Below are 57,671 nucleotides of genomic sequence, written 5' to 3' on the forward strand. Positions count from 1 at the left end.
ATGTGCGTCACCTTGCCCTCCAGGCCGCCGTAGATGGCGTAGTCGTAGGCGCTGATCTTCACCGTGGCGCGCTGCCCGGGGTGGATGAAGGCCACGTCGCGCGGGGAGATGCGCGCCTCCACCAGCAACTGGTCCTCCACCGGCACTATGACCATGAAGCGACCGTTGGGCGGGATGACGCCGCCGACGGTGTTCACTTCGATGTCCTTGACGATGCCGCGCACCGGCGAGAGCACGGTCAGGCGCGTCAGCGAGTCGGCGCGCCCGCGGGTCACCGACTGCTGCGCCTCCACCTCGCCATTGGCCTTGGCCAGCTCCTCGCGGGCCTTGACGTAGTACTGGTTGCGCGTCTCGGTGGCCTTGAGCTCCAGCTCGTTGGCCTGGCGCTTCAGGCGCAGCACCTCGACGTTGCTCGCCGCGCCGATCTCGGCCAGGCGCGTGGTCAGCTTGAGTTCCTTGTTGACCAGCGCCAGGGCCTCGTTGATGCCCTTGAGGCTCTTCTGCAGGCTGTCGCGCCGCGACTGGTACAGGGCGGTCTCGGACTTCACCAGGTCCGGCTCCTCCAGCACTTCAGCCGGGAACACCAGCTTGCCGCCGTCCACTTCCGCCCGAAGGCGCGCGGCCATGGCCAGGGCGGCGCGCAGGCGCGAGGCGCTCTCGCCCACCGAGGATTCGGTCTTGGTGCGGTCGAGCTGGGCGAGCACCTGCCCCGCGTCGACGCGGTCACCCTCCTTCACCCGCAGCTCGGCGAGGATGCCGCCCTCCAGGGACTGCACCACCTGCTCGCGGGAGCTGGGGATCACCTTGCCGGTACCGGTGGAGACTTCGTCGAGCTCGAACAGGTAGGCCCAGGCGAACAGCAGCAGCATGCCGCCGAGCACGCTCCAGACCAGCCAGGCGGCGCGCGGCGCGCGCTCCTTCGCCTGGAAATAGGGGGCCAGGGGCGCGGCCCCGGGCGCTTGAATCGAATTGGCTTGCATGGTCACTCCCGACGCGGGCCAGGGCCCGCGTCCTCTGCGAATTCAGTGGCGGCTCAGGCGACGGCCGGGGCCTTCTCGCCGGGCTTGGCCGCCGGCCCGCCGGCGAGCTTGGCCAGCACCGCCTGCTTGGTGTCGTCGAGGACGACGCGGCCGTTGTCGACCACGATGATCCGCTCGACCCACTTGAGCACCGCCGGGCGGTGCGTCGCCACCACCAGGGTGCGCGAGGCCAGCCACGGCTCCAGGTGGCGGATCAGGCCCTGCTCGCCGACTTCGTCGAGCCAGGCGGTGGGCTCGTCGAGCAGCAGCACGCGCGGCTGGCGCAGCAGCGTGCGGGCCAGCAGCAGGCTCTGGCGCTGGCCGCCGGAGAGGCCGCGGCCACCCTCCTGGACCATGTGCTCCAGGCCGTCGGGCAGCGCCTGCACCAGGCCCAGGGCACAGCTCAGGCGCAGGGCCTCGAGCAGCTCCTCGTCGCTGGCGTTGGGCCGGCCCATGGTCAGGTTGTCGCGCAGGGTGCCGAAGAACAGGTTGGCCTGCTGGCTGAGGAAGGCCACGTCGCGGCGCACGTCGTAGGGGTCGATCAGCTCCAGGCGCAACGAGTCGAGCAGCAGGCTGCCCTCCTGCGGCCGGTACATGCCGGCCAGCAGCTGCAGCAGGCTGGACTTGCCGGCGCCGTTGCGGCCGAGGATGGCCACCTTCTCGCCGGCGGCGATGCGCAGCTGGCCCACTTCGATGGCCGCGCGCTTGTCGTCCTGGCCGTAGCGGAAGCGCACGCCTTCGAGCTGGTAGTCGCCGTGCAGCACCGGGCGGTGCAGGCGCTTGCCGCCCTCGGCGCTTTCCACCGGGCGCTGCATCAGTTCCTCCAGGCCCTCGCGGGCGACCTTGGCCTGCTGCCAGCGCGACATGATCCCGGAGATCTGCGCCAGCGGCGCGATCATCCGCGAGGACAGGATGGACATGCCGATCAGCGCGCCGGTGGTCATGTCGCCGCTCATCACCTGGAAGCAGCCGACCAGCACCACCAGCACGTAGACCAGCGTCTGCACTTCCTGGGTCCAGGCCATGAGCGCGCCGGAGATGAAGCGCTGGCGCATGCTGACGGTGGCCGAGACCTCGTTGAGGTGGTTCCACTGGTTCTGGAAGCGCTGCTCGGCGCGCAGCTGCTTGACGTCCTCGATGCCCTGCACCGCCTCCACCAGGATGGCGTTGCGGATCGCCGACTCGCGCATGCCTTCCTTGGACAGCCGCGCCAGCGGCTTCTGCGCCAGCAGGCCGGGGATCAGCAGCAGCGGCAGCACCGCCAGCGGCACCAGGGCCATGACCCCGCCCACCGACCAGAGCACCACCAGGAACAGGAAGAAGAACGGCAGGTCGGCCAGCGCGCCCAGGGTGGTCGAGGTGATCAGTTCGCGCACCTGCTCCATCTCGCGGATCTGCGAGATGAACGAGCCGGTGGACTTGGACATGGCCTCGTTGCGCAGGCGCAGGGCGTGGCCGAAGACGCGGTCGGAAATGCGCAGGTCGGCGCGCTTGCCGATCAGGTCGGAGATGTGGGTGCGCGCCAGACGCATGCCGAAGCCGATGAGCACCGCCAGCAGCACCCCGCCGAACAGCACCCAGAGGGTCGGCTCGGACTGCGCCGGCACCACGCGGTCGTAGACCTGCATGGAGAACAGCATGGAGGCCAGGGCCAGGACGTTGGCCACCAGCGAGGCGAGCATGACGTCGCCGTAGCGCCGCCAGTCGCGCAGCACCAGGCTCCAGAACCAGTTGGGCTGGTAGGGCTTGATGTAGTCGTCGACGCGCACGTCGGCCACCGCGACTTCGGGGCGCAGGCAGTAGACGCGCTCCACCCGCTCGACCACTTCCTCTGCCGGCAGGGCCTGCAGCACGCCCTGCTCGCCGCTCAGGCGCACGCCGACGCGGCCCTGGCCGTCGATGCTTTCGATGATGCCGACCTGGCCGCCGGAGAACTGCGCCAGCACCGGCAGGCGCCAGGGGTCGAGCACGCCCTTGTCCAGGGCTTCGGCGCGCAGCGTCAGGCCCATGTCGCGGGCCATGTGCTGCAGCTGCCCGTCCAGGTCCTGGCCCTGGCGCCATTGCTGGCCGACGCGGACGCGCTCTTCGGAAACGTCCAGGCGGTAATGCCGGGCCACCATCAGCATGGCTTCCAGCCAGGGGCTGCTGACGGCCTCCGGGCGTTGCGCTTGCGCGGTCATAGGGAATCACTCTCGAGTTGGAAGACGTCGTGCATCCGCCCGGTGGCGTTGATGAAGGCCACCTGGGCGCTCCACAGGTCGTGGCGGGCGTTCACCGAATCGCTCTGCGCCTGGTAGATCTCCTGCTCGGCGTTGAGCAGGTCGAGCAGCGTGCGGGTGCCCAGCGAGAGGTACTGCTCGCGGTACAGGCGCTGGGTGTCGACGATGCTTTTCTGGCGGTCGGCGAGCACGCGCAGGCGCTCGTCGAGGCCGCCCATCTGTTCCTGCAGGGCGACCCACTGGTCGCGGGCCTCCAGCTGCCGGGTGTGCAGGCGCTCCTCGGCCGCCCGCAGCGCCTGGCCGGCGCCGCGCACCCGCGCCGAGGGCGCGCCGCCGGCGAAGAGGTCGTGCTTGACGCCGAGGGTCAGGGTGTAGACGCGCTCGCCGGCCATGTCGCCGGCATTGCCGAAGTACTTGTTGACGCCGCCGTCGACGGTGAAGGTCGGCCGCGTGTTGGAGCGCGCCAGGGACAGCTGGGCCTCGGCCTCCTCGCGCTCGGCCACCGCCATGCGCACGCCGACCGGCATCCGCGGGTTCGGCTCGATCAGCCGCACGGCCTGTTGCAGGCGCTCGGCGGGCACGTCCACGGCGGCCTCGCTCACTTCGCGGCCGATCATGGTGCGCAGCTTGCTCTTCTGCTGGCGCAGCTGCGTCTCGACGGCCAGCAGCGAGGCCTCGGCCGCCTCCACCCGCGACTGCGCCTGGATCAGGTCGGCCTGGGTGCTGGCGCCTTCGCTGGCGCGCTGCCGGGCCAGCTGGCGCAGGCGCTGCAGGCCGTCCACCAGGGTTCGCGCGCTGTCGCGCAGGGCGCGGTAGCGGGCGACTTCGATCAGCGCCTGGGCCGACTGCCGGGCGACCTCGTCCACCTCGCTCATCAACTGGAAGCGCTGCACCTGCACGCCGGCTTCGGCGCCCTTGACCGAGTTGGCCACCTTGCCGAAGTCGTAGACCATCTGCGAGGCGGACAGCGACAGGTTCTGGCCGCTGCCATAGGCGCCCTGCTTGCCGGTGTTCAGGCCGGTCTGGATGGTCGGCAGGTAGCCGGCCCTGGCCACGTTGATGGCCTCGCGCTGCTGGCCGAGCTGGGCCGCGGCATCGCGGATCGACGGGTAGGTCTGCACCGCCAGGCTGACCGCGTGCCACAGGTCCAGGGCGCCGCCCTGCCCCGCCCCGGCGTCCGACGGCTGCCAGTCGCGGGTCAGGTGGTCGACCGACAGGTCCAGTTTCTTCCGCGGGGCATCCTGCCACCCGCATTCGGGCTGGCAGAGCAGGCGCTTGCCGCCCTTGCCCTCCGGCTCCGCGCCGAAGACCACCAGCGGGGTGAATGCCAGCCAGGCCAGCGCACCCCAATGCAATTTGTTGAGAAACATCTGAACCACCCTGAAAAATCGAGCCGCAATGCTACGAGTCAGGTCGTGGACATTCTTCGGGAATATCCTGAAAAAGCCTCGGACCACAAAAGGATCGGGCAATAGGCTATTACGCGACACGAATAACCAGACAGTGGATAAACCCATCCTGACTTGTAGGAAATCTCTTATCGTAAAAAATAAGAAAATTCCGATTGATATATTTAAAGAAAACAAAACAGGCCATCTTCCGGCAATAAAAAAAGCCACTGCCAAGGCAGTGGCTTTCTTCGAAAAGGCGCCGTAATAACAATATCAGCGCGGCTCGTTTCCAGAGCCGGAAGTATTGCCGGAAAACGGATTGCTCCAGAGATTTCCCAAGGACTGAAGTTGCGAGGAAGTCCCTTGTGCCAAGCCGGTGAACAACCCGGAGATGGCACCGAAGATCGTGCCCACGGTGACGTTGAGGATAGCGCCGATCGGGTTGCCGCCCAGCAGGCTGGAGAGCCCCTGGGTGATGCCCCCCAGCGCACCGCTCAAGGTGCCGAAGAGCGCACCGCCTATGCTGTCGAGGAAACCGGAGGAGGCTCCGCCGGCGACCATTTCCAGCTCCTGCCCATCGAGTTCTTTCATCATGCCTCCATCATCTAGCGCATAGCGGAGCCTGCCGGATACCGGCAGGCTCCCTGTTCCACCGAACAGATGGGAATGCCACCCAGCCAGGCGGTGGCATTCATTCGGCTCGATGCCGGATCAACGCGGGCCGGTAGAGGAACCGCCGCCGCCCACCAGGCCGCCGAGCAGACCGCCGCCTTGGCCGACCTGCGGGGCCGGAACGTTCATGCTCCACCAACCTTCGGCGTTGGCGTTGAAGGTTTCCAGCGACATGCCCCAGCCATTCACCAGGCCATAGGTAACGGCATGGATAACGCCGAGAACGCCACCGATGACGCCACCGAAGGCACCGCTGGCGACGCCGACGCCCAGAATGCCGCCCACCGAACCACCGGTTACCACGCCCTTCGCCACGCCGGTGCTGAGGGACAGCGGAATCAGCATGATGGCGGCGCCAATACGACCGAAGACATCTTCGAAGATGCCGGCACCGGCGACCATTTCTACTTCTTGCATGTTCAACTCTTGCATTTTCATACTCCTTGCACATTGAGTGCTTATGTTGGCTTTCTTGCTGCGCTACCACTTATGTGGCGCGACCAGGTGATTGTTCTGTATGGAAATACCCATGACAACCTTAAATCGGCGAACTAAATCGCCATTCAGATTTCCTGGCAAAAGGCCATAAAAATACAACCAGCGGAGTTGGAAGTTTCATACAAGACCCTCTTATGAATGTCAGGCGGCATAATTGTCCGAAAGATAATTCGCGCATCGCACATATAAATAATTCACTGCGTCCGAACGGCAAAAAGCCGCTTCGGTACGAACCGAAGCGGCTTTGATTTACCGGCCGGAAATATCCGCTACTTGCCGCCGCGCCTCACTGAAGCGCCCAGAACCCCAGGCGGCCCAATCCCGCCGCCAGTTGCAGGCGGGCGTTCTGCCAGTCGGCCAGGGCGCGGATATGCTGCTCCTGGGCATCGGCGTAGGCGCTCAGGGCGTTGAGCAGTTCGATCATGCTGCCAACCCCGGAGCGGTAGCGCCCGCGGGTCACCTCCAGGGCCTGGTGCGATTGTTCGACCAGGGCGTCGGTGCTCTTCAGGCTGCGGGTATCGACCATCAGCCGCTGGTAGCTGCCCCACACCAGCAGCGATACCTGCTGCTCGGTACCGGCCAGGGCCGCGCGGCTGGCCTCGACCTGGGCCCGCGCGCCGCGCACCCGGTAGTTGCGTTCGAAGCCCTCGAACAGCGGGATGTTCAGTTGCAGGCCCAGGCTCGAATCGCGCTGCCGGGTGTCGCCGTTCAGCGACAGCGGCAGGTCGTTGCGCGCATGGCTGAGGCTGCCGGTCAGGGCCAGCGTCGGCCGGCCTTCGGCGCGCGCCTCGCGGACCTTTTCCTGGGCCGCGTCCAGCCGCGCCTGGGCGGCGATCAGTTCGGGGTGGTGGTTGCGCGCCTGGGCCAGCAGCCGGTCGATGGCGCCGACGAAGCCGGTATCGGGCATCGGCGTCAACTCGCTGGACAGCTTCAGCGCGCTGTCCGGTGCCAGCCCCATGCGCAACGCCAGCGTGCCCAGGGCGTTGTCCAGGTTGCCGCGGGCGCGCACCAGGCGCAGCTCGGACTGGGACGCGGCGGTCTGCGCCTGCAGGCGGTCGGAAAGCGCCGCCGCGCCGGCCCGGTACTTGGCGTCGGCGGCCTGGAAGTTCTCCTCGGCCATGTCCTTGACCTGCTGCGCCGCGGCCAGGGCGTCCTGGGCGGCCAGGGCGTCGTAGTAGACCTGGGCGGCGTTGACGAAGGCGTTCTGCAGTATCGCGTCGTGGCTGGCGTTGGCCGCCACCAGCAGGTGCCGGGCGCTGCGCAACGCGGCGCGGCGCTTGCCGAAGTCGAACAGCACCCAGCTCAGGTCCAGGCGGGCATCGAGGCTCTTCTGGCGGGTCGAGGTCTCGACGCCGTCGAAGTCCAGGTAGTCGGTGCGGCTGCGGCCGTCGCTGGCGCCGACGCTGGCGCCCAGGCGCGGCAGGTACGCCGACCAGGCGACGCCCATCTGCGCCGCCTGGGCCTTGGCCTCGGCCCAGGCCTGGCGGGTCTGCGGGTCCTGGCAGAGCATGCGCTCGATGGCCTCGTCCAGCGCCAGTTCCGCCTGGACGCCGTTGAACAGGCAGGGCACGCCGCCGTGCCGCGCCTCGCTGACCGGCGCCTGGGGCAGCGTGCGCTCGGTGCGGAAGACGTCCGGCCCGGCCAGGGCCGCGGGGCCCGCGGCCAGCGCCAGGGCGAACGGGAGGATGCGCTTCATGCCGGTTCGCCCTCCAGCAGCCCGGGGTCGACGGCCCGCTCGCCCACCACCTTGCCGCCGGTGATGACCACCACGCGGTCGGCCGTGGCGATGGTCTCGGGACGGTGGGCGACCATCACCCGGGTGATGTTCAGCGAGCGGATAGCCTCGTTGACGCGGCGTTCGCAGTCCACGTCGAGGTGGCTGGTGGCCTCGTCGAGGAACAGGATCTGCGGCCGCTTGTACAGCGCCCGGGCCAGCAGGATGCGCTGCTTCTGGCCGCCGGAGAGCACCGTGCCCATGTCGCCGACCAGGGTGTTGTAGCCCATGGGCGCGATCATGATCTCGTCGTGGATGGCCGCCAGGCGCGCGCACTCCATGACCCACTCCATGTCCATCGCCGGGTCGAAGAAGGCGATGTTCTCCGCCAGCGAGCCGGCGAACAGGCTGTCGTCCTGCAGCACCGTGCCGACCACGCTGCGCAGGCCGTCGAGGCCGATCTGCGACAGTTCCATGCCGGCCACGCGGATCGCCCCGTCGGATGGCGGCAGGATACCGAGCATGATGTTGACCAGGGTGCTCTTGCCGCAGCCGGAGGGCCCGACGATGGCCACCGACTCGCCGGCGCGGATGTCCAGGTCGATGCCGTCGAGCACGTAGGGCTCGTGTTCCGAGTAGCGGTAGCGCAGGCCGCGCAGCTCGATGCCGAACTCGCGCTGGCGCAGCAGTTCGGGGTCGATGCCGCTGCCGCCCTGCTCCGGCGCCTCGAGGACGATGTCGGCCAGGCGCTCGCCCTGCAGCTGCAGCATGCGCAGCTCGAAGAACTTGTCGATCAGGCTGCCCACGCGGCTGTCGAACTGGCCCTTGTAGGACTGGAAGGCCATGAGCGCGCCCACGGTGAAATGCCCGTCCATCACCATGTTCGCGCCCAGGTAGATCACCAGCAGGTTCTCGATGCCGAACAGCAGGCCGTTGACCTGGCCGTAGAGCAGCCCCAGCTTCTGCGTGCGCAGGCCGGCGTTGACCTGCTCCACCAGCAGGCTCAGCCAGGTGGCGCGGCGCTCGGTCTGGCGCTGGAACAGTTTCAGCGGGCGCACGCCACGCATGGTTTCGAGGAAGTGCGTCTGCTGCCGCGCGCCATGGATGATCTCTTCCTCGGTGGCGTTGCGCAGCGGCTGGTACGAGACCCAGCGCACCAGGGCGTAGAGCACCATGCAGACGATGGCGATGCTGGCCAGCAGCGGGCTGTAGACCAGCATCATGCCCAGGGTGGCGATGGTCATCAGGCCGTCGAGCACCGCCACCAGGAAGGCCGAGGTCAGGGTGGACTGGATGCTGTCGACGGCGCCGAAGCGCGAGACGATGTCGCCCAGGTGGCGCTTCTCGAAATACTGCGTGGGCAGGTTGAGCAGGTGGGTGAAGACGTTGGCCCGCCACTGCACGTTGAGCAGCGTGCCCATGTGCATGCCCACCCATTGGCGCACGGCGCCGATGATCTGCTGCATCAGCATCATCAGGCCGAAGCCGATCAGCAGCGTGGTCAGCAGGTCGCGGTCGTTGCTGGGGATGACGTTGTCGATGGTCCACTGCATGAAGAACGGGCTGACCAGGGCGAACACCTCCAGGGCCAGCGACAGCAGCAGCACCTGGCCCAGGGAGCGGTACAGGCCGCTGACCTTGCCGAGCATGCCGAGCAGGCGCAGGTTCGGCTTGGCCTCCTTCTTCTCGAAGGCGGCATCGGGCCACAGCTCCAGGGCCACGCCGGTGAAGGAACGCGACAGCGTCTCCACGCCCACCTTGCGGATGCCATGGGCCGGATCGTGGATCACCGCGCCGCGGCGGCTCACCGACTTGAGCACGACGAAGTGCTTGAAGTCCCAGTGCAGGATGCACGGGGTGCGCAGCTTGGGCAGGTCGGCCAGGCCCAGCTTCAGCGGGCGCGTGGCCATGCCCATCTGCTGCGCCGCCTCGATCAGTTGCTTGAGGGTGATGCCCTTGAGCGAGACGTTGAAGCGCTGGCGCATTTCGCGCAGGTCGTGGTGGCTGCCGTGGTAGGCGGCGACCATGGCCAGGCAGGCGATGCCGCACTCGGCGGCCTCGGTCTGCTGGATGCTGGGCAGGCGCCGGCCGAAGCGCAGCGCGAGGGAGTCGAAGATAGCCATACGGCGCGATACCTCAGAGTTTGCCGGACAGGCTGTAGAGGGGTTCGAGGACCCATTCGTAGAGTTTGCGGGTTTCCTGCAGCAGGTCGGCCTCCAGCAGCATGCCGCTCTGCAGCGGGCGCGGCTGGCCGTAGGCGCGCACCTGCTGTTCGTCCAGTCGCACGCGGATGCGGTAGTACTGCTCGCCGCTCTGGCCGACGCCCGGCACGCTGCCGGCCATGGCCGCCAGCTCGTTGTACGGCAGCGAGGTGCGCGAGATGGACAGCACCTTGCCGTTGTGCTGGCCGAATTTCTGGTAGGGGTAGGCCTGGTAGCGGATCCGCGCCGTATCGCCGACCTTGATGAAGCCCACCGCGCGGCTCGGCGCATAGAGTTCGGCGAGCAGTTCGGCGTTCTCGGGGACGATGCTCAGCAGCGGCCGCGAGGGGTCGACCAGTTGGCCGACCTCGGCCAGCACGGCGGTGGCGATGCCCGCTTCCGGCGCGACGATGCGCAGGGTGCGCTTGGCTTCGCTCTCGCCCAGTTGCTGGCGCACGCCGTTGAGCTGGCGTTGCAGCTCGGCGCGCTGGTTGGCGTGGCGCGCGTCGAGCCCGTCGAGGGTGGCCTGTTGTTCGCGCAATTGCTGTTGCAGCGCCGTGCGCTCGCGCTCCAGGCGCTGCAGGGTCTGGCGCTGGCCGAGCAACTCGGCCTGGCGCTGCTGGAACTGGTCCATGGAGATGTAGCCCTTCTCCATCAGCCCGCGGTAACGGCCCTCGGCGTCGCTGGCGATGGCCAGCAGCTTGCGCTGGCTCTGCAGCTGGGCGGCCTGGGTCGTCAGTTCCTCACGCAGGCTGACGACCTTGGCCTGCAGGCTGCGGCGCTCGTCGGCCTGCAGCCGCTGCAGCTTCTCCAGCTGCTGTTCCAGGGACACGCGGCTGGCCTCCAGCTGATGGCTGATGCCGGCCTGCACCGCCTGGTCCTGGCCGCTGTAGCGTTCGCTGGACAGGCGCAGGAGGGTCTGGCCGCGTTCGACCTTCTGCCCTTCGCGGACGGATTTCTCGACGATCACGCCCATCTGCGGCGCGTGCACCTTGGCCTGGCCGTTGACCGGCAGCAGTTGCCCGACCACGGTGCTGCGCTTGGTGTAGCTGCCCCAGATGAAGAAGCCCGCCACCAGCAGGGCGAACAGGGTGGCCAGGGTGGTCAGCACGCTGAAGGACAGTGGGCGTATGAGGATGATCGGGCCCAGCCAGTGGGCGCCCTGCCCTTGCAGGGCCTCGGTGCGGAACAGGGGTGTCTCGGTACTCAAGGTCAGGAGCCTTTGGGTTGTCGTTCGGCGATGGGTCTTTCTACCGGCGGAGCACGGGCGGAAACACCGGGGATGTCCGAATCTGGGGAAGCAAAACGACCTACATCAGCCAGATTTTTCTGAACTTCGAAGAAAGGCCGCCGGGCCGATGCGGGGTCACGAGCCTGCTCGCGCCCGGGAAGAAAAAAGCGGCGCCACCAAGGGGGAGAAAATTCGGCGCCGCTGAAAAACGGATCGGTGCCCCGGCGCAAGCGCCGGGGCGGTTCAGGGCCTCAGACCATGATCTGGTGGTTCTGGATCAGGTTCAGCAGGTCGGTACGCACGCCCATCAGGGTGATCAGGTCGGTGGAACCGACCTGTTGGCCGATGCCGTCGCGGTCGACGCTGATGATGGTGTTGTTGCCCTCGACGCGGCTCGACAGGTAGTCCAGCAGCCCCTGGGACGAGGCATCCAGCTGCAGCACGCCGTCATCCCGGACCAGGCTGACCGGGCCGCCGTAGCCGAGCATCCCGCGCAGGTCGATGATGTCGGCGTTGCTGTTGTTCAGCACGTTGCCCAGGCCGAAGCCGAACACCATGTCATGGCCGTTGCTGCCATCGGCGGAAACGTCCCAGGCATCGACCGGACGATAGGCCAGGGTGTCGTTGCCACCGCCGAAGAGGTAATAGATGTCGTCGCCACCACGGCCTTCGAAGCGGTTGCTGGCGGCGTTGTCCATGAAGGCGTCGGCGTACCAGCTGCCCTTCACGGCCTCGATGCCGATCAGGGTGTCATTGCCCATGCCCAGCGACTGGCCGCTCTGCAGGTTGACCTGCACGCCCTGCTTGGCGAACTGGTAGTCCACCTCGTCCAGGCCCTGGGTGGCGCTCCAGACCTTGCTGCCGTCGGCCAGCAGGTTCCAACCGCCGCCGCCATTGATGACGTCGTTGCCTTCGGTGGCCATGAAGCTGTCGTTGTAGCCGGTGCCCACAGTGCCCGCGCCCTGGCTGTCGAAGCTCACGGTCGGCTTGCCGGCGGTCAGCACGTAGGCGTGCTCGGCGGCGCCGGTGACCAGGTTGCCCCAGGTCGGGTTGACCAGGCCCAGGTCCTCTTCGAAGCGGGCCGGGACCATGTTGCCGTTGCCGATGGCGGGCTCGGCCAGCAGCTTGGCGCTGTAGGTCTGGTTCGCGTCCAGGCCGTAGAAGTACACCAGGCCGGAGCTGTCGTTGGTCACGCCGGACTGCGGGTTGAGGATCTGGCTGGCGACCAGGCGGCCCGCCGCGTCGAACAGCTGCACGGTGTTGCCGAAGTAGCTGTTCATGCCGTTCTTGTCGAGGATGCGCAGGATCAGGCTGGTGCCTTCCACCACGTGGTTCTCGTTGCGGATCAGCACCGTGGGCGCCGAAGCGGTATCCAGGCCCACATGCTCCTTGCCGGAGGTGCGGTACAGCAGCAGGTCGATGGCGCCATCGAAGTCATAGTCCACCGCCACCGCGCCGGTGACGTTGTCGTAGGCCTCGTTGCCCAGCAGCTGGCCGCTGTTCATCCAGTCGCCATTGCCCTGGTTGATGAACAGCACCGGCGTCATGGCGGCATTGGTGCCGGACCAGGAGGTGTTCTGCCGCGGCGCCTCGAGGACGTCCATCTTGCCGTCATGGTTCCAGTCCACGGCGAAGGACGGGCCGCCGTCGAAGTGCACCAGGTTGCCCTTCTGGTCCTGGCCGAGGGCGTCGTTGAAGAACAGCGGGTTGTCGTTGTCCATCCCCAGCCACTTGCCGTTGGCGTCGTTGCCCAGGTTGAGAATGATGCGGCTGTCGTCGGAGTTGCCGTTGTAGCCGGTGGAGCTGCGGGTGCCGCGGGCCAGGAACAGGTCCAGGTCGCCGTCGCCGTCGAAGTCGGCCCAGGTCATGGCCACCGAGTTGTTGCTGACCTGCTTGGCATCCAGCGTGCGGTCGTCACGGAACACGTTGGCGAAGTTGCGCGACGACTCGAAATCGCCGTTGCCCTTGTTCTGCAGCACGGTCAGGGCGGTGTAGCCGTAGTAGTCGCCGTGGCCGGCGAGGTCGACGCTGCCGTTGTTGTCGATGTCGACGCCGCTGATCTCCGAACCCCACCAGGCCTTGTTGCTGTGGCTGGACTTGAGCACGCCGTCCTTGTTGTCGATGCGGCCGAAGGAGCCCTGCTGGTTGTCGACGTAGATGAAGTCGGTGTAGCCGTCGCCCTGGGCGTCCCAGGCGATGATGCCGCCGACGTTGTTGTTCTTCGACTTCTGCAGCGAACCGGCGCTGTAGGTGCCGTCGGCCTTGGCGGTCCAGATCGGCAGGGTCCAGGAGGCGCCGCTGGTCATGGCCAGCACGTCCATCAGGCCGTCGCGGTTGTAGTCGGCGAAGGTGGCGTTGCTGAGCATGTGGCCGTCGCCGTCGTGGGTGACGTCGTAGGGTTCGGCCAGGTAGCTGGCGCGATAGTTTTCGCGGTCCAGGCCGCTGTACACGTGGCCGGCGTTCTTATAGGCGGTAGAGCTCAGGGCGTAGCCGGTGCTCTGGAAGAACGACCAGGTGCCGTCGGCGCTCATGGCCATGGCTGCGGTGTTGGAGCCGCGCACCGAGGCGACCGTGCCGCCCCAGCCGGTGTCATGGACGCTGAAGCCGGCCTCGTTGACCGGGCGGTGGGCGTCGGTCAGCACCTGCGGGCCGAAGCCGGAGTTGTTGCCGGCCACGTCCCAGGTGACGAAGCCCAGTTGCTGCTGGCCTTCGGGCAGGATGGCGTCGAAGCTCCAGCGGCCGTCGTTGCCGGCCACGGCGTAGCCGACGATCTTGTCCAGGCCTTCCTGGTAGCGGCCGTCGCGGTTGACGTCCTGCACCAGGGCTACGGTGGCGCCAGCTTCGGCCAGGCCGTACTGGGCGCTGGAGTAGTAGGCGCGCTCGCCGCTGAGGGTCTGCGTACCGAACTGCGGGGCGAAGGCGAAGGGCACCGGCGAGTCGATGTCGACGACCAGGGTGCGCTCGCCCAGCTCGACGCTGTTGCCGGCGTTGTCGGCCACCCGCAGTTTCACGCCCAGCTGCTGGCTGGCCGACAGCGGTTCGCTGGTGTAGCTCCACAGCTGGCCGCCGTTGGACATCAGCGTCTCCCAGGTCTTGCCGCCGTCCAGGGACAGTTGCAGGTGCTGGCCGATCTGCAGCGCGGCGCTGAGCTTGCCGGACAGGGTGACGCTGTTGTCACGGGTGATGAAGTCGTTGTTCTGCGCGCTCTGCGCGTTGCTGTACTGGCCGGCGATCTCCACCGCGGTGTCGGTGCCCAGCTCGATGCTGGAGTACATGTCCGGCAGCGGGTTACCGGCGTCGAAGACCACGTCCTGGGCCGCGTAGCTGCTGGCCACCGGGTTGCCCTGGGCGTCCAGCACGCGCATTTCGTAGCGCACCTGGGTGCCGAGGTTGTGCACGCTGGGGTCGATGTAGATCCAGTCGGTGCCGAAGGCCTGCACGGTCTTCCAGCTGTTGCCGCCATCGACGCTGACCTGCAGCTTGGCGCCGGCCGGCAGTTCCTCGCTGAGGGTGCCCAGCAGGGTGATCTTCGAGGCGCTGGTGATGTAGTCGCCTTCCACGCCGGTGTCCGGGGTGATGCCGATGATGCTGACCTTGATGCCTTCCACCGGCTGCGGGGTCACCTCGCGGCTGATGGTGATCTGCTGGGCGGTCATGGCGCCCTGGTTGCCGGCGGCGTCGATGGTGCGCAGCAGGTAGGTGTAGTTGCCGTTCTGCAGCTCGCGCACGTCCTGGTATTGCCAGTAGGCGCCGCTGACGGAAGCGACGTCCTGCCAGGTGGCGCCGGTGTCCAGGCTGATCTGCAGCTTCTCGTTGGCGGCCAGGGCGGTGCTCAGGCTGCCGAACAGCATGGGCGTGGAGTCCGCGGTGACCAGCGGTTGCTCGGGCAGGGCTTCGGAAACGTTCTGGATGGTGGCCTGGGCGCTGGGCGGGGTGAGGTCGAGGATGAAGCTGAAGGGCGGGCTGAAGTCGCTTTCCAGACCGTTGCTGCTGTCGGTAGCGGTGGCGCGCAGCACCTGCACGCCCTCCTCGCGCAGTTCCTCGGAGGGGGTGAAGCGCCAGGAGCCGTTGCCCTGGACGATGGTGCTGCCGATCACCCGGTCGCCGTGATAGACCTTGATCAGGTCGCCGGCGGCCGCGCCGTTGCCGATCAGCGTCGGCGTGGTGTCGTCGGTGTAGCCGTTGAGCTGGACGATACCTTGGTAGGCCGGCGTACCGGCATCGTCGAGCACGTAGCTGATGTGCGGGGCGGGCGGCGCTACGGGCACTTCGAGCGGGTCGTTCTGGGCGAACACGGCAGCGGCCGCCTCGCGGGACAGGTTCTTGCTGACAGTCATGTGGTACTCCTGAGTCTAGTGTCGAACGGCGGCGGGCCGGGCCCGCCGCCGTTCGTTTGGCAGGCCTGCCGCTTGGCCCCGTCTGTGCGGGCGTCCGGCAGGCGAGGGAGGATGCTAAAAGGCCACCGCTGCCGTGTATCTAAGGCGCTCCCTAAAGTCCGGCGGCATTGGTCGGCGGCTGTCGGTGGGGGGCGGAAAAGGTTGTTCGCGGAGGGGGCGGGGCGTTCATGGCGGGATGGGGGGAGCCTCGGCGCCCCCATGGGGAGCGGTGTTCTGGCCGGCGGCGTATAGCCGCGAACGGTTATGCGCCCTATGGTTCCAGGGGCGCATGGTCGTGGCGCGTCCCGCGCTCGCGGGAATGACGAGGGGGCTGGGAGTCTCAGGATGACTTCGAATTCACCGCCCGCTCCGAACAGCCCCCTCTCCCGCTTGCGGGAGAGGGCTGGGGAGAGGGTGCTCTTTTGCAGAGCCTCAACCTTTGTCCCGACCTCAATCCCCGTCATTCCCGCGAACGCGGAAACCTAACTGCCTCGGCTTGGACGTTTCTGCGCCGCTCCGAGTTTGCCCGACCGTCTTATTTCGCCCCTCGGGCGAGTCCCTTTTGTCAAACGCCACAAAAGGAACCAAAAAGGCTTGCCCCGCATACGGGCCCGATAAAGCCGGGCTACCCTCACGAATTCCCCCGCCACGGAGGCCCGCCCCGAGGGTACGTCCCTGTAGCCCGCGGGGCTCTCGCGACATCCATGTCGCATGACCTCCTGAGCGCGGGTTTCGCTCGGCCTTCTGAAGGGGCACTCCGGTGCGCGCGGATGTTTCTCTGGAAGTCCAAAAGCAAAAGCCAGAGCAGGGCTGCTTTTGCTCTTCGTAGGAGCGAGCTTGCTCGCGAACCGCCCGTCACTGGATTCCCGCGTTCGCGGGAATGACGGGGTGGGGTTCGGAGTAGCAGGATGACTCCGAACTCCCCGCCCACTCCGAACGGCCCCCTCTCCCGCTTGCGGGAGAGGGCTGGGGAGAGGGCGCTCTTGAACCCAGCACCTAAAGCTCTCGGGAAATCCGTAGGGCGCATAACGCCTACGGCGTTATGCGCCGAATCGCGGACAGAGTCCGCTCCTACGGTTCCAGGGAAGCACGGGCGTAGGAGCGGACTCCGTCCGCGATTGGATTCACCGGCCACGCCGGACGCTCCGGTGGCACGAACAGCCCCCCCTCCCTCCGGGAGAGGATTGGGGTGAGGGCAACGGCCTTCGCCGATGCTCCATCACCGAACCTCCGCTCGCTATTCCACCGGCCGGACATGGCGACGGATATCGCTTCGCCCTCCCCCATCCGACAAGGCGTTTTTCAGGCGAAAAAAAACGGCACGGGCTTGCGCCCATGCCGCCTGAAAACCGGTCCGCCCGGCGCCGAAGCGCCGGGACGGGCCGGGTCGGTCAGACCAGCTGCTGCTGTTGCAGCGCCAGCAGGTCCTGTTTCACCAGCACGCTGTCGGGCACTGGCGCCTCGGCTGCCGGCGGGGTTGCCGCCACGCCCGGAGCCTGCGCCCCGGCCGGTGCCTGCAGCAGGCCCTGCAACGACAGCGGCTGCGCTTGCGCGACCGGCTCCTGGTGCAGTTCCAGCGCCGCGAACAGCCCGGCCATCAGCGCTTCCTCGCCCCCCAGGGGCTCGGCCAGCACCTGCGGTTGCAGCACGCTGTCCTCGAGGAAGATGGTGAACGGACCGGTGGGCGCCAGCCCTTCGGCCGCGGCCACCAGGCTCACGGAACCATCGGGGTTGGCCAGGAGGCTCAGGTCGCTGGTGGTGATGTACCAGTAACCATCCTCATCCACCGTCTGCGAGCCCACCGCTACGCCGTTGGCATAGAGCGTCACGGTGGTGCCCAGCGGCGAGGAACCCTTGACCGTCAGAGTCACGTCCTCGGTGAAGTCCTCCTTCTGCAGGTAGACGCCAGCGACGTCGTCGCGCACGTTGATGATCGACGGGTCGGCAGCGATCGGCAGGGCGATGGTGAAGTCCCAGGGCTCGCTGAGCGGGCCCATGTTGCCGGCTTCGTCCACTGCGCAGGCCTGCAGGCTGTGCTTGCCCGACTGCAGTGGCAGGCGCGGTTCGAACGCCCACTCCAGGGTGGTCTGGTTGACCGTGGCCGAGCCGAGGAACTTGCCATCGTCGTAGACGTACACGTACTTCACGCCGAAGGTGTCGACCTGGCCATAGAAGTTCGGCCAGGGGTCGTCGGTCTTCCCGCCCTTCGGCACATCGCCCCAGTCCGTCTCGGGGTTCGGTCCGATCATGTCGTACAGCCCCAGGTTGGTGACACGGCCCGGCGCGGTGACATCCACGGTGAAGTTCCAGCCGACGCTGCGCTCGCCTTCGTTGCCGGCCTCGTCCACGGCGGCGGCGCTGAAGCGATGCGCGCCTTCGTAAAGCGCCTCTTCCGGCGTGAAGCTCCAGTTGCCCTCGGCGTCCACCGAGACGCTGGCGATCAGCAGGCTGCCGTCGTAGATGTTCACCCACTTGGCGCCGATGGCCTGGCCGCTGAAGGTCGGCGTGGCGTCGTTGGTCAGGCCGCTCTGCTCGATGGTGCCGGTGATCAGCGGCTCGTCGTCGACCAGGTCCAGAGCCGTGACGGCCTCCGGTGCCTGGGTGTCGACGGTGAAGCTCCACTCGAGGCTTTCGCTCGGCGTGCCGCTGGCGGTTTCGGCCACCAGGCTCAGGTTGTACTCGCCGTCGGCCAGTTCCGGCAGCTCGAACTGCCAGTTGCCGTCGCCATCGACCAGCGCGCTGCCCAGCAGCGTCTGGCCGTCATGGATGAGCACCCGCACCGCGCCGTTGCCGGCCGTGCCGGAGAGCATCGGCTGGGCGTCGTTGGTCAGCCCGCCCTGGGCGATCTCGCCGAGAATGCCTTCGACATCGTCGTACACCGAGTCGAGACTGAGGGTCGGCACCTGGGCCTGCACCGTGAAGTCCAGCGACTCGCTGGGCTCGCTGGCGTTGCCGGCCGGATCGGTGACCACCACGCTGAGGCTGTGGTCGCCCTCTTCCAGCGGCTGTTCCGGGGTGAACTCCCAGTTGCCGTTCTCGTCGATCACGACCGTACCGATCACTTCACCGTTGTCGAGGATGCTCACGGTGTCGCCCGGCTCACCCGAACCGCTGAGGGTCGGCTGGGTTTCGTCGGTCACGCTGCCCGGCTCGATCGGCCCGGTGATGGCGCCGGTGTTGTCCTCGGCGGTCACCATGCCCGGTTGTTCCGGCGCGGTGGTGTCGAGGATGACGGAAACCGGGGTGGTCTCGTCGCTGTGACGGCCGGCTGCATCCTGCGCCTTGGCGGTGATGACCTGTTCGCCATCGCCGGCCAGCGGCAGTTCGGCGCTCCAGTTGCCGTTTTCGTCGGCGACCGCGCTGGCGGCCAGTACCCCGCCGACATACAGCAGCACGAGGTTGCCGGCATCGGCGGTGCCCTTGAGCGACAGGCTGGTGTCGTCGGTGACATCGCCATCGTTCAGCAGACCGGTGACCGAGCCCAGGTCGTCGCGGATTTCATCGATGACCGGCGGCTGCGGCAGATCGGTTTCCTCACCCACCAGGGTGAAGGCGATGCTGTCGCTGGCCTCGCCGATCTGGCCGATGGCGTTCACCGGACGGACCGAGATCGCGTGTTCGCCGGAAGCCAGTTCCGGCGCCTGGAAGCTCCAGTTGCCTTCGGCGTCCACCGCGGCGGTGCCCAGCAGGGTTTCGCCGTCGTACACCTCCACGTACGTCGCCTCGCCTTCGACATGGCCCTGCACGAGCGGGGTGGCGTCGTCGGTGGAGCTGCCGTTGGCGATGGCGCCTACGACCGGACCGAAGTCGTCGAGCAGTTCGATACGGTCGATGACCATGGCCGGCACGCTGCTATCGACGCTGAAGTCCAGGGACTCGCTCGGCTCGCTGGCATTGCCGGCCGGATCGGTGACCACCACGCTGAGGCTGTGGTCGCCCTCCTCCAGCGGCTGCTCGGGAGTGAACTCCCACTGGCCGTTTTCGTCGATCACGGCCGTGCCGATCACTTCACCGTTGTCGAGGATGCTGACGGTGTCGCCCGGCTCACCCGAACCACTGAGGGTCGGCTGGGTTTCGTCGGTCACGCTGCCCGGCTCGATCGGGCCAGTGATGGCACCGGTGTTGTCCTCGGCGGTCACCATGCCCGGCTGTTCCGGCGCGGTGGTGTCGAGGATGACGGAGACCGGGGTGGTCTCGTCGCTGTGACGGCCGGCTGCATCCTGCGCCTTGGCGGTAATGGCGTGTTCGCCATCGCCGGCCAGCGGCAGCTCGGCGCTCCAGTTGCCCTGTTCATCGGCGGTGGTGCTGGCGACCAGTTCACCGTTCACGTACAGCAGTACGAGGTTGCCGGCATCGGCGCTGCCGTTGACGGTCAGGCTGGTGTCGTCGGTGACATCGCCATCGTTCAGCAGGCCGGTGACCGAGCCCAGGTCGTCGCGGATTTCGTCGATGACCGGCGGCTGCGGCAGCGGGGTTTCCTCGCCCACCACGGTGAAGCCGATGCTTTCGCTGGCTTCGCCCACTTGGCCAATGGCGTTCACCGGGCGGGCGGAGATGCTGTGCTCGCCGCTCTCCAGTTCCGGCGCCTGGAAGCTCCAGTTGCCGTCGCCGTCCACCAGGGCGGTGCCCAGCAGGGTTTCGCCATCGTAGATTTCCACCCAGGCGGCTTCGCCTTCGACATGGCCCTGTACGAGCGGCGCGGCGTCGTCGGTGGAATCGCCGTTGACGATGGCGCCGGTGACGGGATCGACGTCGTCGATCAGCTCGATGCGATCGATGAGCATCGGTGCCACGCTGCTGTCGACGCTGAAGTCCAGGAACTCGCTCGGCTCGCTGGCGTTGCCGGCAGGATCGGTGATCACCACGCTGATGCTGTGGTCGCCCTCCTCCAGCGGCTGCTCAGGCGTGAACTCCCACTGGCCGTTCTCGTCGATCACGACCGTGCCGATTACTTCACCGTTGTCGAGGACGCTCACGGTGTCGCCCGGCTCGCCCGAACCACTGAGGGTCGGCTGGGTTTCGTCGGTCACGCTGCCCGGCTCGATCGGTCCAGTGATGGCACCGGTGTTGTCCTCGGCGGTCACCATGCCCGGCTGTTCCGGCGCGGTGGTGTCGAGGATGACGGAGACCGGGGTGGTCTCGTCGCTGTGACGGCCGGCTGTATCCTGCGCCTTGGCGGTAATGGCGTGTTCGCCATCGCCGGCCAGCGGCAGTTCGGCCGTCCAGTTGCCCTGCTCGTCGGCCACCACGCTGGCGGCCAGTTCGCCGTCGACGTACAGCAGCACCAGATCACCCGCGGCAGCACTGCCGTTGACGGTCAGGCTGGTGTCGTCGGTGACGTCGCCATCGTTCAGCAGACCGCTGACCGAACCCTGGTCATCGAGGATTTCGCTGATGACCGGTGCTTCCGGCTGTGCGACCTCCGGGCCCACCACTTCGAAGCGGATGCTTTCGCTGGCTTCGCCGGTCTTGCCGAGGGCATCCACCGGCACGGCGCTGAAGACGTGCTCGCCGCTTTCCAGCTCCGGCGCCTGGAAGCTCCAGTTGCCCTGGGCGTCCACCGCGGCGGTGCCCAGCAGGGTTTCGCCGTCGTAGACCTCCACGTACTTCGCCTCGCCTTCGACATGGCCCTGCAGCAGCGGCGTGGTGTCGTCGGTCTTGTCGCCATCGGCGATCAGGCCGGTGAGCGGACCGAAGTCATCCACCAGCTCGATGCTGTCGATGACCAGGTTGGCTACCGCGGTGTCCACGGTCAGTTCGAACGGACGGGTCGGTTTGCTTTCGTTGCCCGCGGCATCGCTGGAAGTAACGGTCAGGCTATGGGCGCCATCGGCCAGTTCCGGCAGTTCCAGGCTCCAGTCGCCGTTCTCGTCGGCGAGGGTGCTGCCGACCAGGACGTCATTGTCATAGACCTTGACCAGGCCGTTGGGCTCGGCCTCGCTGCCCTGCAGGGTCGGGGTGGCGTCGTCGGTGGTGTCACCGCTGGCCAACGATCCCTGGAGCAGGCCGGCGTTGTCCAGCACGGCGTCGAGGATCGGGCGGTCCGGGGCCTTGGTGTCGATCACCAGGCTGAACTCGGCCTGGGCGGTGGCGCCGGTGGCGCTCTGCACCTCGGCGGTGTAGTGGTGCTCGTCGTCGGACTGGCCCACCGACAGGCGCAGGCTCCAGTTGCCTTCGGTATCGGCGACCACACTGCCGAGAACGAACCCGGCCTCGGAGATGATCACCAGCGCGCCCGGGGTGGCGGTGCCCACCAGGGTCGGCTGCCGGTCATTGGTGACGCCGCCGTTGGCCACCTCGCCAGTGATGCTCTCGACCTGGTCGAGGGCCATGTCGATGGTGACGAACGCAGGCGTGGAATCCACCACGAAGTCCAGGGCCTCGCTGGGCTCGCCAACGTTGCCGGCCGCATCGGTGATGACCACGCTGATGCTGTGGTCGCCGTCCTCCAGCGGCTGTTCCGGGGTGAACGTCCAGTTGCCGTTCTCGTCGACGGTGGCGGTGCCGATCTCCTCGCCATTATCGAGGATGCTCACGGTATCGCCCGGCTCGCCCGAACCGCTGAGGGTCGGCTGGGTTTCGTCGGTCACGCTGCCCGGCTCGATGGGACCGGTGACGGGGCCGGTGCTGTCCTCGGCGATCACCATGCCCGGCTGTTCCGGCGCGGTGGTGTCGAGGGTGACGGAGACCGCAGCGGTCTCTTCGCTGTGGCGACCGGCGGCGTCCTGCGCCTTGGCGGTGATGACCTGTTCGCCATCGCCAGCCAGCGGCAGTTCGGCAGTCCAGTTGCCCTGCTCGTCGGCCACCACGCTGGCGGCCAGTTCACCGTTCACATACAGCAGCACGAGGTTGCCGGCCTCGGCGGTGCCCTTGAGCGACAGGCTGGTGTCGTCGGTGACGTCGCCGTCGTTCAACAGGCCGGTGATCGAACCCACGTCATCGCGGATTTCGTCGATGACCGGCGGCTGCGGCAGATCGGTTTCCTCACCCACCAGGGCGAAGGCGATGCTGTCGCTGACTTCGCCCACTTGGCCGATGGCGCTCACCGGACGGGCGGAAATGCTGTGCTCGCCGCTCTCCAGTTCCGGCGCCTGGAAGCTCCAGTTGCCTTCGGCGTCCACCAAGGCGGTACCCAGCAGGGTTTCACCGTCGTAGATTTCCACCCAGGCCGCTTCGCCTTCGACATGGCCAACCACGGTCGGGGTGGCGTCGTCGGTGGAACTACCGTTGGCGATGGCGCCTACGACCGGACCGAAGTCGTCCTGCAGTTCGATGCGATCGATGACCATCGGGGCCACGCTGGTGTCGACGCTGAAGTCCAGGGACTCGCTCGGCTCGCTGGCGTTACCGGCTGGGTCAGTGACCACCACGCTGATGCTGTGGTCGCCCTCTTCCAGCGGCTGCTCAGGCGTGAACGCCCACTGGCCGTTCTCGTCGATCACGACCGTGCCGATCACTTCACCGTTGTCGAGGATGCTGACGGTGTCGCCCGGCTCACCCGAACCACTGAGGGTCGGCTGGGTTTCGTCGGTCACGCTGCCCGGCTCGATCGGGCCAGTGATGGCACCGGTGTTGTCCTCGGCGGTCACCATGCCCGGCTGTTCCGGCGCGGTGGTGTCGAGGATGACGGAGACCGGTGCAGTCTCGTCGCTGTGGCGGCCAGCTTCATCCTGCGCCTTGGCGGTGATGACCTGTTCGCCATCGCCAGCCAGCGGCAGTTCGGCGGTCCAGTTGCCCTGCTCGTCGGCAGTGGTGCTGGCGACCAGTTCGCCGTTCACATACAGCAGCACCAGGTTGCCAGCATCGGCGCTGCCGTTGACGGTCAGGCTGGTGTCGTCGGTGACGTCGCCATCGTTCAGCAGGCCGCTGACCGAGCCCTGGTCATCGCGGATTTCGCTGATGGCCGGTGCGTTCGGCAGGGCGACCTCCGGGCCCACCACTTCGAAGCGGATGGTTTCGCTGGCTTCGCCGGTCTTGCCGAGACTGTCCACCGGTACGGCGCTGAAGGCGTATTCGCCGCTTTCCAGCTCCGGCGCCTGGAAGCTCCAGTTGCCCTGGGCGTCCACCGCGGCGGTGCCCAGCAGGGTTTCGCCGTCGTAGATTTCCACGTAGGCGGCATTCGTCCCTTCGACGTGGCCCTGCAGCAGCGGCGTGGTGTCGTCGGTCTTGCCGCCGTCGGCGATAAGGCCCTGGACCTCGCCGAAGTCGTCCACCAGTTCGATGCTGTCGATGACCAGGTCGGCCACCGCGGTGTCCACGGTCAGTTCGAACGGACGGGTCGGCTTGCTCTCATTGCCCGCGGCATCGCTGGAGGTAACGGTCAGGCTATGGGCGCCATCGGCCAGCTCCGGCAGCTCCAGGCTCCAGTCGCCGTTCTCGTCGGCGAGGGTGCTGCCGACCAGGGTGCCGTTGTCGTAGACCTTGACCAGGCCGTTGGGCTCGGCCTCGCCGCCTTGCAGGGTCGGGGTGGCGTCGTCGGTGGTGTCGCCGCTGGCCAGCGCGCCCTGGACCAGGCCGGCGTTGTCCAGCACGGCGTCGAGGATCGGGCGGTCCGGGGCATTGTTGTCGATCACCAGGACGAAGTCGGCCTGGGCGAACTCGCCGGTGGCGCAACGGACTTCCGCGGTGTAGGTGTGCGAGCCTTCGGACTGGTTACGGTCCAGGGTGATGCTCCAGTTGCCCTCGGCGTCGGCGACCGCGCTGCCGAGCACCAGCCCGGCCTCGGAAAGGACCACCAGCGCGCCGGCGGTGGCGGTGCCCACCAGGGTCGGCTGCAGGTCATTGGTGACGCCGCCGTTGGCCACGTTCTCCAGGCCCGGCTCGACGTCGTCCAGGGCGTGGTCGATGCTCACCTGCGGCGCCTCGCTCCAGACGCTGAATTCCAGGGCGTCGCTGGGCTCGCTGAGGTTGCCGGCGGCGTCCTGGGCCTGCACGGTGATGCTGTGCGAACCGTCGGCCAGCGGCGGCTCGGGAGTGTAGCTCCAGTCGCCCTGGGCATCGGCCACCACGCTGCCCAGGGGCATGCCGTTGTCGCTGATGATGACCGTGGAGCCCGGCTCGGCCTGGCCGCTGAATTCCGGGGTGTTGTCGTTGGTGGCGCCATGCTGGGTGATCGGGCCCTGCACCACGCCTTCGTTGTCGTCGGCGCCCACCTGTTCCGGCTTGTCCGGCGCGGTGGCGTCGAGGGTGATGGATACCGGAGTGGTTTCGTCGCTGTGGCGGCCGGCATCGTCCTGGGCCTTGGCGGTGATGACCTGTTCGCCATCGCCGACCAGCGGCAGTTCGACGCTCCAGCTGCCGTCCTGCTCTGCCACCACGCTGGCGGCCAGTTCGCCGTTCACGTACAGCAGCACGAGCTTGCCGGCTTCGGCGCTGCCCTTGAGCGACAGGCTGGCGTCGTCGGTGAGGTCACCATCGTTCAGCAGGCCGGTGAATGTGCCCTGGTCGTCGAGGATTTCATCGATGACCGGCAGTTGCGGCAGCGGCGTCTCGTCACCCACCAGGGTGAAGCCGATGCTGTCGCTGGTCTCGCCTTCCTGGCCGATGGCGCTCACCGGACGGGCGGAAATGCTGTGCTCGCCGCTCTCCAGTTCCGGCGCCTGGAAGCTCCAGTTGCCGTCGCCGTCCACCAGGGCGGTGCCCAGCAGGGTTTCGCCATCGTAGATTTCCACCCAGGCGGCTTCGCCTTCGACATGGCCCACCACGGTCGGGGTGGCGTCGTCGGTGGAGCTGCCGTTGGCGATGGCGCCGACTACCGGACCGAAGTCATCCTGCAGTTCGAGATGGTCGATGACCATGGCCGGTACGCTGCTGTCGACGCTGAAGTCCAGCGACTCGCTGGGCTCGCTGGCGTTGCCGGCCGGGTCGGTGATCACCACGCTGAGGCTGTGGTCGCCCTCTTCCAGCGGCTGTTCCGGGGTGAATTCCCATTGGCCGTTTTCATCGACCACGACCGTGCCGATCACCTCGCCATTGTCGAGGATGCTCACGGTGTCGCCCGGCTCACCCGAACCACTGAGGGTCGGCTGGGTTTCGTCGGTCACGCTGCCCGGCTCGATGGGGCCGGTGATGGCGCCGGTGTTGTCCTGGGCATCCACCATGCCCGGCTGTTCCGGCGCGATGGTGTCGAGGGTGATGGACACCGGGGCGGTTTCGTCGCTGTGGCGACCGAAGTCGTCCTGGGCCTTGGCGATGATGACATGCTCGCCATCGCCGGCCAGCGGCAGTTCGACGCTCCAGCTGCCGTCCTGCTCGGCCACCACGCTGGCGGCCAGTTCGCCGTCGACGTACAGCAGCACCAGGTTGCCGGCCTCGGCGTGGCCCTTGAGCGACAGGCTGGTGTCGTCGGTGACGTCGCCATCGTTCAGCAGGCCGCTGACCGAACCCTGGTCGTCACGGATTTCCTCGATGACCGGCAGCGACAAGGGCGGCACATCCGGCCCGGCCACTTCGAAGTCGATGGAGGCACTCTTGCCATAGTTCTCGGCGGCGTCCAGCGGGAAGACTTCGAAGCGATGCGCGCCGGAAGCCAGTGCGTCCGGGGTGTACTCCCAGTTGCCCTGCTCATCCACCAGCACCCGCGCCAGGACGTTGCCGTCGAGGAGGATTTCCACCCACTTGACGCCGTTGGCGGCAGCGTTCGCCACCTGGCCCTCGAGCCTCGGGGTGGTGTCGTCGGTCTTGCCGCCGGCGGCGATGGCCCCGGTGACCGGGCCGAAGTCGTCGTGCAGGGTGAAGCTCACCACGGCATCGTCACCGGGCGGGGTCAGGTCGAGCGTCAGTTCCAGTTGCTGGAAGGACTTGTACTGCCCCCTCTCGGTGTACACGTTACCGGCGGCATCGATCATGAAGAACTTGAGCGTATAGTCCCCCTCCTGCTCCGCCAGGCCCTCTGGCCAGTCGCAGCGCCAGGTGCCATCACTGCCGATCTCGGCCGTGACAGTGGCGACCTGCTTGCCATAGTGAATTTCCAGCAGCACGGAATGCATGTCCGCCTCGCTGGCCTGGCCGGCGAACTTGCCCACGAAGCTCGGCTGCGCGTTGGCCTGTACCTGGCCACCGTCCATCGCCAACGGGCGCTCGCCGGCCAGCACTTGCAGGGGCTCTTCCAGCTCGACCGGCTCCGGCGCCTGGCTATCGAAAGTCACCCGGTAGAGATCGGAGTCGACGCCGTCGACGGTGATGTAGAAATCGACCACGCCATCCTGGAACGGCATGTCGATGTCCAGGGCCCAGGTGCCGTTCTTGCGCACCACGACGCTGCCCAGTTCCTGCACCTCACCGGATTCGAGAACGACGCGGATGAACACTTCCTGGCCCACCGTAAGGCCGGAGCCCTTGAAGGTCGGCGTCTTGTCGTTGGTATATCCGCCCGACTCGACCACACCCTTGAGCGTGCCGATATCGTCCTCGATGAGGAATTGGGGCTTGTCCGCACGCGGCGCGGGCGCATCCTGTCCGGCGGATGCGTCCTGCGCAAAGGGCAGGCTGGCCTGCGGCCGGTCCTGATCGTCGTTCCAGTTCTTGTCGGTCATGCGCCGAGACTCCTTCAAATCGTCAATTGGCAGTCATCGCCACCCGGTGTGCGGGAGGCTGAAATCAGCGGGCAATGAGCGCCGGCGGCGCCGGCGATGCCCCACCGGCGATCCTAGGCAAATCGCCAGCGACCTCCCTTCAGGAATCCCTCAAAGGCCGGGGCATTCAGGTGGATGTCTGAGGGGTGGGTGGAAGCACGGGGTGGCGGTACCCTGCCCCGTTTGCGGGGAGTGTTGGGGGGCGGAGTGCAGGTTTGGCGATGGAGTAGCGGCGGAGTCCGTTGCCCTCACCCCAGCCCTCTCCCGGAAGGAGAGGGGGCTGTTCGTGCCACCGGAGCGTCCGGCGTGGCCGGTGAATCCAATCGCGGACGGAGTCCGCTCCTACGCCCGTGCTTCCCTGGAACCGTAGGAGCGGACTCTGTCCGCGATTCGGCGGATAACGCCGTAGGCGTTATGCGCCCTACGGATTTCCGACGGGGTTGCGCCAGAGGTTGGGGCTCTGCAAAGAGCGCCCTCTCCCCAGCCCTCTCCCGCAAGCGGGAGAGGGGGCTGTCCTGAGCGAGGAGAGAATCCTGAGTCATCCTGATACTCCTCACCCACCCTCGTCATTCCCGCGAAAGCGGGAATCCAGTGACTGCGGGGTTCGCGAGCAAGCTCGCTCCTACGAAGAGCAAAAGCAAAAGCGCGTTTGCTCTTGCTTTTGGACTTCCAGAGAAACATCCGCGCACTCCGAAACGCCCCTTCAGAAGGCCGAGCGAAACCGGCGCTCAGGAGGTCATGCGACATGGATGTCGCGAGAGCCCCGCGGGCTACAGGGACGTACCCTCGGGGCGGGCCTCCGTGGCGGGGGAGTTCGTGAGGGTAGCCCGACTCTGTCGGGCCCGTATGTCGGGGCAAGCCTTTTTGGTTCCTTTTGTGGCGTTTGACAAAAGGGACTCGCCCGAGGGGGCGAAACAAGAAACATCAACGCACTCGGAGCGGCGCGCTACACCAACCCCCCAACCCAAAAGTCTCTGGGTTATTCCCCTTCGGGCCAGCGCAAGCGAAGGGCAAGCCCCTCACAAGGCCCGGAAAGCGCCCGCCGCGAACAAAAAAGGGCGCGAACCCAAGGTTCGCGCCCTTCGTGACGAACCCCGCCGCGGACGGCGGGAGCCGGCTGTCAGAGCACCAGTTGCTGGCTGTGCTGCAGGCCGAGCAGGTCGAGGCGCTCGCCCGACGACAGCAGCGCGAAGACCTCGCCGGTGGGCTCGGTGATGTCCCGGGGCCCATCAGCCTCCAACTGGAACTGTCGCGGCAGCCGGATATCGGTCAGCAACCCGGCCAGGTCAGGCTCGGGGTCGGCCGGCAGCGCGGCCCCCGTGCCCACGGCCAGGCCGAGCACCTGCTGGATCAGCCCGGCACCCTCGCCCTCTGCCACGCCCGGCTCCCGCGGTTCGTCCAGCGCCGATGACAACGAACGCAACTGCTCCGGCGCGGCGGGATCCTCCAGGTAGATGGGGTATGCCCCGGTAGGTGCCAGGCGGTCGCCACCCTCGTTATGGGAAGAGGCATAGAGGAACTTCATGCCATAGCCGCCGTACTGGGCCAGGTCGTCGGACTCGATCTGCCAGTGGCCCTTTGCGTCGATCACGGCCGAGCCCAGCAGGTAGGCGGTTTCCAGATTCAGCTCGCCGCCCTCCAGTTGCAGGTAGAGCTCCATGACATCCCCCGGGCGCCCTGTGCCCCGCACCACCGGAGTGCTGTCGTCGGTGAAGTCTTCCTTCTGCAGGGCACCCTGTTCGGCGCCGTAGTCGTCCAGGACGCCGATGATGCTCGGCTCTATCGGCGGCGGCACGTAGGTTTCATAGGACCAGGCGTCGCTCAACGGGCTCTCGTTGCCCGCCGCGTCCACCGCGATGACCTGCAGGCTGTGCTGGCCTATGCCCAGCGACGAGACGGGGGTGAAGGACCAGGTGCCGTCCGCGTTGACCGTGGCGGTTCCGATCGGTATGCCCTTGTCGAAGAGCTTCACGTACGTCGCATCGCCACCCTCGACCCGGCCGCTGATCTCCGGCCAGAAGTCGTCGGTCACACCATTGGGTTCGACGTTCTGCTGCTCCCCGAGGTTGTCGAAGACCCGCTCGATGACCGGCCGGGCCGGCGCCAGGGTATCCAGCACTATCTCCCACGCCTCGCTCTTCGGGCTGGTCTGCCCGTCCACGGACTGCTCGGCAGTGAAGCGCTTGGTTCCGTCCTCCTTGCCCAGGTCGGCGATGGCGATTTCCCACTTGCCATCCTCGCCCACGGTCACGCTACCCACGGCCTGGTCGTCGACGTACAGGGTCAGCAGGCTGCCCGGCACGCCGCTGCCACCGACGGTGGGGCTGCGGTCATTGGTGCTGTCCCCGGCTTGCAGTTCGACCACCAGCGGCTCCTGGTCGTCCTGGACCCAGTCGATGCTCGGCGCCTCGGGTGCATCGGGAAGCTCCAGGATGAAGTCCCAAGGCTCGCTCTTGGCGCTACGGTTGCCGGCGGCGTCCTGCAGTTCCACCTGGAACTGATGGGCGCCCGCCGCGAGGTCGCTTTCCAGGGGGAAGCTCCATTTGCCCGCGGTGACGGTGGCACTGCCCAGCAGCGTGCCGTCGAAGTAGATGAAGGCCAGTACGGCATCGCTGTCGGCGCCGCAGTCGCCGACCACTTCGGGACGCGTGTCGTCGGTCACGCCGCCCTTGGCGACCTCGCCCGTCACCTCGCCGACGTCGTCGATCAGTTGCAGCCAGTCGAGCCCTTCGGGCAGCACGGGCGGCAGCAGGTCGGCCGGATCGGTGATGGTCGGCGGGCTGACGTTGCCCGCAGGGTCGGTGATGGTGACGCTGCCGGTCTCGCCATTCTCCAGCGGATTTTCAGGAAGCACCCAGTTGCCGTTCTCGTCCACCACGGTGGTGACAGTGCTGCCATCGGGCAGCTCGACGGTGACGATGCCCTCCGGCTCGCCGGTGCCGCCCAGGCCGTTGCCGTTGTTCTCGGTGACCATCGGCGGTTCCGGCGCGACGGTGTCGGCCGGCTCGGTGACAGTCGGCGGGCTGACGTTGCCCGCAGGGTCGGTGATGGTGACGCTGCCGGTCTCACCGTTCTCCAGCGGGTTTTCCGGGAATTTCCAGTTGCCGTTCTCATCGACAATGGCGGTCACGGTGCTGCCGTCAGGCAGCTCGACGGTGACGATGCCTTCCGGCTCACCGGTGCCGCCCAGGCCGTTGCCGTTGTTCTCGGTGACCACCGGCGATTCCGGCACTTCGAGGTCAGCCAGGCCAGTATCGACACTGCCGCTGTGGTTGCCGGCCGGGTCCACTTCCACCAGCGAGCCCGACTCGCCATTGCCCAGCGGGTTCTCCGGGAAGCTCCAGTTACCATTCCCGTCCACCTGGGTGGTGACGGTGCTGCCATCGGGCTTGGTGAGGATGATGGTGTCACCCGCCTCGCCGGTGCCGGACAGGCCATTGGCGTTGTTCTCGCTGACGACCGGATCCTTCGGCGGCGTCAGGTCCGCCGGGCCGGTGTCCACCGCCGGGCTGATGCCACTTTCGTTGGACGCGGTGACGCTGCCGGACTGGCCGTCCTCCAGCGGGTTGGGCAGGAAGCTCCAGGTGCCGTCGGGGCTGGCCGTGGTGGTTTCGGTGGTGCCGTCCGGGCGGATCAGGGTGATCAGGCTGCCGGGCTCGGCGGTGCCGGTCAGGCCCTGCTGGTTGTTGAACAGGATCTGCGGCGCGCCTGGCCCCCCGGCTTCCGGCAGCGGCCCCGCCGAACGCGGGCTGCCGCCACCACCGCCGTCGCGCTGGGTGAGCATGTTGCCCACGCCGATGGTGCCCAGCCCCGCCGCCGGCACCAGCAGGCCGAAGGCGACGTTGTGGTCGTCCGACTGCAATGCCAGCAGTTCATCGACGGAGTCCAGGCGGGTCAGTTCCATGCCATCCCAGGGCTCTTCGTAGCCGGCCTGCCACAGTTGGCCGTCCGGCGCCTGCAGCACCAGGTCGTTGTGTACGCCATCGAAGCCCTGGAAGAAGTTCTCGACGGTGATGACCTTGCCGGTCTTCAGGCGCACCAGCAGGTGGTCGCCGTTGCGGCTGAGGGATTGGACGTCCTCCGGCGCCGCGGCGATCTTCACCACGCCGGGCCGCGACAGGCTCAGGGGGCCATTGCCGGTCACGGGGGTCACCTGCCCCGAGCTTTTCGCGATCAGTTCAATTGCGTCCATCTGGTAATTTCTCCCCGAAGTGAGTGAAGTGACATCGCCCATGCGCCATGGGTACTCGCCACGAACCGCGGGCAGACTAGAGCAGCGGGCCGGCGCATGGGTTAGGAAACTCCCTAAAGCCGTAGGAACTTCGCCGCCCGGAGCGGGCTTTTAGGAAATCCCTCAAGCCGCCCGCTGCTTTTCGGACTCGGGCCGGCGCGCCGGCCGCAATGAAAAACGGCGCGAACGAGGTTCGCGCCGCAGGAGGAAGCCAGTGCGCCGGGAGCAGCCGCCCCCGGCGCCAGGACGCTCAGACCACGTACAGGCCCTCCTGGATCAGCAGGTGCGCATAGGACGCGCTCTTCGAGGTGTAGACGTCGTAGGTGACGGCGCCCTCGGTGACCTGCTGCGCCTGCCGCACCCAGTCCGCGAGGTCGATGTCGACGCTGTCGACCACGCCGTTCTGGCCGCTGTCGCCGGTGATCCTCAGGCTGTGCCGGGCCTCGCCGTCGGGCTCGGTGACCTTCAGCAGGTCGGCCAGGCTCAACGTCAGCGACTGGCTCAGCCCTTCGCTCAGGCGGATGGCCTCGATGCCCTCCAGCTTGTCGGCGACCTGGCCCAGGTCCAGCGTATTGCGTGAGGCCCAGACCAGGATGTCGTAGCCGGCGCCGCCGTCGATGTGGGCGAAGCCGGTGCCGTCGATGAGGATGACGTCGTTGCCTTCGCCGCCGCTAGCGGTGGTGTAGCCGCGGGCGTCGAGCATGTCGTCGGCGGCAGTGCCCACGGCGTCGGAGACCGGCAGGTAGTCGACGTGGGTGGCGCCGCCCTCGGCCACCGCCGGGGCCAGCCCGAGGGTCTCGTCCAGATCCACCAAGCGGCCCTTGATGGCGCTGCCGTTGCCATCGCCGACGCCATTGTCGGTCCAGCTGACGAACAGCTTGCCGCTGTCGAGGAAGGTGGCGTCGACCTGCATCTGGTCGCCGCTCACCAGCTGGTTGATGTGCAGCTCCTGGCCGACCTTGCGCCCGGCATCGTCGAAGAACTGGGCGTACACGCCATAGCTGCCGGAGCCCGGCGCCGCCTCGCTGCGCGACACGTAGACCACCACGAAGCCGCCACCCTCGCGGGCCACCACCATGGGTTCGGACTGGTCGCCGGTGGTGCTGTTGGACACCAGGAACTCGCTGCCCAGCGCCGCGCCGGTGGCGTCGAAGATGCGCCCCCAGGTGCTGGTGCCGGACTGGTCCGGGCCGCTGTGGTCGTTGGAATCCCAGGTGACGATGAAGTTGCCGTTGGCCAGCCTCGACACCGCCGGCGAGGACTGCTTGTTGGCCGAGGTCTGGTTGGCGCGGATTTCCTCGCCCAGCAGCCCGGTCGCCGGGTCGTAGAGGCGGAAGAAGGATTCCACCCCCGCTGCGCCGCCGATGTCGCGGTTGTAGGCGATCACCACGGTGCCGTCCAGCAGGGTCGCCAGGGACGCCGCGTCCGGCCCCGCCGTGGTGTGGTAGGTGGCGTCACCCACCAGCCGGTCGCCGCCCACCGGCGAGCCATCGGCGGCGTACTGGCGCATGAATATCTGCCACTTGCCACTGGTGCCGCTGGTGTTGGCGCTCCAGCTGACGATGTAGCCGCCGTCCTCCAGCGCAGTGATGCTGGAGAAGCGCTGCTGGCCGACGTCGTTGACGTTGACCATGGACTCGCCGCCCTGGGGCTGCGCGCCGCTGATGTTGCCATCGAGGTCGTAGGTGTAGCCGAACTTCTGCTGCATGATCGCATCGTTGCCGCCGGCGTAGCTGGTCCAGTTGACCACGAAGCTGCCGTCGGCCAGCACCGCCACCGCCGGCTTGCCCTGGAAGTCGCCGGTCGTGGCGTTGACCACGAACTCGCCGCCCACCGGCATGCCGGCGGCATCGAACAGCTGGGCCATGATGCAGTCGTTGGAATCATCGCCCGTGGCCGATTCCCAGACGACGATGAAGCCGCCGTTGGGCAGGCTCGCGGTGGCCGAATGGTCCTGGGCGCCGCCCAGGGTGCCGTTGACGCGGAACTCGGAGAAATAGCCGGCGTCGATGTCGATCACCGTGCCCTCGATGCCCCAGCCGCTGCTGTCGGACTTGTCGCTCTGCCAGGTCACGTAGACGTTGCCGTCGGCCATCAGGGTGGCATCCAGCACGTTCGAGCCGGCCTCGTTCGAAGCCTGGTTGCCATCGGTGGTCGGGTTGACCAGGAACTCGCGGCCCAGCTTGTTGCCCTGGGCGTCGTAGCGCTGGGCGAAGACCGCCGAACCGCTGCCGTCGCCGCCGGCCGCCCCCCAGATGACCAGGTAGCCGCCGTCGTCCAGCGCCACCGCGGTGGGCTTGTACTGGTCGCCGGCGATGCCGGTGTTGACGCGCACATCGCCCATGCCGATCTGCTGCACGGCGCCGGTGGCCGGGTCGACGCTGTAGTGCGCCATGTAGACGTCGAAGCCGCTGCTGCCCGGCGGGTTGCCTTCCCAGACCACCACGAAGCTGCCGTCCTTGAGGACGATCACGTCCGGGTTGTTCTGGTCGTTGCCGGCGCCGGTGTTGACCTGGAAGTTGCCGCCCAGCGCGGTGCCGTCGGCCGCGTAGAGCTGGCCGATGACGCCGGTGCCGGAGGCATCGCCCGGGCCGTTGCGGCCGGTCCACACGGTCACGTACATGCCCTGGTGCGCGGCATCGCCGAACACCGCCATGGCCGGAGCGCCCTCGGCGCCATAGGCCTGCCCGCTGCCCACCAGCACCTCGCCGGTGAGTGGCTGGTTGTCGGCATCGAAGGTGCGCTGCACCACCAGGTCGGTGGAGCCGGAGTCGGGGTTGCTCGTCCAGTTGATGGTGTAGCCACCGTCCGGGTGCGCCACGGCGCTGGGGTGGCGCTGGTCGCCCGGGGTAGCCACGTTGACCAGGAATTCGTCGGTCAGCGGCGTGCCGTCGGCGCCATAGCGGCGCGCCATGATGCCGTCGCCGCTGTAGTCCGGGCCCGCCTGGTAGGACTCCCAGACCACCAGGTAGCCGCCATCGGCCAGGGCCACCACCTGCGGGCCGTCCTGGTCGCCGCTGTTGCGCTGGTTGACCTGCTGTTCGCTGCCGACGCGGGTCACCCCGTCGGCCTCGAACAGCTGCATGAACACGTCGGTGCCGGTGCCGCTCTGCCAGACCACGATGATCCGGCCATCGGCCAGGGTCGCCGCGCTCGGGTTGGTCTGCGGGCCGGCCTCGGTGCTGTTCACTTCCACGGTGTGGCGGTCCAGCTGGTAGTCGGCCAGGGCCGCGCCCTGGATGGCCACCGCCGGCGCCTGGTGGCCGGCCCCGTCATGGGCCGACAGGCTGCCCTGCTCGCCCTGGGCCAGCGGGTTGGGGTAGAAGTCCCAGCGGCCGTACTCGTCGGCGACCACCGTGTGGGTGACACCCTCGGCGTCGACCACGCTGACGGTCGCCCCCGGCTCGGTGCGCCCGCCCAGGCGCTCGGCGCTGTTGGTGTCCAGGCCGACGCTGAGCACGCTGATCTGCGGCGGGCTGGCCGGCACGTAGTCGAGGCCGGTGGCGCCCTCGCCCAGCGGCGGCGGCGGAATCAGCCCGAGGGTTTCGTCGAGGTCCACCAGGCTGCCCTTGATAGCGCTGCCGTTGCCATCGCCGACGCCATTGTCGGTCCAGCTGACGAACAGCTTGCCGCTGTCGAGGAAGGTGGCGTCGACCTGAGTCTGGTCGCCGCTCACCAGTTGGTTGATGTGCAGCTCCTGGCCGACCTTGTTGCCGGCGGCGTCGAAGTACTGGGCGTAGATGCCCCAGGTACCGGCGCCCGGCGCCGCGTCGGTGGCCGACTGGTAGACCACGACGAAGCTGCCGTCGGCGCGCGGCACCACCACCGGCATGGCCTGGTCGCCCAGGGTGCTGGTGCTGAGCAGGAACTCGTTGCCCACCGGCACGCCGGCGGCATCGAAGATCCGCCCCCAGATGCCATAGCCGTACTGGTCCGGGCCGCTGTGGTCGTTGGAATCCCAGGTGACGATGAAGTTGCCGTTGGCCAGCCCCGACACGCTGGGCGAGGCCTGGCTGTTGGCGGTGGTCTGGTTGGCGACGATCTCGGGCCCGAAGCTCTGGGTGTTCGGATCGTAGACACGGAAGTAGGCGTCGCCGCCGCCGAGGTTGCGCGCGTAGGTGAACACCACGCGGCCATCGGCCAGGGTGCTGATGGAGGCGCCGATGATGTCGCTGGTGTAGTGGGTGGCGCTGACCAGCAGGTCGCCGCTGGCCGGCGAGCCGTCGGCGTCGTACTGGCGGGCGTAGATGCGCCAGCCGCCGCCCTCCCAGGACTTCCAGCTGAGCATGTAGCCGCCGTCTTCCAGCGCGGTGATGCTGGAATAGCGCTGGCTGTCGGCATCGTTGACGTTGACCCTGGACTCGCCGCCCTGGGGCTGCGCGCCGCTGATGTTGCCGTCGAGGTCGTAGGTGTAGCCGAACTTCTGCTGCATGATCGCGTCGCTGCCGCCGGCGTAGCTGGTCCAGCTGACCACGAAGCTGCCGTCGGCCAGCACCGCTACCGCCGGCTTGCCCTGGAAGTCGCCGATGCTGGTGTTGACCACGAACTCGCCGCCCAGCGGCATGCCGGTGGCGTCGAACAGCTGGGCCATGACGCAGTCGTTGGAACCATCGCCCGAGGCCGACTCCCAGACCACCACGAAGCCGCCATTGGGCAGGCTCGCGGTGGCCGAATGGTCCTGGGCGCCGCCGAGGGTGCCGTTGACGCGGAATTCGGAGTAGTAGCCGGCGTCGATGTCGATCACCGTGGCCTCGATGCCCCAGCTGCTGTTGTCGGCCTTGTCGCTCTGCCAGGTCACGTAGACGCTGCCGTCGGCCATCAGGGTGGCGTCCAGCAGGTTCTTCATGTCGACGTTGTCGCCGGCCCAGCCCTGGTTGCCCTCGGTGGTCGGGTTGACCAGGAACTCGCGGCCCAGCTTGTGGCCCTGGGCGTCGTAGCGCTGGGCGAAGATCGCCGAGCCGCTGCCGTCGCCGCCAGCCGAACCCCAGATGACCAGGTAGCCGCCGTCGCCCAGCGCCACTGCGGTGGGCTTGTACTGGTCGCCGGCGATGCCGGTGTTGACGCGCACATCGCCCGGGCCGATCTGCTGCACGGCGCCGGTGGCCGGGTCGACGCTGTAGTGCGCCATGTAGACGTCGAAGCCGGTGCTGCCCGGCGGGTTGCCCTCCCAGATCACCACGAAGCTGCCGTCCTTGAGGGTGATCACGTCCGGGTAATCCTGGTTGTTGCCGGTGCCGGCGTTGACCTGGAAGTTGCCGCCCAGCGGGGTGCCGTCGGCCGCGTGGAGCTGGCCGATGACGCCGGTGCCGGAGCTGTCGCCCGGGCCGTTGCGGCCGCTCCATACGGTGACGTACATGCCCTGGTGCGCGGCATCGACGAACGCCGCCATGGCCGGCGCGCCCTCGGCGCCATAGCCGGTGCCGCTGCCCACCACCACGTCACCGCCGAGCGGCTGGTCGTCGGCATCGAAGCTGCGCTGGACGATCCTGTCGGTGGAACCGCCATCGGGATCGCTGATCCAGGAGATGGTGTAGCCGCCGCCCGGGTGCGCCACCACGGAAACCGACAGCTGGCCGCCGGCGGTCAGCTGGTTGACGGCGAATTCGTCGGTCAGCGGGCTGCCATCGGCGCCGTAGCGGCGCGCCATGATGCCGTCGTTGCTGGTGTCCGGGCCGGCCAGCCAGGACTCCCAGACCACCAGGTAGCCGCCGTCGGCCAGGGCCACCACCTGCGGGCTGTCCTGGTTGTAGCTGCTGCGCTGGTTGACCTGCTGCTCGCTGCCGATGCGCGTCACGCCATCGGCCGCGAACAGTTGCATGAACACCTCGGCATTGTTGCTGCCGGTGTCGCCGCCCTGCCAGACCACCACTATCCTGCCGTCGGCCAGGGTGGTGACGCTGGGGTTGGCCTGCGGGCCGGCCTCGGTGGTGTTGACCTGGCTGGTGTAGCGCGTGAGGTCGTAGCTGGCCAGCACGTCGCCCTGGATGACGATGGGCTGCGATTGGTTGCCCGCCGCGTCCGCCACCGAAATGCTGCCGTCCTCGCCCAGGCCCAGCGGGTTGGGCTGCAGGCTCCAGCGGCCGTTCTGGTCGGCGGTGACGCTGTGCGCCTCGCCGGCCTTGTCGATCACCGTGACGATCGCCCCCGGCTCGGTCTGCCCGGCCAGTTGCTCGGCGGTGTTGATGTCCAGGCCGACGTTCGGCGCCAGGGTGTCGATCACGAACAGCCAGGGCGCGCTGGGCTCGGTGACGTTGCCCACCGCGTCGGTGAGGGTCGCGGTGAGCGCGTGCGGGCCGTCGGCCAGCGGTGTTGGCGGAGTGAAGCTCCAGTTGCCGGCCTCGTCCACCAGCGCCGAGCCGAGCGCCTCGCCGTTGTCGTAGACCAGCACCAGCGAGCCCGGCGCGCCACTGCCGGAAATGCTCGGCGTGGCGTCGCTGGTGAGGTTGCCGCAGACCTGGCTGGTGAAGGCCTCGGTCTCCAGCGCCAGCAGTTGCGGCGCCTCCGGCAACGCGGTGTGCAACTCGACCGGGAAGTCCTCGCTGGGCGCCTCGCTCATCTGCCCCGAGGGGCTTTGCGAGCTGGCCCAGAAGTATTTCATGCCGTCGCCACCGAACTGGGCGAGGTCGTCGATGGCCAGGCTCCACTCACCATTGGCGTCGATGACGGTGGAGCCCAGCAGTTCGCTGGGCGCCTGCGGGTCATCGCTCAGACGCACGTAGAGGAACAGGGTGGCGCCGGCGCTGCCGGTGCCGCTGAGGTTCAGGCTGACGTCGTCGGTGCTGGCGCCCTTGTCGAGGTCGCCCTGCTGCGACCCGAAGTCATCCTGCACACGGGTGATGCGCGGCGTCTCGGGCAGCGCAGTGTCGACCACGAAATCCCAGGCCTCGCTGCGCGGGCCGAGGTTGCCGGCGGCGTCCAGCGCCTCGGCCTGGAAGCTGTGCGCGCCATCGGCCAGCGGCGTCTGCGGCTCGAAGCTCCAGTTGCCGGCTTCGTCCACGCTCGCCGAGCCGATCAGCTCGCCGTTGTCGTAGATGCGCACCAGCACGGCATCGCCCTCGACATGGCCACTGTAGGTCGGCGTGGCGTCGTTGCTCGGCTCGCCCAGGGCGATGCTGCCGAAGGCGCCGCCTTCCACGTCGTCAAGCAATTCCAGGTCGGTGATCGCGCCCGGCGCGGTGGTGTCGACCACGAAGCTCAGCGCCGGGCCCTGCGCGCTTTCGTTGCCGGCGGCGTCGGTGGCCGAGGCGCTGATCGCGTGCTCGCCTTCGGCCAGCGGGGTTTCCGGCTTGTAGCTCCAGTTGCCGTCGGCGTCGACGATGGCGCTGCCGATCGGGCTGCCGTTGTCGTGGATGGTGATGAGGTCGCCGGGGTTGGCGCCGCTACCGCTGATCACCACGGCGCTGTCGTCGCTGGCGGCGCCCACCTCCAGGGCGCCCTGCTGCGTGCCGACGTTGTCGGTCACCACGACCAGCGCCGGGGCGTCCGGGGCCTGGGTGTCGATGGTCAGTTCGAAGCGGGTGCTGGCCTCGTTGCCGTTGGCGGCGCGGGCCAGGATGTCGTAGACGTGGCTGCCATCGGCCTGCTCCGGCAACTCCAGGCTCCACTGGCCAGCAGCGTCGGCGAGCACCGAGCCGAGCAGCGTCGAGCCGTCGAGGATGCTGACGATGGCGCCGGCGCTGGCGGTGCCGGCCAGGCTCGGGCGGTTGTCGTCGGTGAGCGCCTTGTCGGCCAGGTCGCCCTGCTTGGCGCCGACGTTGTCGCTGGCCTTGATCACGCTGACACTGACCGGCGCGGTGTCGACGCTGAACGCCAGTGCGGGGCCAGGCTCGCTGGCGTTGCCGGCGGCATCGGCGACCTGCGCGCGGATGCTGTGCTCGCCATCGGCCAGCGGCTGGGCCGGGGTGAAACTCCAGTCGCCATTGGCGTCGGCGGTGACGCTGCCCAGCACCTCGGCGCCATCGAAGAGAGTGACGATGGCCCCGGCCTCGGTCTTGCCGGAGAACACCGGCAGGGCATCGTCGGTGACGCCGCCGGCAGCGATCGGGCCGCGGACCAGGCCCTGGTCGTCAGTGGCCAGCACCAATTCCGCGCTCGCCGGCGCACTGCCGTCGATGGTCAGGCTGAATTCGGCGCTGCCGCTGTTGGCGCCATTGGAGACGCTGGCGCTGTAGCTGTGTTCGCCATCGGCCTGCTCCGGCAGCTGGAAGCTCCAGTTGCCCTCGGCATCGGCGCTGACGCTGCCGATCTCGACGCCGCCTTCGGAGATAATCACCAGCGCGTCGGCGAGGGTCTTGCCGACCAGGGTCGGGGTGGTGTCGTTGGTCAGCGCGGCGTTGCTCAGGCTCTGGGTCTCGCCCACGTCGTCGATGGCAACCTCGATGCTGACCACCACGTCGCTGGTGTCGACCACGATCGTCAGCACGTCGCTCGGCTCGCTGACGTTGCCGGCCGCGTCGCTGGCGCTCACGTTGATGGCGTGCTCGCCGTCGGTGAGCGGTTGCGCCGGGGTGAAGCTCCAGTTGCCGTCGCCATCGACCGTGGCGGTGCCCAGCACCTCGTCGCCATCCTTGATGGTGATGACGCTGCCCGGCTCGGCGTTGCCGCTGAAGGTCGGGGTGCTGTCATCGGTCACGCCGTTGTCGATGGGGCCGGTGACGTCGCCCTGGTTGTCACTGGCGAGGATCGCGCCGGGTTTCTCCGGCGCGCTGCCGTCGATGATCAGTTCGAAGCGGGTGCTGGCGCTGTTGGCGCCGTTGCTGGCGGTGACGCTGTAGAGGTAGCTGCCATCGGCCTGCGCCGGCAGTTCCAGGCTCCAGGCGCCGGCGGCATCGGCCACGACCGAGCCGAGCACGCTGGCGCCGTCCATGACGGTGACCAGGGCGCCGGCGGTGGCGCTGCCCACCAGGGTCGGCGTGCGGTCGTCGGTCACCGCGCCATTGCCCAGCTCGGCGGTCAGGCTGCCGGCATCGTCCAGCGCCTTGGCCACGCTGACCTGCAGCGGCCGGGTGTCGACCACCAGCACCAGCGCATCGCTGGGCTCGCTGGCGTTGCCGGCGGCATCGGTGACCACTGTGCTGATGCTGTGCTCGCCCTCCCCCAGCGCCTCGGCCGGGGTGAAGCTCCAGTTGCCGTCGCCGTCGACGATGGCGGTGCCCAGCACGTTGTCGCGATCCTTGATGGTGACGGTGGCGCCCGGCTCGGCGCTGCCGCCGAAGGTCGGGGTGCTGTCGTCGGTCACGCCGCCGCTGATGGGGCCAGTGACAGCGCCGACGTTGTCCAGGGCGCTAGGCGCGTCCGGGGTGGCCGGCGCGCTGGTGTCGAGGAGGATGTCGAAGCCGCCGGTGGCCGGGCTCCACTGCCCGGCCGCGTCCACGGCCTTGGCGGTTATGGACTTGAGGCCGTCGGCGCCGAGGTCGTCCAGGTCGATCGACCAGTTGCCCTCGGCGTCGGTGGCAACGCTGCCGACCTCGCTGCCATTGACGTACAGGTGCACCACGGTGCCCGCCTCGGCGGTGCCCTTGACGGTCGGGCTGCGGTCGTCGGTCTGCGCGCCCGGCTGCAGGTGACCGCTGGTGATCGGCGCCTGGTCGTCGATGACGTGCTCGATGGAGGGCGCCGCCGGCGGCGTCAGCTTGAGGCTGAAGGGCCAGTCGGCGCTCTTCGGCCCTTCGTTGCCGGCGGCATCCACCAGCGCGGCCTGGAAGTTGTGCTCGCCGGCCAGCAGCGGCAGCGCCGGCTCGAAGCTCCACTGGCCATCGCTGACGCTGGCGCTGCCGATCAGCACGCCGTTGTCGTAGACGTTCACGCTGACGATGTCGGCCGGTGCGCCGCTGCCACCGAAAGTCGGCCTGGCATCATCGGTCACGCCACCGCGGACGATCTCGCCGGTGACGCTGCCGACGTCGTCGAGCAGGCTCAGCGAGCCGCCCTCCTCCGGCAACTCGACGGGCGCGAGGGTATCGACGGTGAAGCGCCAGCCGTCGGCCGGCAGCATCGCACTGACATTGCCGGCGGCATCCATCGCGCTGGCCTGCAGGTTGTGCTCGCCATCGGTCAAAGGCTGGGTGGGAATGAAGCTCCAGCTGCCGTCGGCGGCGACCAGGCTGCTGCCGATCAGTTCGCCGTTGTCGTAGATGTTCACCAGCACGGCATCGCCGCCGACCAGTTGGCCCTTGAACTCGGGTTGGTCGTCGTCGGTATGGCCACCCTGGGCGATAGGCCCGGTGATGGCGCCGACATCGTCGATCAGGCTGAGGCCCGCCTCGGCCTGGGAGATATCGGGGGCGGCGGTATCCGCGGGCTCGGTGATGGTTGGCGGGCTGACGTTGCCCGAGGGGTCGGTGATGGTGATGCTGCCGGACTCGCCGTTTTCCATCGGGTTTTCCGGGAACTCCCAATTGCCGTTTTCGTCGACGACGGTGGTCACGGTGCTGCCATCCGGCAGCTCGACAGTGACGATGCCTTCCGGCTCGCCAGTGCCGCTCAGGCCATCGCCATTGTTGTCGGTGATGACCGGCGGTTCCGGTGCAATGACGTCGGCCGGTTCGGTAGTAGTCGGCGGGCTGACGTTGCCTGAGGGATCGGTGATGGTGATGTTGCCAGACTCGCCGTTCTCCAGCGGGTTTTCCGGGAACTCCCAATTACCGTTTTCGTCGACGACGGTGGTCACGGTGCTGCCATCCGGCAGCTCGACGGTGACGATGCCTTCCGGCTCGCCAGTGCCGCTCAGACCATCGCCATTGTTGTCGGTGATGACCGGCGGCTCCGGGGCGATCACGTCGGCCGGTTCGGTAGTAGTCGGCGGGCTGACGTTGCCCGAGGGATCGGTGACGGTGATGCTGCCGGACTCGCCGTTTTCCAGCGGGTTTTCCGGGAACTCCCAATTACCGTTTTCGTCGACGACGGTGGTCACGGTGCTGCCATCCGGCAGCTCGACGGTGACGATGCCTTCCGGCTCGCCGGTGCCGCTCAGACCACTGCCGTTGTTGTCGGTGATGACTGGCGGCTCCGGGGCGATCACGTCGGCCGGTTCGGTGACGGTCGGCGGGCTGACGTTGCCCGAGGGGTCGGTGATGGTGATGTTGCCGGACTCGCCGTTCTCCAGCGGGTTTTCCGGGAACTCCCAATTGCCGTTTTCATCGACGACGGTGGTCACGGTGCTGCCGTCCGGCAGCTCCACGGTGACGATACCTTCCGGCTCGCCGGTGCCGCTCAGACCACTGCCGTTGTTGTCGGTGATGACCGGCGGTTCCGGAGCGATCACGTCGGCCGGTTCGGTCACAGTCGGCGGGCTGACGTTGCCCGACGGGTCGGTGATGGTGATGCTGCCGCTCTCGCCGTTCTCCAGCGGGTTTTCCGGGAACTCCCAATTACCGTTTTCATCGACGACGGTGGTCACGGTGCTGCCATCCGGCAGTTCCACGGTGACGATGCCTTCCGGCTCGCCGGTGCCGCTCAGACCATTGCCGTTGTTCTCAGTCACGACCGGCGGCTCCGGCGCAATTACATCGGTCGGCCCGGTCACGATCGGCGGGCCGACATTACCCGGGGGCTCGGTGATGCTGCCGCTCTCGCCGTTTTCCAGCGTATTTTCCGGGAATGCCCAGTTGCCGCTCTCATCGGCGACGGTGGTAGCGGTGCCGCCGTCCGAGCCACCGCCACCGCCGCCACCACCGCCCCCCGCCGCTGCGGCCAAGCCGCCGACACCCAGGGCGCCGAGGCCGGCAAGCGGCAGCACGCCGAAGACGGCGTACGTGTCGTCGCTGCGTTCCGCCAGCAGTTGCTCGATGGAGTCCAGTTCGGTGGTCACCCAGGGCTCATTCTGGTCCGCCAGCCACAGTTCGCCGCCGGGGGCCTCCAGCACCAGGTCGTGGCGCACGCCGTTCACGGCCTGGAAGAAATTGTCAATATTGATGACTTCGCCGTTCTTCAAACGGATCACCAGGCTGTCGCCATTTCGGCCGATGGACTGGATGCTGTCGGGCGCGGCCGCGATCTTCACCACGCAGGGGTGCGCCAGCGACAACAGGTTCTTGCCGCTGACATCGGTAACCTGCCCCGAACTTTTCGCAATCAGTTGAATCGCGGCCATGTGAGCTCCCGCCTGATAAGGCTGTTTCTTCAATTTCGTGAACACGGGATGACTCGAAAAGGAATTGTCCCAGTGCCATGTAATATCCAGCCCGGGCCATCCAATAGAAAACTCGGGAATTCCTTTTCAGTGGTGGGCAAGCATTAAAAATTAATCACCGGCAATAATTAGGATTTTCCCGAATCAACCCAAGCCGATAAATTCCGATACACCATCGGAAAATTCTTAACCCATTCTGAAAACCGAACTGCCAAATCACCGCCACGGATGAAAAACGGAAATAAAAAAGCGGGCCGCATGGGCCCGCTTTTTCCAGGTGGTCGAAGCTCGTTGGCTATCAGTCGAAGAAATGCTTCTCGAGGCAGCAGGCCAGCAATTCCTGGTCCGTGCTCACGCCGAGACGGCGCTTGGCCGATGCCTTCTGCGCGCTGATGGTCTTGTCGCTGCGCCGCAGCAGGCGCGCGATTTCACACACGCGCAAGCCTGAGACGAACAGTCGCAACACCTCGTATTCCTTGACCGAGAGCGAGGTCAGGCGGCTGTGCAGGTCGCCGCCGTCGCCGGTGCAGGGGTTGAGCACCCGGCGGCCCTTGCACAGGGCGTCCAGGGCCGACAGCAACTGGGCCATACCCGCGTCCTTGCGCACCACGCCCTGCACCCCGAGCTCGCACAGGCGGTCCAGCACCAGGCGGTTGGACAGCATGGTGAAGACCAGGAACCTCACCTCGGGGAAGTTACGCACCAGGTAGCCGATGAAGCGCACACCGTCCCCGTAGACTTCGTCCCCAGGCATGCTGAAGTCGATGATCGCGATATCGAAATGTTCCCGTCGCAATGCCTCGACCAGCTCACCAGAAGTTCGCACCTCACATGCCACTTGATATTGCGGATGACGTTCCAGAATCCCACGGACTCCCATCAATACGACTGCGTGATCATCCGCCAGAACGATCTTGATCTTTTTCAAGGCAACCTCACAAACGACGATAACTCGATACAACAGCCAACTTTCTCGGCTGCCTAATCTAATGGAAGAGCCTGAAAAACGGCACCTTAAAAGCGCCTGTTTAATCAATATAAGAAAAATCCGACATGGCACCCAAGTGCCAATGGATGACGGAAAACAATGCGGGCCAAGGGCGACGTGCGGCTGCTGGTTCGTTCGACAGGAACAGAGAGGTCGGCTATGCCGTAGGGAAAAATCAGACGAGCCCGAAGGCAAAAAGGGGGGAGGTGGAAGGCGTACACGGGGAATTGTGGCTAGGAAAAGCACCCCCCGAAAATGGAGGTGGCCCCGCCAGCCACACCCCGGCACACGATGTCACCGCTGCGGCTGCTCCCTTCCGGGCCTGACCGGGTTCACGGCTGATCGTTGCGGGGGGACCGACAGGGCCACCATAACGAAACCCGCCTAGGTGGCGGGCGGCGACATTGTACCGAGCCCAGCGCAAGTTACAAGCACTTCAAGCACTTACCGGTGAATTCCGCGATGGCATACACATAAATAGCATTTTGATATCACTTTGCCCTGCGGCATGGTGGCACACTGCCATGGCACTGGTGAGGTGGAGGGGAAGGACTCCCCCTCGGCGCTTCAGCCCTCAACGCTTTGGGAGAATTCCGATGATCAAGTCTGCTTTCGCTGTTCTGGCCCTGGGCCTGTCTCTCTCTTCCACTGCCTTCGCCAATGGCGGCACCATCAGCTTCAGCGGGCACGTCTACTCGCCGCCGTGCAAGATCATCGACTTCACCAGCCAGGCCAGCACGCAACAGGCACGCCTGGACCTGGCCGGCTGCGGCGAGACCTCGCGCCTGTCGTTCAGCGAACCGTCCGGACAGGAAGCGGCCCGCCAACTGGCGGTGACCGACCTGGACGGCCGCAAGGTCGACCTCGGCGTCGAGAACGAAGCGCAGGACGGCGGCATGAACCTGGTGCTGCGCAACCTGGACGGCCGCAGCGGCGCGCGGCCGCTGATGCTGAACATCACCTACCTCTGAGTTTCCCCTCCCCCACTCGCCCGGCGGCGTGGGGGATAGCCTCATTCGGCGCGGATCATGCCGCCGGGAATCGGCTGGGTGGAGACCTCCAGGTTCGGCCCCAGGTAGAGGTCGCTCTTCTCGAAGCCGGGCCGGCTGCTGAAGCTGGCGTACTTCTCCTGCCCGCGGTGGAAGGTGAAGGCCACGCGGTAGTCGCCGCCGCGCAGCAGGCGCAGCGGGAAGTTCAGCACGGCGCCCGGCTGGATTTCCCCGGAAAGGGTTTCCTCGCCGTTCTCCTTGAAGCTGTAGCTCGCCGGCGCGCTGGCGTTGGCGTCGTAGTGCAGCTGGATCTGCGGACGCTCGGTCCAGGCCACGTAGAGGGCGAACAGCAGGACCAGGGCGATCAGCCCCGCGAGCCGCTGCTTTCTAGCCTTGTCCATCGCCGCCCCCGGTCAGTTGAGGCTGTCGGCCAGGGCCTTGGCCGGGACGAAGCGCACCACTTTCTTCGCTGCGATCTCGATGCTCTTGCCGGTCTGCGGGTTGCGCCCGGTGCGCGCGGCGCGCTCGCTGACCTTGAGCTTGCCGATGCCCGGCAGGGTCAGCTCGCCGTCGTTCTCCAGGCTGTCCTGGACGATCTGCGCCAGTTGCTCGAACACGCCACGCACCGAGGCCTGGGTCAGGTCGAGGGACTCGGCGATGTCGCGTACCAGTTGTTCCTTGGTCATTGCCATGTGTTGCTTCTCCGAATGGTCTTGGGAATGGGTTCAGGCGTTCAGGCCATGGTCGGCCAGCAGCTTCAGCAGCCCTTCTTCGTCCATGACGTCGACGCCGAGTTCCTGGGCCTTGGCCAGCTTGGAGCCGGCGCCGGGGCCGGCCACCACGCAATGGGTCTTGGCCGACACCGAGCCGGCGACCTTGGCGCCCAGGCTTTCCAGTTTCTCCTTGGCGACGTCGCGGCTCATGGCCTCCAGGGTGCCGGTGAGCACCCAGGTCTGCCCGGCCAGCGGCAGGCCCTCGGCCTGCTTCTTCTCGCTCGCCCAGTGCATGCCGAACTCGCGCAGTTGCTCCTCGATCTCACGGGTGCGCTTGGCATTGCCGGCGTCGTCGAAGAACTCGCGCAGGCTCTTGGCCGCGCGCTCGGGCAGGCGTTCGACCTGGCGCAGGTCGAGCCAGTCGGCGTGGATGATGCCTTCCAGCGAACCGAAGCGGCTGGCCAGCTTTTCCGCGCCGGTGGCGGCGATGAAAGGGATGTTGAGCTTGTCGATGAAGCCGGCCAGGGTGGCGCAGGCGGCGAACTCGGCAGCCACCTCGCCCTCCTCCTGTAGCTGCACGCCGTGCTCGGCGTCGAGCAGTTCGGCGATCACCTTGCGGTTGTGCTCGTCGGCGAAGAAGTTGTGGATTTCGTAGGCCACCTCGGCACCGACGTCCGGCAGGTAGGTCAGCACCTCCGGCAGGGCCTTCTGGATGCGCTCCAGCGAGCCCAGGGCGCGGGCCAGCAGCTTGGCGGTCTCCTCGCCGACGTCGGGGATGCCCAAGGCGTAGACGAAGCGCGCCAGGCTCGGCCGGCGGCTGTCGGCGATGGCGTTGATCAGATTGTTGCTGGACACCTCGGCGAAACCTTCCAGCTCGATCACCTGCTCGTAGGTCAGGCGGTAGAGGTCGGCCGGCGACTTGACCAGGCCCTTGTCCACCAGCTGCTCGACGATCTTGTCGCCGAGGCCGTCGATGTCCATGGCCCGGCGCGAGACGAAGTGGATGATCGACTGCTTGAGCTGCGCCTGGCAGAACAGGCGGCCGACGCAGCGGTAGATGGCGCCCTCGCTGACCGACTCGCGGCCCTTGGCGCGCTTGACCAGTTGCGTGCGCTCGACCTGCGAGCCGCACACCGGGCAGGTCTCGGGAATGTGCACCGGGCGCGCGTCGGCCGGGCGGCGTTCGACGACCACCTGCATCACCTGCGGGATCACGTCGCCGGCGCGGCGGATGATCACGGTGTCGCCGATCATCAGGCCCAGGCGCGCCACTTCGTCCATGTTGTGCAGGGTGGCGTTGGACACGGTGACGCCGGCCACCTGCACCGGCTTCAGGCGCGCCACCGGGGTCACGGCGCCGGTGCGGCCGACCTGGAATTCCACGTCGAGCAGTTCGGTGAGTTCCTCGCGGGCCGGGAACTTGTGGGCGATGGCCCAGCGCGGCTCGCGGGCGCGGAAGCCCAGCTCGCGCTGAAAGTCGATGCGGTTGACCTTGAACACCACACCGTCGATCTCGTAGGCCAGGCTGTCGCGGCGCTCGCCGATGTCGGCGTAGTAGTCCTGGCAGCCCTTCACCCCGCGGGCCAGCTTCAGCTCGCGGCTGACCGGGATGCCCCAGGCCTTGAAGGCTTCGAGGATGCCGATCTGGGTATCCGGCAGGCTGCCGCCCTCGACGCGGCCGAAGCCGTAGGCGCACAGCTCCAGCGGGCGGCTGGCGGTGATCTTCGGGTCGAGCTGGCGCAGGCTGCCGGCCGCGGCGTTGCGCGGGTTGGCGAAGGTCTTGGCGCCGGCTTCCATCTGCCGGGCGTTGAGCGCCTCGAAGCCGGCCTTGGACATGAACACCTCGCCGCGCACTTCCAGCACCGCCGGCCAGCCCTCGCCATGCAGGCGCAGGGGGATGTTGCGCACGGTGCGCACGTTGGCGCTGATGTCCTCGCCGGTGCTGCCGTCGCCGCGGGTGGCGCCGCGGGTCAGCCGGCCGTTCTCGTACAGCAGGCTGACCGCCAGGCCGTCGAGCTTGGGCTCGCAGCTGTAGTCCACCTCGGCGCCGCCGCCGAGCAGGTCGCCGCCCGGCAGCAGGTCGGCCAGGCCTTCGCGCACGCGGCGGTCGAAGTCCAGCAGGTCCTGTTCCTCGAAGGCGTTGCCCAGGCTGAGCATGGGGATTTCGTGGCGGATTTCGCCGAAGGCCGAGGCGGCGGCCCCACCCACGCGCTGGGTCGGCGATTCGGGGGTGACCAGGTCGGGGTGCTCGGCCTCCAGTTCCTTCAGTTCGCGGAACAGGCGGTCGTACTCGGCGTCCGGCACGCTGGGCTCGTCGAGCACGTAGTAGCGGTAGTTGTGCGCGTCCAGCTCGCTGCGGAGCTGGGCGATGCGTTGGGCGGCGGTCTGGGTGGTCATAGAAGAAGCCATAAGCGAAAGGCTGGAAGCTGGAAGCTAGAAGCTGAAAGCCAAAAAGCAAAGCCGGAAGGACAGGGGTCGCTTCCGGCTTCGAGCTTTAGGCTTCCAGCTTATCTTTTCTGCGTCAGCGCGCGGCGTTCGAACTCGATGATGCGCTGGCGGTAGTGCTCGATGGTCTGCGCGGTCATCACGCTGCGCTGCTCGTCCTTCAGCTCGCCGTTGAGTTCGTGGGCCAGCTTGCGGGCGGCGGCGACCATCACGTCGAAGGCCTGCTTCGGATGGCGCGGGCCCGGCAGGCCGAGGAAGAAGCTCACCGCGCGGGTGCTGAACTGGTCGATGTTGTCCAGGTCGAAGGTGCCCGGCTTGACCGCGTTGGCCATGGAGAACAGCACTTCGCCGTTGCCGGCCATGCTTTCGTGGCGGTGGAAGATGTCCATGTCGCCGAAGCGCAGGCCGCTCTCGAGGATGTTCTGCAGCAGCGCCGGGCCCTTGAAGCCACCCTCGTCGCGGCAGATCACGTTGATGATCAGCACTTCTTCCACCGGAGCCGGAGCCGGGGCGGCGGCGGGCGCCGGGCGCTCCTTGTCCTTTTCCCTGTCCCTCTTGCGTTCCTTGCCCCGGGATTTTTCCTTGGGCGCCTCGGCCAGGGGATCGGGGAAGTCTTCTTCGTCCAGCGGGCCGAGCAGGTTCGGCGCCGGGTCGTCCAGGGCCAGGTCGCCCTGGCGCGGCTCGCCACGGCGCTTGCCGCGGGCCGCGTCCTTGGCGCTGACCTTGGGCAGGTCGTGCTCGTCCAGCGAAGGTTCGTGGTGCTCGACCACCCGCGAGGGGCCCAGCACCTCGGCGCTGCCGCCGTCGTCATCGTCGTCCAGTTGGTTGGCGAAGTGGCGGTCCAGCTTGAACTTCAGCTTGCCCTTTCCGCCCCGCATGCGCCGCCAGCCATCGAACAGAATGCCGGCGATCACGATAAGCCCAATGACGATCAGCCATTCGCGCAGACCGATATCCATCTAATCCCAGTGCCCCTGATAAAAATGATGATGAAAAAGGGATGTCCTATCCCGGTAAAAACGCGAACCTCGAGTTGTATGTTCGCGCGTAACAAAGTGGGCATTAAGCTAGCATGCCCGACACAACTTTTACACCGTCTGCGGCTGTTGTCCGCAGCAATAATCGCAACTTTTCCCAAGCCCGCCCAAGATCAGGCTTACCTCAATCGAATCAAGGGGTTAGGCATATCCCCCAGTACAGCACAAGTCAGCGCCCGGCGCTGGCGAATACTGTACGAAATTTGTCCAGGAGGCACTTCATCAGGCTTCCGCCAGTGCCACGGCTTCTTCCACGTCGACCGCCACCAGGCGCGAACATCCCGGTTCGTGCATGGTCACGCCCATCAACTGGTCGGCCATTTCCATGGCGATCTTGTTGTGGGTGATATAGATGAATTGCACTTTCTCGGACATTTCCTTTACCAGGCGGGCATAACGCCCGACGTTGGCGTCGTCCAGCGGCGCGTCGACCTCGTCGAGCATGCAGAACGGCGCCGGGTTGAGCTGGAAGATGGCGAACACCAGGGCCAGCGCGGTCAGCGCCTTCTCGCCGCCGGACAGCAGGTGGATGGTGCTGTTCTTCTTGCCCGGCGGGCGCGCCATGATCGCCACCCCTGTATCGAGTAGATCTTCGCCGGTAAGTTCCAGGTAGGCGTGACCGCCGCCGAACACCTTGGGGAACAATGCCTGAAGGCCAGCATTGATCTGGTCGAAGGTTTCCTTGAAGCGGTTGCGGGTTTCCTTGTCGATCTTGCGGATGACGTTTTCCAGGGTGTCCAGGGCTTCCACCAGGTCGTCGTTCTGCTCGTCCAGGTAGCGCTTGCGCTGGGATTGCTGCTGGTATTCGTCGATGGCCGCGAGGTTGATCGCGCCCAGGCGCTGGATGCGCCCGGCCAGTTCCTCCAGGCGGGTTTCCCAGACCTTCTCGGCGGCGTCGTGGGGCAAGGTGCCGAGCACCGTGTGCAGGTCGTAGCCGTCTTCGCCGAGCTGCTCCTGCAGCGCCTTGCGACGAACGGTCAGGGCCTGCCACTCCATGCGCTGCTGTTCCAGCTGGCCGCGCAGCAGCTGCGACTGCTGCTCGGCCTGGGTGCGGCGCTTCTCGGCGTCGCGCAGCTGGCGGTCGGCGTCTTCCAGGGTGAGGCGCGCGGTCTTGAGTTCCTCTTCCACGCCCATGCGCCGCTCCAGCAGCTCTTCCAGGCGCATGCGCAGTTCTTCCAGGGGCGCGGCGCCCTCCTCCAGGTTGAGGCTGAGCTGCTCGCAGCGCTCGACCAGGCGCACGGCCTGCACGTCGAGGCGCTCCAGGGCCTGGCGGGTGGATTCGTGCTGGGCCTTGAGCGAGCCGACGCGCACCGCCAGTTGGTGGGCTTGGTCCTTGTGCTGGCGGGCTTCCTGGCGGATGCGGTCGAGGCGTTCGCGCAGTTCGTCGCGCTCGGCCAGCAGCGCCTCGCGGCGGCCGGTGTCCTCGGCCATGGCGTCCAGCGCCACCTGCAGGTGCAGGCGCGCCTCGCCCAGCTGTTCGTGTTCGATGGCGCGCTGCTCGGCCAGTTCGGCCAGTTCCTCGTCGAGGCGGCGGCGGCGCAGGGTCAGCTGTTCGACCTTGGCCTGCTGGGCCGAGAGCGCGGCCTTCAGCTCACCGTGGCGGCGGCCTTCCTCCTGGATGCGCCGGCGCAGTTGCTCGCGGCCGTCCTCGGCCTGGCGCTGGGCCTGGCGCTGGGCTTCCAGCTGTTCTTCCAGGGCAGCCAGGCGTTCTTCCAGTTCTTCGCGTTCGACGTACAGCCGTTCCAGCTCCTGGCCGCGGGCCAGCACGCCGGACTCGGCGGAATCGCCGCGGCGCACCCGCAGGAAATGCTTGCCGACCCAGTAGCCGTCGCGGCTGACCAGGCTCTGTCCGGCGCCCAGCGAGGCGCGTAGTTCCAGGGCCTGCTCCAGGCTTTCCACCGGGCGCACCCCGGCCAGCCAGGGCGACAGGTCGTGGTCGGCGCTGACCATGTCCAGCAGGCTGCCGGCGGCACTGGCACCGCCGCGCGGCAGGTCGAGCAGGCGCAGCTCGCCCTTTTCCAGGCCGGCATAGGGCAGCCCGGCGAAATCGTCCAGCAGCACGGCGTGCAGGTCGGCGCCGAGCACGGTTTCCACCGCCAGCTCCCAGCCCGGCTCCACGCGCAGGCCCTCGGCCAGGCGCGGGCGCTGCTCCAGGCCCTGCTCGCGCAGCCAGTCGGCGGCGCCGGCGCCCGGGTCCAGGGCGGCCTGCTGCAGGGCTTCCAGGGAGGCGATGCGGCCATTCAGGCGCTGCAGTTCGCCCTGGGCCTGGTGCTGGGCGGCGTTGCCGTCCTGCAGGCCCTGGCGCACCTGCTCCAGGCGCTCGACCAGCTCCAGTTCCTCAGCCTGCAATTCTTCCAGCTGCAACTCGACGGCGGCCAGCTGTTCGCTCAATTCGAGGATGGCCGCGCCTTCCGGGTCGGCGGCCAGCTGCGCGCGCTCTTCGCTCAGGCGGCGTTCACGCTCGCCCTGACGTTCCAGGCTGTGCTCCAGGTGCTGGATGCTCGACTGCTGCACCTCGGCCTCGCGGCGCGGCTCGGCGCTGCGCTGGTTGAAGGCGTCCCAGCGCTGCTGCCAGTCGTGCATGCCGGTCTCGGATTCTTCCAGCAGGGCGCTGGCTTCCTCGGCGGCGGCGGCGCTGGTTTCCTGCTCGGGCGCGAGCATTTCCAGTTCCTCGGCCAGGGTCGCCAGCAGGGTGCGGTCGTGGCCCAGGTGCGATTCGGTTTCCTGGCGGGTGCGCTCGGCCTCGCGCAGGTCGTCCTGCAACTGGCGCATGCGCTGCTGGCCGTGCTGGATGCTCTGCTCGACGCGGGCGATGTCGCCGCCCACCGAGTAGAAGCGGCCCTGGACCTGGTTGAAGCGTTCGGACAGCTCGTGGTGGCCATCACGCAGGCGCTCGATGCTGGCGTCGGCGCTGCGCTGCTCGGCCACCAGGGCCTCGAAGGCCACTTCCTGGTCACCGATCACCCGTTCCTTCTGGCCCACCTGCTCGTTCAGCTCGCGCCATTTCAGGGCGCCCAGCTGGGCCTTGAGCTGGCGTTCCTCGGCCTTGTATTCCTGGTACTTCTCCGCCGACTGGGCCTGGCGGTGCAGGCGTTCGAGCTGGCGCTCCAGCTCCTCGCGCAGGTCGGTCAGGCGCGCCAGGTTCTCCTGGGTGCGGCGGATGCGGTTCTCGGTCTCGCGGCGGCGCTCCTTGTACTTGGAGATGCCGGCGGCTTCCTCGATGAAGTTGCGCAGGTCCTCCGGCTTGGCCTCGATCAGCTTGGAGATCATGCCCTGCTCGATGATCGAGTAGCTGCGCGGGCCCAGGCCGGTGCCGAGGAAGATGTCGGTGATGTCGCGGCGCCGGCACTTGGTGCCGTTGAGGAAGTAAGTGTTCTGGCCGTCGCGGGTGACGCGGCGGCGGATGGAAATCTCGGCGTAGGCGGCGTATTCGCCCACCAGGGTGCCGTCGGTGTTGTCGAAGATCAGCTCGATGGACGCCTGGGTCACCGGCTTGCGCGTGTTCGAGCCGTTGAAGATGACGTCGGTCATCGACTCGCCGCGGAGGTTCTTCGCCGAACTCTCGCCCATCACCCAGCGCACGGCGTCGATGATGTTGGACTTGCCGCAGCCGTTGGGGCCGACCACGGCGGCCATGTTGCTCGGGAAGCTGACGGTGGTGGGGTCGACGAAGGACTTGAAGCCCGCCAGCTTGATGCATTTGAGGCGCATGCCGCTCTCCTCAGCGTTCGGCCAGGGCAGCCAGCACCAGCTGGCTGTTGTGGCGGCCGTAGTCCAGAAGCACCTCGCGGATGACCGCCTCGTCGCGGTCGATCACCGCCTGCAGCAGGCGGGCGAAGCTGTCGAGGAACTGGCTCATCTCGCTTTTGCGCCGTTCCAGGGCCAGGTGGTAGGTGCGGCTGATGGCCGGCAGCAGGTTCTCCACCGTCTCCTGCAGGTAGGGGTTGGCGGCGAAGGGGAAGGCCGCGCGCATGATGTCGAAGCTGGACTCGACGAAGGCGTCGATGTCGCCGCGCTGCAGGCTTTCCATCAGGCGCTGCTGGATGGCCAGGAACGGCTGCAGGTCGCCCTCCTCGCGCCAGGTCCGCGCCACCGCGCTGGCGAGCATGATGTACAGCTCCATGACCAGGCCGTAGAGGCTTTCCACGTGGCTGGCGGACAGCTCCGAGACCTGCGCCCCGCGGCGCGGCAGTATCACCACCAGGTGGCGGCGTTCGAGGATCAGCAGCGCCTCGCGCACCGAGCCGCGGCTGACGTTCAGGGCCTGGGTGACCTTCTGCTCCTGGATGCGTTCGCGTTCCTTGAGCTCGCCCCGGATGATGCGTTCGGCGAGGTGGTGGGCAATCTGCTCAGCCAGGCTGTCCGGGGCCTTGAACGTCATGGGTGTCCTTATCGCTGGAGGGCTGATGGAATGGGGCTTGCGGCCGCGAAGTGTAACACAGGGTGTTACCCGGCAACGCCCCGGTCAAGGGGCTCGACTGAACGAAGGTTGGTGCGTACGAAGAAAGGATTGGGCGCAGGATTGTCTGACAATCCTACAACGAGAATCGCGCCATGTTCGCCTTCCTTTCCCCTGCCTGGATGCTGCGCCTGAAGAAGGCCGGCTACTGGATCTGGCTGGTGCCGGTGTTCGGCATCCCGCTGAGCTACTGGTGGTCCTACGGCAGCGACCACCCCAACGCCTGGGCCTGGTTCGTCATCGCCGTGGTGTTCCTGGTCATCCCCGTGCTCGACGCCATCGTCGGCCGCGACCCGGCCAACCCCGACGAGGCCAGTGAAGTGCCAGCACTGGAGCGCGAAGGCTACTACCGCTTCCTCAGCCTGATGACCGTGCCGCTGCTGCTGGGCATGCTGGTCTACGGCGGCTGGGTGATCACCCACTACGAGGCGTGGAACTGGGTGGGCAAGCTGGGCTGGATACTTTCGGTGGGCACGGTGATGGGCGCCATCGGCATCACCGTGTCCCACGAGCTGATCCACAAGGACCCGCAGCTGGAGCAGCGCGCCGGCGGCCTGCTGCTGGCGGCGGTGTGCTACGCCGGGTTCAAGGTGGAGCATGTGCGCGGCCACCACGTGCACGTTTCCACCCCGGAAGACGCCTCCTCCTCGCGCTACGACCAGAGCCTGTACGCCTTCCTGCCCCACGCCTACAAGCACAACTTCCTCAACGCCTGGCGCCTGGAGGCCCAGCGCCTGAAGCGCAAGGGCCTGCCGGCGCTGCACTGGCGCAACGAGCTGATCTGGTGGTACGTCATCAGCGCGCTCTTCCTGCTCGGTTTCAGCCTGGCGTTCGGCTGGCTCGGCGCGATGTATTTCCTCGGCCAGGCGGCCATGGCCTTCACCCTGCTGGAGATCGTCAACTACGTCGAGCACTACGGCCTGCACCGCCGGCGCCTGGACGACGGCCGCTACGAGCGCACCTCCCACGAGCATTCGTGGAACAGCAACTTCCTGCTGACCAACCTGTTCCTCTTCCACCTGCAGCGCCACTCCGACCACCACGCCTACGCCAAGCGCCGCTACCAGGTGCTGCGCCACTACGACGACAGCCCGCAGTTGCCCAACGGCTACGCCGGAATGATCGTCCTGGCGCTGTTCCCACCGCTGTGGCGCGCGGTGATGAACCCCCGCGTACGCGCCTACTACGCCGGCGAGGAATACCAGCTGAGCGATACCCAGCGCGCCTGATTCCAACGGGCTCCACGCCTTTGCGGCAGCCGGCACACCCCCGGCTGCCGTTTTTTTTGCTCGCTGTTTTCTGGGTTCCCGCGTTCGCGGGAATGACGTTGGAAAACACGATTCTCACCCCGTCATTCCCGCGAACGCGGGAACCCAATAGACATACAAGAGAAACGCCGCCGTAGGATGGGTTGAGCGCAGCGATACCCATCGCCATAACTGTAGGAGCGAGCTTGCTCGCGAACCATCCCAGCTGCGAAGCGGCCCCGTTCGCGAGCAAGCTCGCTCCTACGAAAAAGCGCTCTGCCGGAAATAGCTGACCGAAAGATCAGAATTTTTGTTGACTTAAAAGTCAGCTTTTCCTAGATTCACCTCCATCGCGCCCCGCCCAACAACAAGAAAGCCTGGAGGCATGCCTTGATCAGGTTCCTGCTCAACCGCGAGCTGCGTGTCGAAGACCGCCTCGACCCGAATCTCACCGTGCTCAACTACCTGCGCCAGCACCTGGGCAAGACCGGCACCAAGGAGGGCTGCGCCTCCGGTGACTGCGGCGCCTGCACCGTGGTGGTGGGCGAGCTGGTCGGCGCCGAGGGCGCCGAGCGCATCCGCTACCGCACCCTCAATTCCTGCCTGACCTTCGTTTCCGCCCTGCACGGCAAGCAGCTGATCGTGGTCGACGACCTCAAGCACCGCGGCGAACTGCACGGCGTGCAGCAGGCCATGGTGGACTGCCACGGCTCGCAGTGCGGCTTCTGCACCCCCGGCTTCGTCATGTCGCTGTTCGCCCTGCAGAAGAACAGCGCCGGCGAAACCGCGGAGCAACGCAAGGCCGAGGCCTACGAGGCACTGGCCGGCAACCTGTGCCGCTGCACCGGCTACCGGCCGATCCTCGACGCCGCCGAGCAGTCCTGCTGCCAGAAGCGCCCGGACCAGTTCGACGCCGCCCAGCAGCAGACCATCGCCCAGCTCAAGGCCATCGCCCCGCACGAAACCGCCGAGCTGAACAGCGGCGACAAGCGCTGCCTGCTGCCGCTGACCATCGCCGACCTGGCCGACCTCTACAGCGCCAACCCGCAGGCGCGCCTGCTGGCCGGCGGCACCGACCTGGCCCTGGAAGTCACCCAGTTCCACCGCGAGCTGCCGGTGATGATCTACGTCGGTCATGTCGAGGAGATGAAACGCGTCGAAGTCCTCGCCGACCGCATCGAGCTGGGCGCCGCCGCGCCGCTGACCGACTGCTACGCGGCCCTGGCCCACGACTACCCGGACTTCGGCGAGCTGCTGCACCGCTTCGCCTCGCTGCAGATCCGCAACCAGGGCACCCTCGGCGGCAACATCGGCAACGCCTCGCCCATCGGCGACTCGCCGCCGCTGCTGATCGCCCTGGGCGCGCGCATCGTGCTGCGCAAGGGCGGCGAGAGCCGCGAACTGCCGATCGACGAATACTTCATCGACTACAAGGTCACCGCGCGCCAGGAAGGCGAGTTCATCGAGAAGGTCATCATCCCGCGCCCGCAGGCCAACCAGGCGTTCCGCGCCTACAAGGTGTCCAAGCGCCTGGACGACGACATCTCGGCGGTCTGCGCGGCCTTCAGCATCACCGTCGAGGACTGCCGCATCAGCGCCGTGCGCAGCGGCTTCGGCGGCATGGCGGCGATCCCCAAACGCGCCCGCGCCTGCGAGGCGGCGCTGCTCGGCCAGCCGTTCAACGCCGCCACCTTCGAACGCGCGGCAATCGCCCTGGGCGAGGACTTCGCCCCGCTCTCGGACTTCCGCGCCAGCAAGGAATACCGCCTGCTCACCGCGCAGAACCTGCTGCGCAAATGCTTCCTCGAACTGGAAGCGCCCCAGGCCGTGACTCGGGTGACCGCATATGCATAAGCATCACAAGACCCAGGAAGAACTCCAGGCGCTGTTCCGCGCCGACCTGACCACCGGCGTGGGCCGCAGCGTCAAGCACGAAAGCGCGCCCAAGCACGTCAGCGGCGAGGCGGTGTACATCGACGACCGCCTGGAATTCCCCAACCAACTGCACGTCTACGCCCGCATGAGCGACCGCGCCCATGCGCGCATCACCAGGCTGGACGTCAGCCCCTGCTACGCCTTCCCCGGGGTGGCCATCGCCATCACCAAGGACGACGTGCCCGGCCAGCTGGACATCGGCCCGGTGGTGGCCGGCGACCCGCTGCTGGCCGACGGCAAGGTCGAGTACCTGGGCCAGATGGTCATCGCGGTGGCCGCCGACAGCCTGGAGACCGCACGCAAGGCGGCCATGGCGGCGATCATCGAGTACGAGGACCTGGAGCCGGTGCTCGACGTGGTCGAGGCGCTGCGCAAGAAGCACTTCGTGCTGGACAGCCACCAGCACCGCATCGGCGATTCCGCCACCCAGCTGGCCAGCGCGCCGCACCGCATCCAGGGCACCCTGCACATCGGCGGCCAGGAGCACTTCTACCTGGAGACGCAGATTTCCTCGGTGATGCCCAGCGAGGACGGCGGCGTCATCGTCTACACCTCCACGCAGAACCCCACCGAGGTGCAGAAGCTGGTGGCCGAGGTGCTGGG

Annotated in this window: 23 protein-coding genes and 1 other RNA gene (2 of these 24 cut by a window edge); 4 read left to right on the forward strand and 20 right to left on the reverse strand. The window is 67.4% G+C overall.

Annotated features, from left to right (window positions below):
* The 14 genes from ACTWJ5_RS20000 to ffs form a co-directional block, all read right to left on the reverse strand.
* Nucleotides 1-980: the 5' portion of an HlyD family type I secretion periplasmic adaptor subunit gene (locus ACTWJ5_RS20000; RefSeq protein WP_253407171.1), read on the reverse strand. The gene continues 220 nt to the left of window position 1, outside the view; only the first 980 of its 1,200 coding nucleotides appear in the window; it begins with the start codon at nucleotides 978-980; its stop codon lies off the left edge, out of view.
* Between the two features lie 53 nt (nucleotides 981-1,033).
* The gene (locus ACTWJ5_RS20005; protein WP_444436381.1) at nucleotides 1,034-3,199 is read right to left on the reverse strand and encodes a type I secretion system permease/ATPase; all 2,166 of its coding nucleotides are present in this window, start codon (nucleotides 3,197-3,199) and stop codon (nucleotides 1,034-1,036) included.
* Entirely contained in the window at nucleotides 3,196-4,608 is a 1,413-nt protein-coding gene (locus tag ACTWJ5_RS20010; RefSeq protein ID WP_444436382.1) for a TolC family outer membrane protein, read from the reverse strand. The genes ACTWJ5_RS20005 and ACTWJ5_RS20010 overlap by 4 nt, the downstream gene beginning before the upstream one ends.
* 294 nt (nucleotides 4,609-4,902) lie before the next feature.
* Complete coding sequence (locus ACTWJ5_RS20015) at nucleotides 4,903-5,220, reverse strand: hypothetical protein (RefSeq protein WP_074985389.1); 318 nt, start codon at nucleotides 5,218-5,220, stop codon at nucleotides 4,903-4,905.
* 120 nt (nucleotides 5,221-5,340) lie between these two features.
* Entirely contained in the window at nucleotides 5,341-5,733 is a 393-nt protein-coding gene (locus ACTWJ5_RS20020) for a hypothetical protein (RefSeq protein WP_249917039.1), read from the reverse strand.
* Between the two features lie 352 nt (nucleotides 5,734-6,085).
* A complete protein-coding gene (locus tag ACTWJ5_RS20025; RefSeq protein ID WP_256511750.1) occupies nucleotides 6,086-7,495 on the reverse strand; it encodes a TolC family protein in 1,410 nt (469 codons plus the stop codon).
* Complete coding sequence (locus ACTWJ5_RS20030) at nucleotides 7,492-9,636, reverse strand: peptidase domain-containing ABC transporter (RefSeq protein ID WP_444436383.1); 2,145 nt, start codon at nucleotides 9,634-9,636, stop codon at nucleotides 7,492-7,494. The genes ACTWJ5_RS20025 and ACTWJ5_RS20030 overlap by 4 nt, the downstream gene beginning before the upstream one ends.
* Nucleotides 9,637-9,649: 13 nt before the next feature.
* The gene (locus ACTWJ5_RS20035; RefSeq protein ID WP_074985407.1) at nucleotides 9,650-10,906 is read right to left on the reverse strand and encodes an HlyD family secretion protein; all 1,257 of its coding nucleotides are present in this window, start codon (nucleotides 10,904-10,906) and stop codon (nucleotides 9,650-9,652) included.
* A gap of 290 nt (nucleotides 10,907-11,196) precedes the next feature.
* Complete coding sequence (locus ACTWJ5_RS20040) at nucleotides 11,197-15,282, reverse strand: Ig-like domain-containing protein (protein WP_444436384.1); 4,086 nt, start codon at nucleotides 15,280-15,282, stop codon at nucleotides 11,197-11,199.
* Between the two features lie 1,430 nt (nucleotides 15,283-16,712).
* Nucleotides 16,713-26,855 (reverse strand): Ig-like domain-containing protein, encoded by a 10,143-nt coding sequence (locus tag ACTWJ5_RS20045; protein ID WP_444436385.1) that lies wholly within the window; start codon nucleotides 26,853-26,855, stop codon nucleotides 16,713-16,715.
* 1,159 nt (nucleotides 26,856-28,014) lie between these two features.
* A complete protein-coding gene (locus ACTWJ5_RS20050) occupies nucleotides 28,015-31,086 on the reverse strand; it encodes an Ig-like domain-containing protein (protein WP_444436386.1) in 3,072 nt (1,023 codons plus the stop codon).
* A 289-nt stretch (nucleotides 31,087-31,375) separates the two neighbouring features.
* Complete coding sequence (locus ACTWJ5_RS20055; RefSeq protein WP_444436387.1) at nucleotides 31,376-43,216, reverse strand: Ig-like domain-containing protein; 11,841 nt, start codon at nucleotides 43,214-43,216, stop codon at nucleotides 31,376-31,378.
* 337 nt (nucleotides 43,217-43,553) lie between these two features.
* Nucleotides 43,554-44,183 carry a response regulator gene (locus tag ACTWJ5_RS20060; RefSeq protein ID WP_074982580.1) on the reverse strand — a complete coding sequence of 210 codons (630 nt, stop codon included), beginning with the start codon at nucleotides 44,181-44,183 and terminating at the stop codon, nucleotides 43,554-43,556.
* A gap of 325 nt (nucleotides 44,184-44,508) precedes the next feature.
* Nucleotides 44,509-44,605: signal recognition particle sRNA small type (gene ffs, locus ACTWJ5_RS20065), an RNA gene on the reverse strand.
* Between the two features lie 234 nt (nucleotides 44,606-44,839).
* Here ffs and ACTWJ5_RS20070 point away from each other — a divergent pair.
* Complete coding sequence (locus ACTWJ5_RS20070; protein ID WP_074982582.1) at nucleotides 44,840-45,214, forward strand: type 1 fimbrial protein; 375 nt, start codon at nucleotides 44,840-44,842, stop codon at nucleotides 45,212-45,214.
* Between the two features lie 41 nt (nucleotides 45,215-45,255).
* Here the strand turns inward: ACTWJ5_RS20070 and ACTWJ5_RS20075 are convergent, their stop codons facing one another.
* The 6 genes from ACTWJ5_RS20075 to ACTWJ5_RS20100 all read right to left on the reverse strand — a co-directional run bounded on the left by ACTWJ5_RS20075 (nucleotide 45,256) and on the right by ACTWJ5_RS20100 (nucleotide 53,808).
* On the reverse strand, nucleotides 45,256-45,633 hold the full coding sequence (locus ACTWJ5_RS20075; RefSeq protein WP_058489175.1) for a cbb3-type cytochrome c oxidase subunit 3: 378 nt from the start codon (nucleotides 45,631-45,633) through the stop codon (nucleotides 45,256-45,258).
* A 12-nt stretch (nucleotides 45,634-45,645) separates the two neighbouring features.
* Nucleotides 45,646-45,924, reverse strand: a complete 279-nt coding sequence (locus tag ACTWJ5_RS20080) for an HU family DNA-binding protein (RefSeq protein WP_009619418.1) — start codon at nucleotides 45,922-45,924, stop codon at nucleotides 45,646-45,648.
* A 33-nt stretch (nucleotides 45,925-45,957) separates the two neighbouring features.
* A complete protein-coding gene (ligA, locus tag ACTWJ5_RS20085) occupies nucleotides 45,958-48,342 on the reverse strand; it encodes an NAD-dependent DNA ligase LigA (protein ID WP_444436388.1) in 2,385 nt (794 codons plus the stop codon).
* A 110-nt stretch (nucleotides 48,343-48,452) separates the two neighbouring features.
* Complete coding sequence (gene zipA, locus ACTWJ5_RS20090) at nucleotides 48,453-49,349, reverse strand: cell division protein ZipA (protein WP_074982586.1); 897 nt, start codon at nucleotides 49,347-49,349, stop codon at nucleotides 48,453-48,455.
* A 300-nt stretch (nucleotides 49,350-49,649) separates the two neighbouring features.
* Entirely contained in the window at nucleotides 49,650-53,138 is a 3,489-nt protein-coding gene (smc, locus tag ACTWJ5_RS20095) for a chromosome segregation protein SMC (RefSeq protein ID WP_444436389.1), read from the reverse strand.
* Nucleotides 53,139-53,148: 10 nt separating this feature from the next.
* Nucleotides 53,149-53,808 carry a GntR family transcriptional regulator gene (locus ACTWJ5_RS20100; protein WP_116424961.1) on the reverse strand — a complete coding sequence of 220 codons (660 nt, stop codon included), beginning with the start codon at nucleotides 53,806-53,808 and terminating at the stop codon, nucleotides 53,149-53,151.
* A 173-nt stretch (nucleotides 53,809-53,981) separates the two neighbouring features.
* On the opposite strand from ACTWJ5_RS20100, the gene ACTWJ5_RS20105 reads away from it, so the two are divergent.
* The 3 genes from ACTWJ5_RS20105 to xdhB form a co-directional block, all read left to right on the forward strand.
* Nucleotides 53,982-55,115 (forward strand): alkane 1-monooxygenase, encoded by a 1,134-nt coding sequence (locus tag ACTWJ5_RS20105; protein WP_444436390.1) that lies wholly within the window; start codon nucleotides 53,982-53,984, stop codon nucleotides 55,113-55,115.
* A gap of 408 nt (nucleotides 55,116-55,523) precedes the next feature.
* The gene (xdhA, locus tag ACTWJ5_RS20110; protein WP_444436391.1) at nucleotides 55,524-56,987 is read left to right on the forward strand and encodes a xanthine dehydrogenase small subunit; all 1,464 of its coding nucleotides are present in this window, start codon (nucleotides 55,524-55,526) and stop codon (nucleotides 56,985-56,987) included.
* Nucleotides 56,980-57,671 carry the 5' portion of a xanthine dehydrogenase molybdopterin binding subunit gene (gene xdhB, locus ACTWJ5_RS20115; protein WP_444436392.1) on the forward strand. The gene runs 1,699 nt beyond the window's last position, so only the first 692 of its 2,391 coding nucleotides appear in the window; the start codon lies at nucleotides 56,980-56,982; its stop codon lies off the right edge, out of view. The genes xdhA and xdhB overlap by 8 nt, the downstream gene beginning before the upstream one ends.

It is taken from the genome of Pseudomonas sp. A6, from assembly GCF_052367875.1.
Classification (GTDB): Bacteria; Pseudomonadota; Gammaproteobacteria; order Pseudomonadales; family Pseudomonadaceae; genus Pseudomonas; species Pseudomonas citronellolis.

Coding starts and splice junctions, on each gene's coding strand:
- ACTWJ5_RS20005 (WP_444436381.1), bottom strand. CDS start 3,199: ATGACCGCGCAAGCGCAACGCCCGGAGGCCGTCAGCAGCCCCTGGCTG.
- ACTWJ5_RS20010 (WP_444436382.1), bottom strand. CDS start 4,608: ATGTTTCTCAACAAATTGCATTGGGGTGCGCTGGCCTGGCTGGCATTC.
- ACTWJ5_RS20015 (WP_074985389.1), bottom strand. CDS start 5,220: ATGAAAGAACTCGATGGGCAGGAGCTGGAAATGGTCGCCGGCGGAGCC.
- ACTWJ5_RS20020 (WP_249917039.1), bottom strand. CDS start 5,733: ATGCAAGAGTTGAACATGCAAGAAGTAGAAATGGTCGCCGGTGCCGGC.
- ACTWJ5_RS20025 (WP_256511750.1), bottom strand. CDS start 7,495: ATGAAGCGCATCCTCCCGTTCGCCCTGGCGCTGGCCGCGGGCCCCGCG.
- ACTWJ5_RS20030 (WP_444436383.1), bottom strand. CDS start 9,636: ATGGCTATCTTCGACTCCCTCGCGCTGCGCTTCGGCCGGCGCCTGCCC.
- ACTWJ5_RS20040 (WP_444436384.1), bottom strand. CDS start 15,282: ATGACTGTCAGCAAGAACCTGTCCCGCGAGGCGGCCGCTGCCGTGTTC.
- ACTWJ5_RS20045 (WP_444436385.1), bottom strand. CDS start 26,855: ATGACCGACAAGAACTGGAACGACGATCAGGACCGGCCGCAGGCCAGC.
- ACTWJ5_RS20050 (WP_444436386.1), bottom strand. CDS start 31,086: ATGGACGCAATTGAACTGATCGCGAAAAGCTCGGGGCAGGTGACCCCC.
- ACTWJ5_RS20055 (WP_444436387.1), bottom strand. CDS start 43,216: ATGGCCGCGATTCAACTGATTGCGAAAAGTTCGGGGCAGGTTACCGAT.
- ACTWJ5_RS20070 (WP_074982582.1), top strand. CDS start 44,840: ATGATCAAGTCTGCTTTCGCTGTTCTGGCCCTGGGCCTGTCTCTCTCT.
- ACTWJ5_RS20075 (WP_058489175.1), bottom strand. CDS start 45,633: ATGGACAAGGCTAGAAAGCAGCGGCTCGCGGGGCTGATCGCCCTGGTC.
- ACTWJ5_RS20080 (WP_009619418.1), bottom strand. CDS start 45,924: ATGGCAATGACCAAGGAACAACTGGTACGCGACATCGCCGAGTCCCTC.
- ligA (WP_444436388.1), bottom strand. CDS start 48,342: ATGACCACCCAGACCGCCGCCCAACGCATCGCCCAGCTCCGCAGCGAG.
- zipA (WP_074982586.1), bottom strand. CDS start 49,349: ATGGATATCGGTCTGCGCGAATGGCTGATCGTCATTGGGCTTATCGTG.
- smc (WP_444436389.1), bottom strand. CDS start 53,138: ATGCGCCTCAAATGCATCAAGCTGGCGGGCTTCAAGTCCTTCGTCGAC.
- ACTWJ5_RS20100 (WP_116424961.1), bottom strand. CDS start 53,808: ATGACGTTCAAGGCCCCGGACAGCCTGGCTGAGCAGATTGCCCACCAC.
- ACTWJ5_RS20105 (WP_444436390.1), top strand. CDS start 53,982: ATGTTCGCCTTCCTTTCCCCTGCCTGGATGCTGCGCCTGAAGAAGGCC.